This window comes from Curtobacterium sp. MCLR17_040 (assembly GCF_003234735.1).
Classification (GTDB): domain Bacteria; phylum Actinomycetota; class Actinomycetes; order Actinomycetales; family Microbacteriaceae; genus Curtobacterium; species Curtobacterium flaccumfaciens.
This window is the reverse complement of record NZ_QKTE01000001.1, coordinates 282,331-337,713: the sequence shown is the minus strand read 5'-3', so window position 1 is coordinate 337,713 and position 55,383 is coordinate 282,331. Positions and strand designations below refer to the sequence as shown.

58 protein-coding genes (2 of these 58 cut by a window edge) are annotated in these 55,383 nt (G+C 71.2%); 36 read left to right on the top strand and 22 right to left on the bottom strand.

From position 1 onward, the window contains the following. Positions 1–344: the 5' portion of a phosphoketolase gene (locus DEJ01_RS01600; RefSeq protein WP_111092027.1), read on the bottom strand. The gene continues 2,113 nt to the left of window position 1, outside the view; 344 of the gene's 2,457 nt are visible here — the first part of the coding sequence; it begins with the start codon at positions 342–344; its stop codon lies beyond the left edge, outside the window. Positions 345–538: 194 nt separating this feature from the next. On the opposite strand from DEJ01_RS01600, the gene DEJ01_RS01595 reads away from it, so the two are divergent. Further along, positions 539–1,222, top strand: a complete 684-nt coding sequence (locus DEJ01_RS01595) for a hypothetical protein (RefSeq protein WP_111092026.1) — start codon at positions 539–541, stop codon at positions 1,220–1,222. A 410-nt stretch (positions 1,223–1,632) separates the two neighbouring features. On the opposite strand, the gene DEJ01_RS01590 is transcribed toward DEJ01_RS01595, so the two are convergent. Together DEJ01_RS01590 and DEJ01_RS01585 are read right to left on the bottom strand one after the other, a co-directional pair. Next, positions 1,633–2,235 (bottom strand): DUF1992 domain-containing protein, encoded by a 603-nt coding sequence (locus DEJ01_RS01590; protein ID WP_110864991.1) that lies wholly within the window; start codon positions 2,233–2,235, stop codon positions 1,633–1,635. 46 nt (positions 2,236–2,281) lie between these two features. Next, the gene (locus DEJ01_RS01585; RefSeq protein ID WP_111053926.1) at positions 2,282–4,102 is read right to left on the bottom strand and encodes a glycoside hydrolase family 15 protein; all 1,821 of its coding nucleotides are present in this window, start codon (positions 4,100–4,102) and stop codon (positions 2,282–2,284) included. 503 nt (positions 4,103–4,605) lie between these two features. On the opposite strand from DEJ01_RS01585, the gene DEJ01_RS01580 reads away from it, so the two are divergent. The 4 genes from DEJ01_RS01580 to DEJ01_RS01565 all read left to right on the top strand — a co-directional run bounded on the left by DEJ01_RS01580 (position 4,606) and on the right by DEJ01_RS01565 (position 8,829). Further along, complete coding sequence (locus tag DEJ01_RS01580) at positions 4,606–5,772, top strand: RtcB family protein (RefSeq protein ID WP_071404876.1); 1,167 nt, start codon at positions 4,606–4,608, stop codon at positions 5,770–5,772. 127 nt (positions 5,773–5,899) lie between these two features. Next, the gene (locus DEJ01_RS01575; protein ID WP_111039758.1) at positions 5,900–6,733 is read left to right on the top strand and encodes a DUF1206 domain-containing protein; all 834 of its coding nucleotides are present in this window, start codon (positions 5,900–5,902) and stop codon (positions 6,731–6,733) included. 79 nt (positions 6,734–6,812) lie between these two features. Beyond that, on the top strand, positions 6,813–7,688 hold the full coding sequence (locus DEJ01_RS01570; protein ID WP_111092025.1) for an SMP-30/gluconolactonase/LRE family protein: 876 nt from the start codon (positions 6,813–6,815) through the stop codon (positions 7,686–7,688). Between the two features lie 70 nt (positions 7,689–7,758). Then, positions 7,759–8,829, top strand: coding sequence for an alpha/beta fold hydrolase (locus DEJ01_RS01565; RefSeq protein WP_111039756.1), 1,071 nt, complete (start codon positions 7,759–7,761; stop codon positions 8,827–8,829). A 120-nt stretch (positions 8,830–8,949) separates the two neighbouring features. Here the strand turns inward: DEJ01_RS01565 and DEJ01_RS01560 are convergent, their stop codons facing one another. From DEJ01_RS01560 to DEJ01_RS01540, 5 genes are all read right to left on the bottom strand, one after another. Further along, positions 8,950–10,143 (bottom strand): NAD(P)/FAD-dependent oxidoreductase, encoded by a 1,194-nt coding sequence (locus tag DEJ01_RS01560; protein WP_111024713.1) that lies wholly within the window; start codon positions 10,141–10,143, stop codon positions 8,950–8,952. 31 nt (positions 10,144–10,174) lie between these two features. Beyond that, on the bottom strand, positions 10,175–10,975 hold the full coding sequence (locus tag DEJ01_RS01555) for an SDR family NAD(P)-dependent oxidoreductase (protein ID WP_111046250.1): 801 nt from the start codon (positions 10,973–10,975) through the stop codon (positions 10,175–10,177). 8 nt (positions 10,976–10,983) lie between these two features. Then, positions 10,984–11,490 carry a Dps family protein gene (locus tag DEJ01_RS01550; RefSeq protein ID WP_071404882.1) on the bottom strand — a complete coding sequence of 169 codons (507 nt, stop codon included), beginning with the start codon at positions 11,488–11,490 and terminating at the stop codon, positions 10,984–10,986. A gap of 113 nt (positions 11,491–11,603) precedes the next feature. Continuing rightward, on the bottom strand, positions 11,604–12,116 hold the full coding sequence (locus DEJ01_RS01545) for a MarR family winged helix-turn-helix transcriptional regulator (RefSeq protein ID WP_071404883.1): 513 nt from the start codon (positions 12,114–12,116) through the stop codon (positions 11,604–11,606). A gap of 138 nt (positions 12,117–12,254) precedes the next feature. Next, positions 12,255–12,821: an NADPH-dependent FMN reductase gene (locus DEJ01_RS01540; RefSeq protein WP_027464982.1), complete on the bottom strand. Its 567-nt coding sequence runs from the start codon at positions 12,819–12,821 to the stop codon at positions 12,255–12,257. Positions 12,822–12,927: 106 nt separating this feature from the next. Here DEJ01_RS01540 and DEJ01_RS01535 point away from each other — a divergent pair, with 106 nt between their 5' ends. The 6 genes from DEJ01_RS01535 to DEJ01_RS01510 all read left to right on the top strand — a co-directional run bounded on the left by DEJ01_RS01535 (position 12,928) and on the right by DEJ01_RS01510 (position 19,190). Then, positions 12,928–14,574 carry a glycoside hydrolase family 13 protein gene (locus tag DEJ01_RS01535; protein ID WP_111092024.1) on the top strand — a complete coding sequence of 549 codons (1,647 nt, stop codon included), beginning with the start codon at positions 12,928–12,930 and terminating at the stop codon, positions 14,572–14,574. Between the two features lie 109 nt (positions 14,575–14,683). Continuing rightward, on the top strand, positions 14,684–16,699 hold the full coding sequence (locus tag DEJ01_RS01530) for a DUF11 domain-containing protein (protein ID WP_111092023.1): 2,016 nt from the start codon (positions 14,684–14,686) through the stop codon (positions 16,697–16,699). Between the two features lie 142 nt (positions 16,700–16,841). Further along, complete coding sequence (locus DEJ01_RS01525; RefSeq protein WP_228513510.1) at positions 16,842–17,501, top strand: DUF308 domain-containing protein; 660 nt, start codon at positions 16,842–16,844, stop codon at positions 17,499–17,501. Beyond that, complete coding sequence (locus DEJ01_RS01520) at positions 17,498–17,761, top strand: hypothetical protein (RefSeq protein ID WP_071404886.1); 264 nt, start codon at positions 17,498–17,500, stop codon at positions 17,759–17,761. The genes DEJ01_RS01525 and DEJ01_RS01520 overlap by 4 nt, the downstream gene beginning before the upstream one ends. Before the next feature lie 135 nt (positions 17,762–17,896). Next, positions 17,897–18,436, top strand: a complete 540-nt coding sequence (locus tag DEJ01_RS01515) for an RNA polymerase sigma factor (protein ID WP_017886488.1) — start codon at positions 17,897–17,899, stop codon at positions 18,434–18,436. Then, positions 18,426–19,190: a hypothetical protein gene (locus DEJ01_RS01510; protein WP_146245113.1), complete on the top strand. Its 765-nt coding sequence runs from the start codon at positions 18,426–18,428 to the stop codon at positions 19,188–19,190. The genes DEJ01_RS01515 and DEJ01_RS01510 overlap by 11 nt, the downstream gene beginning before the upstream one ends. 133 nt (positions 19,191–19,323) lie before the next feature. On the opposite strand, the gene DEJ01_RS01505 is transcribed toward DEJ01_RS01510, so the two are convergent. Continuing rightward, positions 19,324–20,202: a LysR family transcriptional regulator gene (locus DEJ01_RS01505; protein ID WP_181437720.1), complete on the bottom strand. Its 879-nt coding sequence runs from the start codon at positions 20,200–20,202 to the stop codon at positions 19,324–19,326. 81 nt (positions 20,203–20,283) lie between these two features. Here DEJ01_RS01505 and DEJ01_RS01500 point away from each other — a divergent pair, with 81 nt between their 5' ends. Next, positions 20,284–21,573 carry an MFS transporter gene (locus DEJ01_RS01500; protein WP_111092021.1) on the top strand — a complete coding sequence of 430 codons (1,290 nt, stop codon included), beginning with the start codon at positions 20,284–20,286 and terminating at the stop codon, positions 21,571–21,573. Between the two features lie 120 nt (positions 21,574–21,693). Further along, entirely contained in the window at positions 21,694–22,299 is a 606-nt protein-coding gene (locus DEJ01_RS01495) for a hypothetical protein (protein WP_111092020.1), read from the top strand. A gap of 108 nt (positions 22,300–22,407) precedes the next feature. On the opposite strand, the gene DEJ01_RS01490 is transcribed toward DEJ01_RS01495, so the two are convergent. Continuing rightward, positions 22,408–23,322 (bottom strand): cation diffusion facilitator family transporter, encoded by a 915-nt coding sequence (locus tag DEJ01_RS01490; RefSeq protein WP_111046242.1) that lies wholly within the window; start codon positions 23,320–23,322, stop codon positions 22,408–22,410. Positions 23,323–23,369: 47 nt separating this feature from the next. On the opposite strand from DEJ01_RS01490, the gene DEJ01_RS01485 reads away from it, so the two are divergent. Both DEJ01_RS01485 and DEJ01_RS01480 read left to right on the top strand, forming a co-directional pair. Then, positions 23,370–24,038, top strand: a complete 669-nt coding sequence (locus DEJ01_RS01485) for a DUF4166 domain-containing protein (protein ID WP_111092019.1) — start codon at positions 23,370–23,372, stop codon at positions 24,036–24,038. 1 nt (position 24,039) lies between these two features. Next, a complete protein-coding gene (locus DEJ01_RS01480) occupies positions 24,040–25,017 on the top strand; it encodes an epimerase (RefSeq protein WP_111092018.1) in 978 nt (325 codons plus the stop codon). Here DEJ01_RS01480 and DEJ01_RS01475 read toward each other — a convergent pair. Next, a complete protein-coding gene (locus DEJ01_RS01475) occupies positions 24,986–26,008 on the bottom strand; it encodes an EamA family transporter (RefSeq protein WP_258375616.1) in 1,023 nt (340 codons plus the stop codon). The two genes, DEJ01_RS01480 and DEJ01_RS01475, sit on opposite strands and share 32 nt — an antisense overlap. Before the next feature lie 72 nt (positions 26,009–26,080). Between DEJ01_RS01475 and DEJ01_RS01470 the strand changes: the two genes are divergently transcribed. Next, positions 26,081–26,995: a LysR family transcriptional regulator gene (locus DEJ01_RS01470; protein ID WP_111092017.1), complete on the top strand. Its 915-nt coding sequence runs from the start codon at positions 26,081–26,083 to the stop codon at positions 26,993–26,995. Between the two features lie 82 nt (positions 26,996–27,077). On the opposite strand, the gene DEJ01_RS01465 is transcribed toward DEJ01_RS01470, so the two are convergent. The 5 genes from DEJ01_RS01465 to DEJ01_RS01445 all read right to left on the bottom strand — a co-directional run bounded on the left by DEJ01_RS01465 (position 27,078) and on the right by DEJ01_RS01445 (position 31,608). Beyond that, the gene (locus DEJ01_RS01465) at positions 27,078–27,884 is read right to left on the bottom strand and encodes a L,D-transpeptidase family protein (RefSeq protein WP_258373867.1); all 807 of its coding nucleotides are present in this window, start codon (positions 27,882–27,884) and stop codon (positions 27,078–27,080) included. 2 nt (positions 27,885–27,886) lie between these two features. Continuing rightward, on the bottom strand, positions 27,887–29,101 hold the full coding sequence (locus DEJ01_RS01460) for a hypothetical protein (RefSeq protein WP_181438329.1): 1,215 nt from the start codon (positions 29,099–29,101) through the stop codon (positions 27,887–27,889). 166 nt (positions 29,102–29,267) lie between these two features. Further along, positions 29,268–30,653, bottom strand: a complete 1,386-nt coding sequence (purB, locus tag DEJ01_RS01455) for an adenylosuccinate lyase (RefSeq protein WP_111053913.1) — start codon at positions 30,651–30,653, stop codon at positions 29,268–29,270. Then, complete coding sequence (locus DEJ01_RS01450; RefSeq protein WP_017886476.1) at positions 30,650–31,162, bottom strand: low molecular weight protein-tyrosine-phosphatase; 513 nt, start codon at positions 31,160–31,162, stop codon at positions 30,650–30,652. Before DEJ01_RS01450 ends, purB begins: the two co-directional genes overlap by 4 nt. Positions 31,163–31,209: 47 nt before the next feature. Further along, the gene (locus tag DEJ01_RS01445; RefSeq protein WP_111092015.1) at positions 31,210–31,608 is read right to left on the bottom strand and encodes a phage holin family protein; all 399 of its coding nucleotides are present in this window, start codon (positions 31,606–31,608) and stop codon (positions 31,210–31,212) included. 60 nt (positions 31,609–31,668) lie between these two features. Between DEJ01_RS01445 and DEJ01_RS01440 the strand changes: the two genes are divergently transcribed. The 5 genes from DEJ01_RS01440 to DEJ01_RS01420 all read left to right on the top strand — a co-directional run bounded on the left by DEJ01_RS01440 (position 31,669) and on the right by DEJ01_RS01420 (position 37,315). Then, positions 31,669–32,748 (top strand): histidinol-phosphate transaminase, encoded by a 1,080-nt coding sequence (locus DEJ01_RS01440; RefSeq protein WP_111092014.1) that lies wholly within the window; start codon positions 31,669–31,671, stop codon positions 32,746–32,748. A gap of 23 nt (positions 32,749–32,771) precedes the next feature. Then, entirely contained in the window at positions 32,772–33,908 is a 1,137-nt protein-coding gene (locus tag DEJ01_RS01435) for a thiamine pyrophosphate-dependent dehydrogenase E1 component subunit alpha (RefSeq protein WP_071404900.1), read from the top strand. Positions 33,909–33,994: 86 nt separating this feature from the next. Further along, complete coding sequence (locus DEJ01_RS01430; protein ID WP_071404980.1) at positions 33,995–34,954, top strand: alpha-ketoacid dehydrogenase subunit beta; 960 nt, start codon at positions 33,995–33,997, stop codon at positions 34,952–34,954. Between the two features lie 41 nt (positions 34,955–34,995). Further along, positions 34,996–36,594: a dihydrolipoamide acetyltransferase family protein gene (locus tag DEJ01_RS01425; RefSeq protein WP_111092013.1), complete on the top strand. Its 1,599-nt coding sequence runs from the start codon at positions 34,996–34,998 to the stop codon at positions 36,592–36,594. Positions 36,595–36,733: 139 nt separating this feature from the next. Then, positions 36,734–37,315, top strand: a complete 582-nt coding sequence (locus DEJ01_RS01420; protein WP_111053910.1) for a GNAT family N-acetyltransferase — start codon at positions 36,734–36,736, stop codon at positions 37,313–37,315. Between the two features lie 4 nt (positions 37,316–37,319). On the opposite strand, the gene DEJ01_RS01415 is transcribed toward DEJ01_RS01420, so the two are convergent. From DEJ01_RS01415 to DEJ01_RS01405, 3 genes are all read right to left on the bottom strand, one after another. Continuing rightward, positions 37,320–37,958: an ABC transporter ATP-binding protein gene (locus tag DEJ01_RS01415; protein ID WP_111092012.1), complete on the bottom strand. Its 639-nt coding sequence runs from the start codon at positions 37,956–37,958 to the stop codon at positions 37,320–37,322. After that, on the bottom strand, positions 37,955–39,982 hold the full coding sequence (locus DEJ01_RS01410; protein WP_111092011.1) for a hypothetical protein: 2,028 nt from the start codon (positions 39,980–39,982) through the stop codon (positions 37,955–37,957). Before DEJ01_RS01410 ends, DEJ01_RS01415 begins: the two co-directional genes overlap by 4 nt. Before the next feature lie 62 nt (positions 39,983–40,044). Then, positions 40,045–40,311, bottom strand: a complete 267-nt coding sequence (locus DEJ01_RS01405) for a lactococcin 972 family bacteriocin (RefSeq protein ID WP_111092010.1) — start codon at positions 40,309–40,311, stop codon at positions 40,045–40,047. 333 nt (positions 40,312–40,644) lie between these two features. On the opposite strand from DEJ01_RS01405, the gene DEJ01_RS01400 reads away from it, so the two are divergent. Further along, the gene (locus DEJ01_RS01400; protein WP_017886466.1) at positions 40,645–41,379 is read left to right on the top strand and encodes a GntR family transcriptional regulator; all 735 of its coding nucleotides are present in this window, start codon (positions 40,645–40,647) and stop codon (positions 41,377–41,379) included. 78 nt (positions 41,380–41,457) lie between these two features. Here the strand turns inward: DEJ01_RS01400 and DEJ01_RS01395 are convergent, their stop codons facing one another. Further along, the gene (locus DEJ01_RS01395) at positions 41,458–41,910 is read right to left on the bottom strand and encodes a glucose PTS transporter subunit IIA (protein ID WP_111092009.1); all 453 of its coding nucleotides are present in this window, start codon (positions 41,908–41,910) and stop codon (positions 41,458–41,460) included. Beyond that, complete coding sequence (locus tag DEJ01_RS01390) at positions 41,907–42,143, bottom strand: PTS transporter subunit EIIB (protein ID WP_017886464.1); 237 nt, start codon at positions 42,141–42,143, stop codon at positions 41,907–41,909. Before DEJ01_RS01390 ends, DEJ01_RS01395 begins: the two co-directional genes overlap by 4 nt. A 178-nt stretch (positions 42,144–42,321) precedes the next feature. Between DEJ01_RS01390 and DEJ01_RS01385 the strand changes: the two genes are divergently transcribed. From DEJ01_RS01385 to DEJ01_RS01330, 12 genes are all read left to right on the top strand, one after another. Further along, positions 42,322–43,590, top strand: coding sequence for a PTS transporter subunit EIIC (locus DEJ01_RS01385; RefSeq protein ID WP_071246249.1), 1,269 nt, complete (start codon positions 42,322–42,324; stop codon positions 43,588–43,590). 128 nt (positions 43,591–43,718) lie between these two features. Then, complete coding sequence (locus tag DEJ01_RS01380; protein WP_111092008.1) at positions 43,719–44,630, top strand: metal ABC transporter solute-binding protein, Zn/Mn family; 912 nt, start codon at positions 43,719–43,721, stop codon at positions 44,628–44,630. 47 nt (positions 44,631–44,677) lie between these two features. Further along, entirely contained in the window at positions 44,678–45,523 is an 846-nt protein-coding gene (locus DEJ01_RS01375) for a metal ABC transporter ATP-binding protein (RefSeq protein WP_051596603.1), read from the top strand. Continuing rightward, on the top strand, positions 45,523–46,461 hold the full coding sequence (locus DEJ01_RS01370; protein WP_071404908.1) for a metal ABC transporter permease: 939 nt from the start codon (positions 45,523–45,525) through the stop codon (positions 46,459–46,461). Before DEJ01_RS01375 ends, DEJ01_RS01370 begins: the two co-directional genes overlap by 1 nt. Further along, positions 46,458–46,883, top strand: a complete 426-nt coding sequence (locus DEJ01_RS01365) for a Fur family transcriptional regulator (RefSeq protein WP_027464954.1) — start codon at positions 46,458–46,460, stop codon at positions 46,881–46,883. The genes DEJ01_RS01370 and DEJ01_RS01365 overlap by 4 nt, the downstream gene beginning before the upstream one ends. A gap of 10 nt (positions 46,884–46,893) precedes the next feature. After that, a complete protein-coding gene (locus DEJ01_RS01360) occupies positions 46,894–47,589 on the top strand; it encodes an alpha/beta fold hydrolase (protein WP_111046230.1) in 696 nt (231 codons plus the stop codon). A gap of 431 nt (positions 47,590–48,020) precedes the next feature. After that, a complete protein-coding gene (gene rpmB, locus DEJ01_RS01355; protein WP_027464952.1) occupies positions 48,021–48,257 on the top strand; it encodes a 50S ribosomal protein L28 in 237 nt (78 codons plus the stop codon). Next, entirely contained in the window at positions 48,257–48,427 is a 171-nt protein-coding gene (rpmG, locus tag DEJ01_RS01350; protein ID WP_017886456.1) for a 50S ribosomal protein L33, read from the top strand. The genes rpmB and rpmG overlap by 1 nt, the downstream gene beginning before the upstream one ends. 2 nt (positions 48,428–48,429) lie before the next feature. After that, a complete protein-coding gene (gene rpsN / locus DEJ01_RS01345) occupies positions 48,430–48,735 on the top strand; it encodes a 30S ribosomal protein S14 (RefSeq protein WP_017886455.1) in 306 nt (101 codons plus the stop codon). A gap of 290 nt (positions 48,736–49,025) precedes the next feature. Then, complete coding sequence (locus DEJ01_RS01340; RefSeq protein WP_017886454.1) at positions 49,026–49,313, top strand: HU family DNA-binding protein; 288 nt, start codon at positions 49,026–49,028, stop codon at positions 49,311–49,313. 163 nt (positions 49,314–49,476) lie between these two features. Next, positions 49,477–51,519 (top strand): cytochrome c oxidase assembly protein, encoded by a 2,043-nt coding sequence (locus DEJ01_RS01335; protein WP_111092007.1) that lies wholly within the window; start codon positions 49,477–49,479, stop codon positions 51,517–51,519. After that, a complete protein-coding gene (locus DEJ01_RS01330; RefSeq protein WP_111092006.1) occupies positions 51,516–52,850 on the top strand; it encodes an ATP-dependent RecD-like DNA helicase in 1,335 nt (444 codons plus the stop codon). The genes DEJ01_RS01335 and DEJ01_RS01330 overlap by 4 nt, the downstream gene beginning before the upstream one ends. Positions 52,851–53,160: 310 nt before the next feature. Here the strand turns inward: DEJ01_RS01330 and DEJ01_RS18015 are convergent, their stop codons facing one another. Next, a complete protein-coding gene (locus DEJ01_RS18015) occupies positions 53,161–53,607 on the bottom strand; it encodes a DUF4383 domain-containing protein (protein ID WP_181438328.1) in 447 nt (148 codons plus the stop codon). Between the two features lie 241 nt (positions 53,608–53,848). Between DEJ01_RS18015 and DEJ01_RS01320 the strand changes: the two genes are divergently transcribed. Together DEJ01_RS01320 and DEJ01_RS01315 are read left to right on the top strand one after the other, a co-directional pair. Next, positions 53,849–54,742, top strand: a complete 894-nt coding sequence (locus DEJ01_RS01320) for a phosphatase PAP2 family protein (protein ID WP_181438327.1) — start codon at positions 53,849–53,851, stop codon at positions 54,740–54,742. A gap of 161 nt (positions 54,743–54,903) precedes the next feature. Next, positions 54,904–55,383, top strand: the start of a protein-coding gene (locus tag DEJ01_RS01315; RefSeq protein ID WP_027464948.1) for a CE1758 family FMN-dependent luciferase-like monooxygenase. Its footprint extends 660 nt past the window's final position; the window shows 480 of its 1,140 coding nt (coding positions 1–480); its start codon is at positions 54,904–54,906; its stop codon lies off the right edge, out of view.

Genomic DNA, 55,383 nt, shown 5'->3' with positions numbered 1-55,383 from the left:
AAGAACCGCTGCAGGTCGACGTCCTGGTACAGCTCGTTCCACGTGCCGTCCAGCCAGGCGTTCGCGTTCATCGCCGGACCGCCGTGCCCCGGGCCGCAGATGTACAGGAACTCGCGACCGGTCTCCGTGATCAGCGCGTTGCAGTGCGCGTACACGAGGTTCAGTGCGGGGGAGGTGCCCCAGTGGCCGAGCAGCCGCGGCTTGACGTCGTCGGGCTCGATCGGCCGGCTGAGCAGCGGGTTGTCCAGCAGGTAGATCTGCCCGACCGTCAGGTAGTTGGCGGCGCGCCACCAGGCGTCGACCGCCCGGAGCCGGTCGGTGGTGGAGATGTGTGCTGGAGCCATGGGTACACGGTACGAAACACCGGGTTGCGGCACCTCAGGAAACTCGTCCCAAACCGTTCGGGCGGGGGCGCCGAATGACTTGCACAGGGCAAAGCCCAGGGCGCTCTCCGGTCACAGTTGGCCGGTACTCAGTGTGTGCACAGTGCACATTCGGCCACCGGCCGGAGCGCCTCCAGAGCAAAGGACTGATCACGATGCGTAAGAGCCTCAAGACCTCCATCACCCTCGCCACGACCGGCGCCCTCGTCCTCGGCGGTGCCGCGTTCGGGATCTCCTCCGCCCAGGCCGCGACCCCGAACGTGCACACGGTGTCGTCGTCGTCGTCGTCGAAGATCCCCGCACCCGTCGCCTCGGTCCCCGAGGTCCTCGGTGGTTCCACCGCCGTGAAGCTCGACTCCGGCTTCACCGACGCCCTCACCGCCCTGAAGCTCACCCCCGGCGTCTCCGGTGACGCGACCCTGGCTGACGGGTCGGTGTCGTTCCCGATCACCGCCGGGTCGGTCACCTACTGGTCGCCGGATGGCAACTACCGCCCGTACGTGCAGGGCCTGCTGAACCACGACGACTCGGGGCTGACCCTGAAGGCCGGCGACACCACCGTCACGCTGGAGAACTTCGTCGTGAACCCGGGCTCGTCCAAGCTCTACGGCGATGTCCTCGTCAACGGCAAGGTCGCTGCGGCCAACGCGTTCCTGTTCGAGCTGCACGGCGGCTCCCTCAAGCCCCTCCAGCTCGAGGGCGACAACGCCATCCTCACCGGCACCACCGTCCACATCTCCGAAGACGCCGCTGGCCTGCTGAACAAGACCTTCGGCACCGACGCCGTCAAGCGCGGCCTCCTCGTCGGCACCGCCACCATCACCGCACAGATCAAGTAACACCCCGCACCACCACAGCCGGCCCGGACCACGCAGCAGCGCGGTCCGGGCCGACGTGCGTTGCGCGTCGCCGAGCAGAACCGGGTGTACCAGGCGGAAACGGGCGTACCTGGCGGTACCGGGCGTACCTGGTGGAATCGGGCGTACCTGGTCGGTTCTTTCGACCAGGTACGCCCGTTCTTGCGAACCAACGCGCGCGCGATGGGAAAGAACGGGCGCACACGACGGACGGGAGGCCCAGTGCCAGCTGGCACGGGCCTCCCGTCCGTCATGTGGGTACGCCGGGCCGGCGGCCTCCGTCGTCACGGGCTGGGCGACACCTCACGTGCTCACGTCCGCGTGGTCTGTCGCTCAGCGCGAAATCGCGCCCGGACCGGACCGCCCGCCCCCGCGCCGCACCGCGCCACCGCTCAGCGGCGCCGCCACCACCGCCGCGGCTTCGCCTCGAGCCGTGCCTGCTCCGCAGCCCGCGCGGCCGAAGCCATGCGCACCTCGCGGCGCTCCCGCCAGGCGAGCACCTCGGCCTCGACGTCGCGCATCGGCGTCACCACCGGCGGCCCGCCGAGCAGCTGCCGCCGTGCCTCTTTCACCCGCGCGTTGAAGTCCACCAGGACGTCCCGCACGTCGGACTCCAGCGACAGCGCGTCGAGTGCGTCGTCGAGTTCGGCGTCCTCGGTCCGCAGCGCCAGGGCCGGCGGAGCGATGCCCCGGATGTCCTCACGCTCGATCTTCGACTTGATCCACCAGTCCGGGTCGTGCTGCCCGTCGAGTCCCGGCAGTGGCTTCCCGTGGTACGGGTTGCCCTCGAAGACCCCGCGGCGCTCGGCCTCCGCGATCTGGGCCCGGGCGTGCGCGGCGACGTCGGCGGCCTTGAGCAGCCGACGTTCCTCACGTTCCGATCGCACCTCGTCGGGGTCGAGCGACCCCCGCTCGATCTCCTGGTCGACGAGCTGCTGGTAGCGGTAGCGCGCGGCTCTGCGGAGCCGGTCCATCCGTGCATCGACGTCGTTCATCGTCAGACCATGATGCCCCGCGCCCCCGACGGTTCGTCCAGCCCGGTCAGGACTTCTCTGAGACTTCTTCGATGGTCAGCGCGGCCTGGATGAGGGCCAGGTGCGACAGACCCTGGGGGATGTTGCCCATGAAGTCCCCGTCGACGGCACTGAGCATCTCGCTGAACAGGCCGACGTCGTTCGCCTGCGCGACCATGTCGTCCATCAGCTGCTTCGCGTCGTCGACCCGTCCGACGCAGGCCAGGGCCGCAGCGAGCCAGAACGAGCACGCCACGAACGGCGATTCCTCGTCCTGGATGCCGGAGTACCGGTACACGAGCGGGCCGTGCTGCAGCTGCTCCTCGATCGCCCGGATCGTGGACTCCATGCGCGGTCCGCGGTCGAACGCCGACATCGCGTGCAGCAGGATCGAGCAGTCGAGCGCGTCGGTGCCCGGGTACATGACGTAGTGGCCGAGTTCCTCGTTCCACCCGTTCTCGGCGACCCAGTCCTCGATGAGCTCGCGGTTCTCGATCCACTTCTCGCGCGGGCCGTCGATCATCCCCGCGTCGTGCAGCTCGACTGCGGCGTCGAGCGCCTGCCAGCAGCCGATCTTGCTCGTCGTGTAGTGCTGCGCCTCCTGCAGCTCCCACATGCCCGAGTCGGCTTCCGGCCAACGGTGGCACGCGTCGTCGGCCAGGTCCTGCAGCACCGAGGCCGTCTTGCGGTCGAGCACGTTGCCGGCCCGGACGTACTGGCGCATGATCTCGAACACGTCGCCCCAGACCCCGAGCTGCAGCTGGTCACCCGCGCGGTTGCCGATCGTGACCGGCCCGATGCCGTTCCAGCCCGGGACGTCGCGCTCCTCGACGGTGTCGCTCTTCGACCCGTCGAGTCCGTAGAAGATCGGCATCGTCTCGTCGTGCTCGGCGATCGTGCGCATCACCCACGACACGGCGGCGTGCGTCTCCTCGCGCAGACCGAAGCGGGTGAGCGCGTGCACCGTGTACGCCAGGTCGCGCACCCAGGCGAACCGGTAGTCCCAGTTCTTCCCGCCGGTGCGGTCCTCGGGCAGGCTCGTCGTCGGGGCAGCGGCGATGGCGCCGGTGGGGGCGAAGATCAGGAGCTTCAGGGCGAGGGCGCTGCGCTGGACGGCGTCCGACCAGGGGCCGTCGTAGCTGAACTCCTTCGACCAGGTCGACCAGTTCTCGATCGTGCGGTCGACCCCCTCGAGCGTGCGCTCCGGCTCGGGCAGGAAGATCGGCTCGTCGTACGTGCCGACGATGGTCAGGATCGACTTCGACCCCTCGGTGGTCGAGAACCGCCCGGAGAACCGGGGGCCGTCGTCGTGCACCGGTTCGAAGCCCTGCTCGACGATCGCGATGGTCACGCCGTCGATGCCGATCACCGTGCCGTTCGCGGTGTCGAGTCGGCGCGGTTCCGCCGTGTTCAGGATCGTGCCGGGCACGACCGCCCACTCCATCTCGACCGACCCTTCGACCCCCTGCACGCAGCGGCCGATCTCGGCCCACGGCAGGCGTCCGGCCACACCGGTGACCATGGCGTCGGTCACGGTGGCGGTGCCGGACGGGGTCGTCCACGTCGTCACGAGCACGTTCGTCCCCGGCAGGTAGGCGCGGGACACCTGCGCCCGGTCGTCCACGGGCCGCAGGGCGACGTGTCCGCCGTGCTCGGCGTCGACGATGCTCGCGAACACCGGCGGCGAGTCCATCGACGGGATCGGCAGCCAGTCGATCCGACCGTCGAGCGCGATGAGGGCGACCGTCCGCCCGTCGCCGATCGCGCCGTACGAACGGAGCGGGACGTACCCGTTCGTCCGTTCCTCGTTCTCGGTCGCGTCGGGGGTGTCTCGCGTGCGCTCGGTCATGCGTCCAGCCTGCCCCGGCCCCGGTGGCGACCATCAGGCGGACGTACCCCTCGTGGAGAACGCACGCCGGGCCTCCCGCCTGTAGAGAACCACCGGCGAACCGCCGGAGCACCCCAGGACAGCCGCCGGCCAACCCCCGGCGCCCAGCCGACACGCCCACGTGACTTGCGCATCCCGGGCGTGTCGCACTAGCGTCGTCCTCCTGCCGATCGGCAGACCGCCCGCCCCGGGCACACCGGAAGGACCGCGCATGCGCGCCGTGCAGCACAACGAGGAACGCGTCGAGCTCCAGCTCGCCGCGGCCGCCGTGCTGCCCGAGCAGCAGTGGTCCCTCCGCTATCCCGCGTAGGCACGCGACGTCCAACGACGCCCCGTGCCCACCCGGCCCGGGGCGTTCGTCAGCACCGCTTCCTTCCGTCCGCCACGTCCGGCGACGACCAGGAGGCCCGGCGTACGACCGTCTCGGACCGTCACCTCGACCGTCACGAAAGCGAGACGACTCCATGAAGAAGATCAACGACCGATTGCTCAGCTGGGCCTCGATGCTCGAGGACAACACCGAGCAGCAGGCCCGCACGACCGCGCGCATGCCGTTCGTGTTCCCGCACCTGGCCCTCATGCCCGACGCACACCTCGGCCTCGGGGCCACCGTCGGGTCCGTCATCCCGACCCTCGGCGCGATCATGCCGGCGGCCGTCGGCGTCGACATCGGCTGCGGCATGATCGCGGTCCGCACGCAGTTCACCGCCACCGACCTGCCCGCCGACCTGCAGGGGCTGCGCGAGCAGATCGAGCGCGCGATCCCGCTGTCGGCCGGTGCGTCGAACCGGAAGATCGTGGCGACCGCCGCTCCCCGGATCGCCGAGCTCGAGGCGATGGCCGAGACCGCCGGGTTCGACCCCGACGGCGTGCACGGCGGGTGGCGGAACCAGCTCGGCACGCTCGGGTCCGGCAACCACTTCATCGAGGTCTCCCTCGACGAGCAGGACCGGGTCTGGCTCTTCCTGCACTCCGGGTCGCGGGGCGTCGGCAACAAGATCGCGCAGCGGCACATCAAGGTCGCCAAGAAGGCCATGGAGCGCTGGTGGATCCAGCTGGCGGACCCCGACCTGGCCTACCTGGTCGAGGGCACGCCGGAGTTCGACCGGTACATCGCCGAGCTCCGGTGGGCCCAGCACTTCGCGCTGCTCAACCGCGAGGAGATGATGGACCGCGTCGTGCGGCAGCTGTCCGAGGCCGTCGGCACGCCCGTCGACGAGCGCGAGCGGATCAACTGCCACCACAACTTCACGCAGCGTGAGACGCACTGGGGCAAGTCCGTGTGGGTCTCACGCAAGGGTGCGATCCAGGCGAAGGCCGGTCAGCCCGGCCTGATCCCCGGGTCGATGGGCACCGCGTCGTACGTGGTCGAGGGACTCGGCAACAAGCCCTCGCTCGAGTCGTCCCCGCACGGTGCCGGCCGGCTGTTCTCGCGGAGCGCTGCCCGGCGGACCTTCACCCACGAGCAGCTGCGCGAGGCGATGGCCGGCATCGAGTACCGCGACACCGACGCGTTCCTCGACGAGATCCCGGCCGCCTACAAGCCGATCGACCAGGTCATGGCGGACGCCGAGGACCTCGTGTCGATCCGGCACACCCTGCGGCAGGTCGTCAACGTGAAGGGCGACTGAGACGCGCCCACCGACGGACGGGAGGCCCGTGGCGGCACCGCCACGGGCCTCCCGTCCGCCACGTGGCGGACCGCACGGCCCGGCGCGCCCCGGACAGGACGGCACGCGTCGGGCACGCTGGGCCGTGATGAGCGACACGGCGGAACACGCAGCGAAGGAAACCGGACGACAGGTCCGGCGGGCGGCCGACAGCCGCTGGTTCGAGGTCACGGCACGCGCCGGGTTCGTCGGCAGCGGCATCGTCCACCTGCTGATCGGGTACCTGGCGATCCTGCTCGGGATCGGCAACGCGTCCTCGGGCGGCGAGACGGACCAGTCCGGTGCGCTGCAGCAGATCGCCGCGGTCCCCGGCGGGGTGTTCCTGCTCTGGCTGATCGCCGTCGGCACGGCCGCACTCACCGTGCGCCTGGTCGTCGAGGCGATCGTCGGCGGCCGTTCCGACACCACCCGGGGCTGGCTCGCCCGGCTGAAGGACGTCGCGAAGGCCGTGGTCTACGGCGTGATCGCGTACTCGGCGGCCTCGTACGCGCTCGGCGCCGGCTCGAGCTCGAGCAGTTCGTCGCAGAGTGCCGCGGCGAAGACCCTGGCGACACCGGGCGGGGTGTTCGTGCTGGTCCTGGCCGGGGCGATCGCGGTCGCGGTCGGCATCGGGCTCGTGGTGATCGGCTGCCGCCGGTCGTTCCGGAAGCAGATCACGCGACCGTCGGGTCAGCTCGACCGCGTGGTCACCGTGCTCGGCGTCGTCGGGTACGTCGGCAAGGGCGTCGCCGTGGTCATCGTGGGCGTGCTCATCGCCGTCGCGGGGCTGCAGAGCGACCCCGACCAGGCCACCGGCCTCGACGCCGCGTTCGACGCGGTGCGGAGCATGCCCGGTGGGGTGTTCGTCCTCGTCGCGATCGGCATCGGGTTCCTGGCCTTCGGCGTCTACAGCTTCTTCCGCGCGCGGTTCGCCCGCCTCTGACCCGCCGGCGCCGCCGCGCTACCCACCGACGCGCGCACGCCTGAACGGGCACGGACCACCCCCGCGGTAGACGGGGTCGATGAGCACCAACGTCACGACCGGCCCCGCGACCGTCTTCGCCGACGCCCGAGCGGTCCTCGCCGAGAGCATCGTGTGGGACCCGTCCGCACAGCTGCTCCGGTGGGCCGACATCACCCTCGGCACCCTCAACACCGCCGAGGCCGACGGCACCGTGGGCTCGATCGTGCCGCTGCCGCCCCCGTTGGCGAGCTTCCAGCCCCGGGCCGCCGGCGGGTTCGTCGCGGCCCTTGGCGACACCGTCGTGGTGATGGACGAGCAGGGCGCCGTGGAGCGCGAGATCGCCCGCGTCACCCACAGCACCTCGGGCAACCGGTTCAACGAGGGCAAGTGCGACCCGTTCGGCCGGTTCCTGGTCGGCAGCATGAACGTGACGACCGGCGAGCCCGACGCAGCGCTCTACTCGATCGAGGCCGACGGCACGACCCGGGTGCTCCGCGGCGGCTTCGGCGTGACGAACGGCATGGAGTGGTCGGAGGACGGCAGCACGATGTACGTCACCGACACCAGCGCCTCGACCGTCTTCCGGGGGTCGTACGGCCCGGACGGCGAGCTCGGCGAACTCGAGCCGTTCATCGTCGGTCAGGCGCACGACGGCCTGGTCCGCGACGACGAGGGCTGCTTCTGGAGCGCGATCTACGGCGGGTCCCGCGTCGAGCGCTACGGGCCGGACGGCTCGCACCTGGAGACGGTGGAGCTCCCCGTCGCCAACCCGACGTCGGTGGCGTTCGGCGGCCCGGACATGTCGACGCTCTTCGTCGGGACGGCCCGCGAGAACCTCACCGAGCAGGACCTGGAGCAGGCGCCCCGGTCCGGCGCGGTCTTCGCGGTGCGGACGACGGTCCACGGGTTCCCCGCGAACACCTTCAGCGGCTGAGCACGTCGTCGCCGCCCGCGCGGACGGCGGCCGGGTATCCTGGGCGACCGCCCGACCGGAGGAGACCCACGTGGACGACGAACGCCAGGCACCGCGGCCGGACCCGGCCGGCGAGCTCGCCCAGGCCGAGGACGCTGACGTCACGGTGCAGGTGGACCGGGTCGCGGTCGACGGCACCTACGTCCGGGTGAGCTCGATCGGTGAGCCGGGCGAGCGGGCCTTCCTGCTCGTCGCGGGGCTCGGCATCGCCTCGACCTACTACGAGCGGCTCGCCCCGCACCTCAACGAGAACGGGCCGGTGCACGCGCTCGACCTGCCGGGCTTCGCCGGAGTCCCGCGGTTCCGCGGCAAGGTCTCGATCGAGCGCTACGCCGACGCGGTCGAGCGGGTCATCGACGACCTCGGGCTCCAGGACCCGGTCCTGGTCGGGCACTCGATGGGCACCCAGGTCGTCACCGAGGTCGCCGCCCGCCGTCCGGGGATCTCCGACCTCGTGCTCATCAGCCCGGTGGTCGACTCGTCGGCACGGACGGTGCGGCAGTCGGCGTTCCGGTTCCTGCGGTCGACGCTGCACGAGCCCGCCGCGGTCCGCTGGCACGGCATCACGGCGTACGCACTGTGCGGCTGGCACTGGTTCCGGAAGGTCCTGCCGCGGATGATCGCGTTCCCGATCGAGGAGCGCGCCGCCCACGTGCAGGCCCGCACCCTGATCGTCCGCGGTGAACACGACGCGATGGTGCCGCGGGACTGGGTCCGTCGGCTGGCGCGGGTGTTCCCGTACGCGGTCCTCCGCGAGGTCGTCGACGGCGCACACTCGGTCATGCACGCACAGGCCGACGCGGTCGCACGGCTCGCGGTGGCGCACGTCGACCACCGGATCCCCGACCGGGGCGTGTCGTCGCTGCAGCGGGTGCGCGACGACTCGACGTCGTCGGACCTGGCGCGGCTCAGCCCGGGGGACGCCTGGTTGCTGGTCAAGTCGCGGTTCATCGAGCTGTTCGGGATGGCCCGGAACGACGACGAGACGCTCGAGGCGGCCAAGTCCGCACACGCCGTCGCGATGGCGGACGGCGACGACCTGCCGGTCGACCCGGCGGATCGCCGGGCGGTCGTCGACGAGGTCGCGCCGGAGTCGAAGTAGCCAGCACCGTCGAAGCAGCGGGCGTCGCGATCTGCGGGCGACCGCCTGGAGGCCCGGTGCCGGTACGACGGACGGGCACCGGGCCTCCAGGCAGTCGCGACCACCGCGACGGGCGAGCGGTCAGGGCGTGATGCGGCCCGGCAGCATGTCGGGCGTCAGCGCGTTCGCCTCGGCGAGGACCTTGCGGGCCTCGTCGGTCTTGTCCCACACGTTCCAGAGCAGCACGCCCCGGACCGTGTCGTCGTCGTCCAGGTAGTAGACGACGCCGGTGACGGTGGGGTCCTGCCAGTCCTCGACCGTGCGGAGCTTCGAGCTGACCTGTCCGACGGCCTCGTACCCCATGTCGAAGACGTCGGAGTAGAACATCGGCGTGTGGTCGTAGGTCTCGTCGGCGTCCGCGAGGTTGCGGCCTGCCTGACGACCCTGCTGCTGGGCGTTGTCGACGTGCTCCACCCGGCGGGTGCCGAGGATCCGGTCCGGGTACTCGGCGACGTCACCGGCGGCGAACACCGAGTCGTCGTCGGTGAGCAGCGTCGAGGTCACCACGATGCCGTCGCGGACGGTGAGTCCGGCGTCGGCGGCGAGCTGCGTGGCGGGTTCGATGCCGAGTCCGGCGACGACCGCGTCGGCCTCGACCACGGACCCGTCGTCGAGCGTCAGTCGCACGCCGTCGGCCGTCTCGGTGCCCTCGGACACCCGACGACCGGTGCGGAGCTCGACGCCGTGGTCGACGAAGCGCTGCTGGAACGCCCGAGCCAGGTCGTCCGGGAACATCCGTCCGCCGACGACCTCGTCCGGGTCGACCAGCGTGACGCGTGCACCGTTCTGCACGATCCCCGCCGTGATCTCCTGGCCGATGTACCCGCCGCCCACGACGGCGACGTGCGCTCCGGCGTCCGCGAGTTCGCGCAGCCGGCGGTAGTCCGACGCGCTGCGGTAGTCGAGCACGCGTGCCGACGGGGACAGCCCCGGCAGCCCCCGGGGCTTCCCGCCGGTCGCGAGCAGGAGCCGCTCGTAGCCGTGCGTCGCGCCGTCGGCCGTCGTGACGGTCTTCGCGGCACGGTCGATCGCGGTGACCGCGGTGCCCAGGACGAACTGCGCCCCGGTCTCCTCGGTGTGCAGGTCGACCTTGTCGTCCCAGCTGAAGTCCGGGTCGGTCCAGAGCTTCTTCGAGAGCGCGGGCCGGGCGTAGGGCCGGTCGACGTCCTCGCTGAGGATGCCGATCGACCCGTCGGTGTCGAGCTCGCGGATGCCACGGGCAGCAGCGTCGGCGACCATCCCGCCGCCGACGATGAGGTAGCGGAAGTCGGTCATGACGCCTCCTGGCGGTGCTGTGGTGCCACGATCAGATCGTGGCGACCGAGCCGGAGTCGACCCGGTAGTTGGCGCCGTTCACGAAGCTGGCCAGGTCCGAGCACAGGAAGGCCACCACGTTCGCGACCTCTTCCGGCTCGCCGCGGCGCTTGAGCTCCATGTACGGCCGCTCCTCTTCGAGGAAGCTGCCGATGGCCTCGTCGAACGAGGTCCCGCGCTGCTTGGCCCGCTTGTCCATCATCGCGTCCGTCATCGGCGTGTGGATGAACGCGGGGGAGACCGTGTTCACCAGCAGCCCCTCGGAGGCGTAGGAGCGCGACAGGCCCTTGGCGAACGAGAGCACCCCGGCCTTGGCGGCGCAGTAGGGCAGCTCGTCGTCGTACGGCTGCGAGGCGTCCTCGGACACCAGGTAGACGATGCGTCCCCAGCCGCCCTGGCGCAGGTCGCCGATGAACTCGCGGGTGATCCGCACCGGCCCCATCAGGTCGATGTCGATCGTCTCCACCCAGCCGGCCTCGTCGATCTCGTGGAACATGCCCTGGGCGCCGGTGACGCCCGAGGACTGCACCAGGATGTCGATCTCGCCGACCGCTTCACGCACCTTGTCGTGCAGGGAGGCGAGGCTCTCGGCGCTCCGGACGTCGGCGGCGAAGGCGTGCAGCTTGCCGAGCGGCGCCTCGAGCTGGTCCGCACTGGTGTCCAGACGGCTCTGGTCGATGTCGGTGACGACCACGGTCGCACCCTCTGCCAGGAGGATGCGCGCCGTGTTCCAGCCGATGCCGGAGTCGCCGCCGAAGACGAGTGCGGTCTTGCCCTGGATACCGAGGTCCACCCGGGCCCCTACGCGTGTGCCGACGCGTCGGCGACGGCAGGCGTGGTCGCGGAGGCCAGCGGGGTGCTGGGCGCGCGGTTCTCGGCGGAGACCATCCACGCGAGCTGCTCGAGGCGCTCGATGAAGCCGTGGAGCAGGTCCGCGGTCGTCGGGTCCTCGTCGTCGACCTCGTCGTGGACATCGCGCATGGTGCCGGTCGCCTGGTACAGCCGGAGCGTGACCTGGTCGATGGCGTCGTGCGTGGTGATCTCGCCCGAGGGGAACGCGTCGAGGTGGCTGCCCGCGGAGACGGTCGCCGAGCGGCCGTCCGGCACGAGGTACAGCGCACGCATGCGCTCGGCGGTGTCGTCGGCGAACTCACGAGCTGCGTCGACGATCTCGTCGAGCTGCAGGTGGAGGTCGCGGAAGTTGGTGCCCAGGATGTTCCAGTGGGCCTGCTTGCCCTGCAGGTGCAGGTCGATGAGGTCCACGAGGACCGCCTGGAGGTTCTTGGCCATCTTGTCCGAAGCGTGCATGGTTGTGGCTCCTTTCGCGTCGGTGTGACCGTTCCGGTCTACGCGGTGCCGCAGTGCGCGCTCTCAGTGCGCTCGGAGGCAGCGTCCCCCGAGGTCGTTCGGTGCAGTGTCGCTCAGTGCGACGGCGCGGGGTCGACCTGGTCGACGGCGTCGCGCATCTGCTCCAGGAACCCGGCGACGATCCGCGCCTCGGACGCGGGGAGCCCCTCGGCGATCGACATCATCCGGCGGTGCATCACGCCGAGCGTGGCGCGGACCTCGTCGTCGGTCTCGGTCGTCGGCGTGATGACGAGGGCCCGGCGGTCGGTGGGGTGCGGATCGCGGCGGACGTGGTTCGACTTGACCAGGCGGTCGATGAGGATCGTCGTCGAGGCCGACGAGATCTTGAGGTACGCGGCGAGGTCCTTCGGGCTCACGGTGGTGCCGGAGCGCTGCGCCTGCAGCAGGAAGCGCACGGCGAGCAGGTCGGTCTCGCCCATGCCCATCGAGTCACGGGTCCGGCGGCGCATGGCCGTCTCGGCGGATCGATACCGGCGCAGGGCGTTCAGCACCGCGACCCCGCGTTGGGTCGCGTCGTCGTCCGGGAACCAGTACCCGGACGCCTCGGTGATCTCCTGCGTCGACATGGCGTTCAGGGTAACCCGTCTCGTATCTCGGTCGTCTAGCGGACTCCCGGGTTCCGCCACGACCGGTGCGTCCGCACCGGACGGACAGGAGGCCCGTGGCGGGGTCGCCACGGGCCTCCTGTCCGGTGGTTCGTCGCGTTACGCGGCTGCCTGCTCGTCCGTGCCGGCTGCGGCCTCGGCGAGCGCGGTGAGCGCGCCCTGCACGAGCGTCGTGACCTCGGCGTCCTCACGCGGGTGGGTCTCCGCGAAGCGGACGACCGACTGCGGAATGGCGACCTTGACGTCCTCCAGGACCTTCGCGCCGGCGATGCCGGCGGCCTTGCGGGCGTCGTCGTGGGCCCAGACGCCGCCGTACTGGCCGAACGCCGAGCCGATCACGGCGAGGGGCTTGCCGGACAGCGGCGAGGCACCGAACGGACGCGAACCCCAGTCGAGCGCGTTCTTCAGGACGGCGGGGATGGTGCCGTTGTACTCGGGGGTGATCAGCAGGACGGCGTCCGCGGTGGCGACGGCGTCGCGGAAGGCGACGGCAGCGGCGGGCGGGGTGTCGCCGTCGATGTCCTCGTTGTAGAACGGCAGGTCGACGATGCCGTCGAAGGTGTGCAGCTCGATGCCCTCCGGCGCGTGGTGCGCGGCGGCCTCGGCGAGCTTGCGGTTGATGGAGTCGGCGCGCAGGCTGCCGACGAGGACGAGGACGTTCGTCATGGAGCTCCTTCTGTTGCGGGATGCTGTTGCTGGACGGAAAGGTGTCAGCGACAACCAATGCGATCGTAGGGGGCGCTATTCCCAGCACCCTGGGTACGGTGGCGACGTGACCACGCTTCGGACCCCGGCCAGCACGCCACGAACCACCGACCCGACCTGGTGGCGCGATGCCGTCGTCTACCAGGTCTACCCGCGCAGCTTCGCCGACACGGACGGCGACGGGCTCGGTGACGTCGCGGGCATCACGAGCCGGGTGCCGTACCTGGCATCGCTGGGCGTCGATGCCCTGTGGCTCTCCCCGTTCTTCCCGTCGCCGCTCGCCGACGGTGGTTACGACGTCGCCGACTACCGCGCCGTCGACCCGAAGCTCGGGTCCCTCGACGACCTGGACGCCCTGGTCCGGGCCGCCCACGAGCACGACCTCAAGGTCATCGTCGACATCGTGCCGAATCACACCTCGGACCAGCACGAGTGGTTCCGGGCTGCGCTGGCGTCCGCGCCGGGGTCGGCCGAGCGTGCGCGGTACGTGTTCCGTGAGGGCTCCGGCGCCTCCGGGGAACTGCCGCCGAGCGACTGGGTGTCGAACTTCGGCGGCAGCGCGTGGACCCGAGTGCCCGACGGGCAGTGGTACCTGCACCTGTTCGCCCCCGAGCAGCCCGACCTGGACTGGTCGAACCCCGAGGTCCGCGCCGACTTCGAGGACACGCTCCGCTTCTGGTCGGACCGCGGTGTCGACGGGTTCCGCGTGGACGTCGCGCACGGGCTGGCGAAGGACCTGTCGACCCCGTACCGGCCGTCGAACGAGCAGGACCTGCCGCTCGACGGCTCCGACCCGCTGTACGACCGCGACGAGGTGCACGAGATCTTCGCCACCTGGCGCCGGGTGCTCGACGAGTACGACCCGCCCCGTGCCGCGGTCGCCGAGGCATGGGCCCCGGCACCCCGCCGTGTCCTGTACGCCCGGCCGACGGAGCTCGGGCAGGCCTTCAACTTCGACCTGCTCGAGGCCCCGTTCGAGCCCGATGCGTTCCGTCGGATCATCGAGCGGAACCTGGCCGCATCGGAGCAGTCCGGTGCCTCGAGCACCTGGGTGCTCTCGAACCACGACGTCGTGCGGCACCCCACCCGCTACGGCCTGCCGGACGGCACCGACACCGACGCCTGGCTCATGACGGACGGCACGACGCCGGAGCTCGACCGTGCACGGGGGCTCCGTCGGGCCCGAGCGGCGACGATGCTGATGCTGGCGCTGCCCGGGTCGTCGTACGTCTACCAGGGCGAGGAGCTCGGGTTGCACGAGGCCGCCGCGATCCCGCGCGACCTGCTGCAGGACCCGAAGTGGCTCCGCACCGGGCACACCGTGAAGGGCCGGGACGGCTGTCGGGTGCCGATCCCGTGGACGCGCTCCGGGCCGTCGTTCGGCTTCGGGGACGTCGCACCGCACCTGCCGCAGCCGCAGGACTTCGGAGAGTCCTCGGTCGAGGCCGAGGACGGCGATCCCGAGTCGACCCTGTCGCTGTACCGCCGGGCGCTGGCCGCCCGGCGTCGGCTGCAGCAGGGGGAGGCGCTGACGTGGCTGGAGTCCGGCTCCGAGGTCGTGGCGTTCGCGCGGCACGACGGCTGGCGGTCGGTCACGAACTTCGGCACCGCGCCGGTGCCCCTGCCGGCCGGGACCGTCGTCGTCGCGTCCGGGCCGCTCGACGGGGTCGCACCGGGGCTGCTGCCGGGTGAGACGACGGTGTGGCTGGCCTGAGCGGTCCGCTCGCGTCGTTCTTCCTCCACAGCCGGGAGGCCCGTGGGGGCGTTCCACAGATCGTCTCCCCGCCGTCCGGGGATGACGTCCCGGTCGCGAGCATCGGGGCATGACAGATCCCACTGCTCCAGCTCCAGCTCCTGCCCCAGCGCCTTCCCTCGACCGGCGGTCGTTCCGCTCGCGGGTCGTCCGCCGTCTCGCCGCGGCGTGCGCCACCCTGACCGCGATCGGCGTGCTCGCGGCGCCTGCGGTCCTGCCGTCCGGGTCGAGTGCGGCCGCCCTCGACTTCCCGTACGTCAACCAGTTCTCCAGTGCGTCCGGCGGTGCCCTGCACGGTGACGCCGCGGTGTCCGGCGGCCGACTGCGGCTCACCGACGACATCCGGAACCAGGCGGGGGCGTGGTCGACGAACGACACGTTCCCGTCGGACACCGGGCTCGAGATCGAGTTCACGTACGCGATGCACACCGAGAAGGACGACCCCGGCGCCGACGGCCTGCTGCTGTACCTGGCCGACGGGGCCTCCGCGCAGGGCGTCGGGTCCTTCGGCGCCGGGCTCGGCTACGCCTGCCGGAAGGAAGCGACCGAGGGCGGCGGTCGCGAATGTGACCTGCCGGGCGTCCCCGGGGGCTTCGCGGCCGTCGCGATCGACCACTACGGCAACTTCTCGTCACGCATCAACGGGTCCGGTCCCGGAGCGCAGCCCGACCACGTGGTGGTCCGGGGCTCCGGCAACGGGACCGAGGGCTACCGGTACGTCGCCGGTGCCGCGGCACCTGGTGGCACCGTGACGGCCGGTTCCACGCCCCGGACGGTCCGGATCACCCTGCTGCCCGACGACGACGGCGGGCTCGCGGTCTCCGTCCGGCTGCAGGTCGGCTCGACCATGCGCACCGTGCTCGACTCGGTCCCGCTGCACGGCGACGGGCAGGCCTCGCTGCCGAGCACGCTGCGCCTCGGGTTCGCCGGGGCCACCGGCAGCCACGTCGACAAGCACGAGGTCGACGCGCTCCGGGTCTGGAAGCCGGCGGACCTGTCCGTCGAGCACGACCTGCCCGCGACCGCGACGGCGGGCGAACCGCTCCGCTACACCGTGACGGCGCGGAACCCCGGCCCGAACGCCGCCGACCCGAGCCCGCTGCAGGTCGACGTGCCCGACGGCGTCGAGGACGTCACCTGGACCTGCACGGCCGCGGACGGCTCCGCCTGCGCGACCGGGTCGGGCACCGGTGACGTCGCGACCGACCTGTCGTTGCCCCGAGGGGGTTCGGCCGTCGTCACGATCGAGGGCCGGGTGGCCGAGGGCAGGTCCGGAGCGCTGGAGAGCGTTGCGACCATCGCCCCGCCGACCTCGTTGTCCGACACGAACGAGGCCGACAACGCCTCGCGGGCGACCACCACCGTGACGGCACCGGTGATCGCCGCCGACGTCGAGACCGACAAGTCGGTGTCGCCGTCGACCGTGCGGCCCGGTGACGAGGTCGAGTACCTCGTGACGGCCCGGAACCGGGGGCCGTCCGTGGCGCAGCAGGTCGGGGCGGTCGACGACCTGCCCCAGGCCATGCGGTTCGTGGGCTCCGACGACGGGTGCACGGCCGAGGGGCAGCGGGTGACCTGCAGCTCCGACGTGTCGCTCGAGGTGGGTGAGACCCTGGACTTCCGCATCCGCGCCGAGCTCGACCCCGCGTACCAGGGGGACGGCTCCGACGTGGTGAACGTGGCGACGGCGGCCTCGCCGACCGACGCGGACGGCGGCGACCCGTCCACCGGCGTCGCGATCGTCGTGGGTCCGGACGACGAGGGGCCCGCGCCGAGCCCCGTGCCGACGAGCGGTCCCGTGCCGACGACCGGGCCGGCTCCGGACGACGGGGACGCCGGCGGTGACGGTTCCGGCGGTGACGACGGTGACGGCGCCGGTGTCGACGACGACGGCGGAGCCGGTGACCCCACAGCCGACCGTCGGGTGGCTGCCCCCGTCGGAGCCCTCGCCTACACCGGCGCCGAAGGGCTCGGCCTCGCCGCGGCGCTCGCCGCCCTGGCCGCCGCCGCCGGGTCCGTTTGCTGGTGGCTCGCCCGACGTCGTGCTCGCCGGAACGCGCCGTCCGACGACCCGCAGCAGCCCTGACACCGCCGGGACGGCACCGGACGGCGGTGTCGTCCCGGCGCACGGGTGTGGACGTCCACAGGGGCCGAGTCCGCTCCGGTCGGGCGTCCACCCCACCGGCGGTAGGATCGGATCCACGATCCGCATGCCCGAAAGAGGTCTCGTGTCCGACACCGTGGACGACGCCACCACCGTGGAAGACGCGACCCAGCGCGCGCGGTACTGGCCGATCCCGATCCTCCGGGCGGTCCCCGCAGCGGTCGTCGCGATGGTGATCACCTTCTCGACCAACCACGCCGCGGGCTACGGTCTCCTGCTGTTCGGCGGCTTCGCCCTGGTCGAGGGCCTCGTGCTCCTGTTCGCCGGGATCTCCCGACTGCCCCTCGACGGTCGTTCGCGTCGCACGACCCTGCTGCAGGCCGTCATCACCCTGCTCGCGGCCGTCGCCGCCTTCGCGTGCAACGGGTTCGGGCTGCCGGCCTTCATCACGGTCATCGTCGCGTTCGCGGTGCTGACCGGGGCCCTCGAGCTGTCGCAGGGGCTCCGTGCCCGGCGACGCTCGCCCTTCGCTCGCGACTGGACCACGATCGGCGGCCTCACGCTGCTGCTCGCGGTCGCCTTCCTCGTCACGCCGCCGGACTACTCCCAGCAGCTCGGTGGCGTGGAGCAGGTCACCGGCACCCTCGACGCCTCGATCGTGCTCGTCGGCCTGCTCGGCGCGTACCTCGCCATCACGGCCGTCTTCCACGTGATCGCCGGCCTCTCGCACAAGTGGGGCACGGCCACGCCGGCCGTCGCCCCGGACGGAGCACCACACGCATGACCACCCCCAGCCGTCGTGACCGTCTGCGCCCGGTCGAGCTCCTCGGGATCTCCGCGATCATCGCGGTGTTCACCGGGCTCGTCGTGCTGTTCTCGACGCGGGAACTGCAGCTGGCCGTGATCTTCCTCGGCGTCGCGTTCATCGTGGTCGTCGTCGTGCTCGCGATGCTGCAGCTCGCCTCGTCGAGCGAGCAGGACGACAACGACATGCTCGGCGGGCACAAGACGCCGGGCGAGGGCGACGGCGACGACTTCCACTGACGGCTGACGTCTGACAGCTGACAGCTGACGGCTGACGGCTCCGGGCGGACACGCCCGAGATCACGAATCCGCCACGGTCCTGTCAGGATCGCGGGTCCTGCCGACACCTCTGAGTGAAGGAGGTGGGATGTGGACGTGACGACCGGCACCGACACGGACGAAGGACTCGTCCGTGCGATGGCACAAGGGGACACCGGCGCGCTCGCCCGGGCGTTCGACCGGTACGCCGCCACCCTCACCCGCTACGCGTGGGCGCTCGTCGACGACCGGTCCGACGTCGAGGAGATCGTGCAGGACGCGTTCCTGACGCTCTGGCAGCGCGCCGCGACCCTCGAGCTGCCGGCGGACACGGTGCTGCCGTGGCTGCTCGTCGTGTGCCGCAACCACGCCTTCAACACCGGCCGCAAGCAGGCCCGGCGCCGCACGGACGAGCTCCCGGAGCACCTCGCCTCGCCCGCCGACCACGACGAGGCCCGCGAGACCCTGCGCTGGGTCCGTGCCGAGATCGCCGCGCTCCCGGACCTCGACCGCCGCATCTGCGAGCTCTGCCTGCTCGAGGGGCACTCGTACGCCGAGGCCGCCGAACTCCTCGGCCTCACGGTCGGCGCGGTCACCCAGCGGGTGTCCCGCAACCGTCGACGACTCAAGAAGGTGGTGATGCACGATGAACACTGAGCCTCCGCAGGGAGACGACCTGCAGCGCATGCTCGTCTCGATGAAGCAGAACGTCCTCGAACGTGCCACCCCGCTCCCGAAGCGTCGTCGGGGCCGGTCCGGGATCGTCATCGGTGTCGTCGCGCTGCTCGCCGTCGGCACTGCGACCGGTGCGGTCGCCCTGACCCTGTCGCAGCAGAACGCCGACCCGGTCGCCGCTCCCACCCAGACCCAGCAGCCCGAGCCCGCGCCGTCCTCCACGACGCCGAGCTCCGCCCCGATCACGGGTGCCCCGGTCCCGAAGCCCACCCCGACGTCGACACCGACCGCCGCCGCGGCGACGATCCCGGCGACGTGCCGCGACATGGTCCCGGCAGAGGACTACACCCGGCTCTTCGGGGAGACTCCGCTGACCGAGATCTCGAAGGCGAAGGACGGGACGGCCGGCGGCGATGGTGAGGACGTCACCTGGGCGAACGGCGAGTCGAAGATCATCTGCACGTGGGCCGATCCCCGAGCCGACGTCAGTGGGCTCACCATGACCGTCGGGACGGCCGGGCCCGGGGCCGCGGACGTGCTCGCCACCAGTCCGCTGGAGTGCGAGGACCGCGACGGCGGGCGGGTGTGCCAGTCGTCCGTCCCGGCCGAGGCTGCCCCGGTGGACCAGGTCTCCACCTTCTTCCTGCGCGACGACACCTTCATCGTGATCCGGCAGGCGAACTTCCCGACGAACGGGCTGCTGGACGCCGTGGTCGGGGAGATCTGGGGGGACTGACGGCCCGGAGGCACGTGGCGGACCCGACCCGTGCCTCCAGTCCGTCGGTGGCCAGATCGTGAGCAGGAACGGTCGCCTCGCGCACCGTGGCGCGACCATTCCTGCTCACGAAGCACAGCGAGCGCGCCCAGCGTCACCCCACCCGCGCCGCCACGATGTCGCGCGCCAGCGTCCGGACCGCGCGGCTCGGCTCCGGGGACGTCCGGACCGCCAGGCCGATGCGGAGCGGGTCGACCTCGTCCTCCAGGTCGAGCACCGCCCCGTCGTACCGCACCCCCGAGTCCGGCACGACCCCGACGCCGAGCCCGGCGGAGGCGAACCGGATCACTGCGGGCATGTCGTTCATCTCCGCGACGATGCGCCGACGGATCCCGAGCCGCTCGAGTGCCCCGTCGAGGATGATCCGGTTGCCGAACCCGTGCGCCGTGTCGACGAAGGGTTCATCGGCGAGTTCGGCGAGCGACACCGACGACCGACCGGCGAGCGGGTGGTCCGCCGCGGTGAACACCCGGAACGGCATCTCCCGCAACGGCTCCACGACGACGCCGGCGGGCACGGTGGGCAGGCCCGTGTAGGCGATGTCGAGCCGCCCGGCGACCAGGTCCTGCACGAGGCCGGTCGTCCCCGACGGCGAGGTCATCAGCTCCACGGCGACGAGCGGGTGCTGCCGCCGGAACCGCTGCAGCACGCCCGTCAGGTCGACGATGTCCATGCTCGTGAAGATGCCGAGCCGCACCCGGCCCCGCAGGTCGGCGTCGTCAGCGGTGGCCAGGTCGCGCATCCGGTCGAGGGACTCGAGCACTGCGCGGGCGTGGGGGAGCAGGTCCTCGCCGGCGGGGGTCAGCACGAGCTGTCGTCCGGTGCGGTCGAAGAGCCGCACCCCGAAGCTGCGCTCGAGCGAGGCGATGCCCGCGGACACCGTGGACTGCGCGGCCCAGAGCCGTTCCGCCGCCCGGGTGATGCTGCCCTCGGCGGCGACGGTGACGAACTGTTCGAGCAGTCGGGTCTCCATCGTCCGAGTATCGAGCAGATCGATCGTGCACATCAAGCGCATCCGTTGGACTCGATGCACCGCGAGCGCGATCATCGGAGCATGTCAACCGTCACCGACACCCCGACGGGCACCGTCCCCGCCACCACCGCCGCTCCCGCATCCGCGAGCGACCGTGTCGTCGCCCCGCGCGGACGCCGTGTCCACACCCGTCGGCGCCACGGTTTCGGCTTCTGGGTCGTCGCCTTCGCGTTCCTCGCGGTGATGGCCTTCGCGACCGTCCCCGCACCCCTCTACGTCATCTACCAGGCCCGCGACGGCTTCCCGACCTTCACCACGACGGTGATCTTCGCGGCGTACGGGGTCGGGGTCGTCGGGTCGCTGTACCTGGCGGGACACCTCAGCGACGTGCACGGGCGGCGCCCGCTCATCCTGGTGTCGATCGCCCTCGAACTCGTCGCCGCCGTGCTGTTCCTGCTCTGGAACGACGTCACCGGCCTCATCGTCGCCCGGCTCGTGACCGGCCTCGGCGTCGGGACGCTGACGGCGACCGCGACGGCACACCTCGGTGAGCTCCGGGTCCGTGCCACCGGGTCGAGCGACTCCGCGAAGGGCGCGAGCGTCGCCGCCGGAGCCGTGAACCTCGGGGGGCTGTCGCTCGGCGCCCTGGTCGGCGGAGCGCTCGCCGAGTTCGTCGGGCAGCCGCTCATTGTCCCCTACGTCGTGTTCGTGATCGCGCTGGCCGTCGCATTCGTGCTCGTGCTGGCCGCACCGGAGACGGTCGACCGTCCCGAGCAGCCCGTGGCCTACCGCCCGCAGCGCATGCAGGCGCCGGAGGGGCAGGGTGCGGCGTTCTGGGCAGCCGGCGCAGCAGCGTTCGCCGCGCTCGCCGTGCAGGGCCTCTTCACCTCGGTCGCGCCGAGTTTCCTCGGCACCACGTTCCACGTCACCGACCGCCTGGCCGCCGGTGCCACGACCTTCGGGGTCTTCGCCGCGAGTGCGCTGTCGCAGATCGTCTTCGCCCGACTGTCGCAGCGTGCGCAGATCCGGCTCGGCATGGTGCTCCTGGTCGTCGGACTGGTCGTCCTCGCCGTCGCCGCGGTCCTGCTGCAGGTCGCCGGGTTCATCGGCGGCGGGGTCGTCGCGGGAGCCGGCGTCGGCCTGCTGTTCCGCGCCGCGATCGGCAGCGCCGCAGCACTGGTCGGCCCGGAGCGCCGGGGCGGCGTGCTCGCCGCCACGTTCCTCATCGCGTACGCCGGGCTCACCGTGCCGGTCGTGGCCGTCGGGGCGGCGCTGCTGGTGATCCCGACGCTCCCCGTCCTGATCGGGTACGTGGTGCTCGTCGCCGTCCTGGCCGTCGTCGCCGGCACCCGGCTGGCCGCGCGCGCCTGACGCGTGGCGGGCCTCCCGTCCGCCCGGAACCAGGTTCCGGACACCGCACCACGCGATCGCGCGGTGCCGTGTCCGGAGCCTGGTTCCGTCGTGCGGTCGAACTCCCGGCATACTGGGCGCGTGCCCCGGAACCGCAACCGTCCCGTGATCACCGGCGTCGCGGCCGTGGTGGCCGCCGGTCTCCTCGCCGGCGGGTTGTTCCTGACGGCACGGCAGGGCGCGGACGACCCGACCATCGGTGCCGGCTCGGCCTCACGGACGCCGAGCGAAGCGCCGACGGCCGCCGGTGACGGCACCGTCACCATCACCCGCACCGGGCCGGACATGCCCGGCAGCACCGCGCTCGGCCGGTGCGACACCACGACCCAGGCGGCCGTCGCGCAGTACGAGACCGAGGCCCTGGGCCGCGTCACCCTCCAGTGCGGCACCGCTGCCCAGGGCTACGAGCACATCCGGGTGCGGCACACCGCCGACTGGCAGGACGTCGTCACCGGGCACGGCTCGCGCGACTGGGACGACGCCATGCTCACCGCGGTGCAGACGGCGCTCGAGGACCCGCGCCCCGGGTTCCCGCTCGACGCCGGCGACGGCAAGGTCTGCTACGCCGCACCCGTCCGGTTCGACGACGGTTCACGCCCCGACGACGAGCCCTGGGTGAAGGTGATCGTCTCGGCCACCACCGACCGGGTGATCACGGCCTACCCCACGCGCACCGACGACTGCTGACGCGGCACCCGCGGACACCCGTTCTGCGACAGACCACGCGTCGATCACCTGGTGGATCGTCGCGAAGCCGAAGCGACCCCGACCGACGCGCACACCCGAGCGCGGACCCTACGCGTGCACCTCGTACTCGTGCCGCCGGTGCGACACCGGCTCCAACTGGAACGTCGAGTGCTCCACCGGCACGTCGAAGTGCTCCGCCACGCAGCGCTGCAGCTCGTCGAGGATCGCCGGGGCGTGCGCCGTCGAGAAGCAGTGGTCGTCGACGACCACGTGCGCGGTCAGGTTCGGCACCCCGGTCGCCACGAGCGTGGCGTGCAGGTCGTGCACCGCGATGACGTGGTCGAGTTCGAGGATGTGACCACGCACGTCGTCGAGGTCGAGCCCCGGCGGCGTCGACTCGAGCAGCACGTTCGCGGTCTCGCGCAGCAGCCGGATCGCCCGCGGCAGGATGAGCAGGCCGATCAGGATCGCGGCGACGGAGTCCGCCCGCTCCCACCCGGTCAGCATGAGCACGATCGCGGCGATGATGACGGCGACCGAGCCGAGGGTGTCGTTGAGGACCTCGAGCCGGGCGGCGCGCGAGGTGAACCCCTCGCCCGAGGCCCGCAGCAGCACCGCGTAGGCCACCAGGTTGCCGACGAGTCCGACGATGCCGAAGACGAGCAGCGGCCCGGAGTGGATCTCCTCCGGCACGAACAGCCGTTGGACCGCCGAGATGATCACGTAGACCCCGACGGCGAGCAGGATCGCGGCCTGTGCGGTGGCCCCGAGGACCTCGGCCCGCTGGAAGCCCCAGGTGCGCTGCGCGGTCGGGGACCGGCGGGCGAGCCGCGTCGCGACGAGCCCGATGCCGAGTCCGCCGGTGTCGACGACCATGTGCCCGGCATCGACGAGCAGCGCGAGCGAACCCGTGACCACGGCGCCCACGACCTCGGCGAGCAGGATGCCCGCCGAGATGCAGAACGCGATGAGCAGGGCGCGCTCCGAGGCGTGCCCGACGCCGTGCCCGTGGTCGTGTCCCATGTGCGACATCGTAGGGATCCGCACTGACGACATGCCAGGATCGAACCGTGAGCCGGTCGCCCTACGAGCTGTCCACACCGCCGGACGTGCTGGCCCGGCTGCACCCGCGGCTCCGCACGTACTTCGGCGAGATCCGGCCCGGGCACGTCGGCCGCGGCGAGGGCGTCTTCGACGTCGTCGGCACCCCACGTCGGTGGCTCTGGCCGGTGCTCTCGGTGTTCGCCCACGACTCCGTCATGTTCCCGGTCTGGGAGCGGGACGTCCCGTTCACGGTCGAGAACCGGCCGGCTCGCGTCCGTCGTGGACCCGGCACCGGCCTGGAGGCCCGCCCCGCCGTCCGCGCGCACCGCACCTTCCGGTTCCGCTCGGGCGCCCGCACGATGGTGGACGCCATCACCGCCGAACCCGACGGCCTGGTCGACCACCTGGGTCGCCACGGGCGCGTCAGCGCCCGGCTCCGGGCGCAGGTCGACGCTGACGGCCCGGACGCGGGCGCCCTGCGCCTGGTCTCCACGCGCGTGACGTTCCGTGCGCTGGGACGCGATCTGCGCCTCCCGGCCGCCCTGAGCCCGCGTGTGACCCTGATGGAACGATTCGATGACGAAGCCGACCTGCAGCGCGTGTCCCTGGTGCTCACGGCGCCGGTGCTCGGCACGCTGTACCGATACGAGGGGGCGTTCCGGTACGAGATCGCGCCGGACACAGAACGGGGATGAGATGAGCGACCAGAAGGGCCGCGTCGTGATCGCGGGAGCGAGCGGCTTCGTGGGGCGGTACCTGCGGGACGCCTTCACGGAAGAGGGGTACCAGGTCGTCACCATCGGCCGGACCGGCGACGCCGTGTGGGGCAACACCATGCGCATCCGGGAACTCGTCGACGGCGCCGCCATGGTCGTGAACATGGCGGGCAAGAGCGTCAACTGCCGCTACGGCCGACGCAACCGCGCGGAGATCATGCGCTCGCGGGTGGACACCACGCTCGAGCTCGCCGAGGCCATCCGCACGTCCGAGCACCCGACACCGCTGTGGATGAACGCCTCGACCGCGACGATCTACCGGCACGCCGACGACCGACCACAGGACGAAGCGACGGGGGAGATCGGCGAGGGGTTCTCGGTCTCCGTCGCCCGCGCGTGGGAGGACGCCTTCTTCGGCGCCGACCTGCCCGGCACCCGTCGCGTGGCGCTCCGGATGGCGATCGTGTTCGGCGACGGCAGCGCCCTGCTGCCGCTCCTCCGGCTCGCGCAGGCCGGCCTCGGCGGGCCGCAGTACGACGGGCCGTGGGTGCCGACGCGCTCCCGGCTCCGCGCCGGCACGTACCACCACCACCGGCCCACGCACGGTCGGCAGCGCTTCAGCTGGGTACACATCGCCGACGTCCTCGGGTCGATCCGGTTCCTCCGCGACCACCCGGAGATCGAGGGGCCGGTGAACATCTCGAGCCCGAACCCGTCCGACAACCGCACCGTGATGGCGACCCTCCGCGACGCCGTCGGGCGCCGGTTCGGCGTGCCGACCTGGCGGTGGATGCTCGAGCTCGGGTCGTTCGCGATCCGCACCGAGACCGAACTCGTGCTGAAGAGCCGGTGGGTGGTGCCGACCCGGTTGACCCAGGCGGGCTACGAGTTCCGGTACCCGCACCTGCGCGGGGCGCTCGCCGGGATCATCGCGGAGCGTCGCCAGCACCGGGGCTGAGCGCCGGGTCGAGGTCGCGCGGACTGCCGCTCGCGAGCGGTCCGGGCGGCACGTCGTGCGACCTCGGCGACACGGCAGCGGCACGTCGTGCGCCCTCGTCGACGGGGGCCGGTCGTGGCCCGCGGTCGCGCGCCGGTCGCGACGACCACAGCACGGCGGCCACGACGACCGCGCCGGCGAGCACCTCGACCAGGTCGGGCACCTCGCCGAAGGCCACCCACGACGCGAGCACCCCGACCACGGGCACGAGCATCGAGAACGGCGCGACCGTGCTCGACGGGTAGGCCGCCAGCAGCCGTGACCAGATGCCGTAGCCCACCAGGGTGGCGACGACCACGATGTAGAGCAGGCCGAGGTCGGCGGGCAGCGCGGCCGCCGTGAACGCCGAACCGAGTGCGGTGCCGATGCGGTCCGGGCCCTCGACCACGAGCGACAGCACGACCATCGGGACCGGCGGCACGACGGACCACCACAGGGTCAGGTGCAGCGGGTTCGCGGCCCCCGCCCGCCGGGTCGCGACGTTGCCGATCGCCCACCCGAGCGCACCGCACAGCGCGAGCACGACGGGCAGCAGCGCGGCGGTCTGGGAACGGTGCAGGGCGATCGCGGCGAGGGCGGCCACGGCGACGGTGACCCCGACGACCTGCCGGCCGGTCAGCCGCTCGCGCAGGAACACCCCGGCCAGCACCACCGTGAACGGCGCGGAGGCCTGCAGCACGAGCGAGGCCAGCCCCGACGGCATGCCGGACGCCATGCTGAGGTACAGGAACGAGAACTGCAGCACGCCGAGCCCGAGACCGACGAGCAGCAGCCGCCCGAACGGGATCCGCGGCCGCGGCACGAACAGCAGCGTCGGGACCGCCAGGATCGTGAACCGCAGCGCTGCGAGCAGGAACGGTGGGAAGTGCTCGAGCGCGAGCGCCGTCGCGGGGAAGTTCAGTCCCCAGACCACGGCGACGACGACGGCGAGGAGGCGGTCTCGGGTGGTCATGCTCCTCATCGTCCCGGGAGCGACGTTGTAGGTCCATCGAAACCTTCGTGAACCACGATGTAGGGTCCCTGCATGGTCGACTTCGACGTGCAGCTGCTGGCGGTCCTGCGGGAGCTCGCCGAGCGTGGCAGCGTCACAGCCGTCGCGGAGGCCACTCACCGCACACCGAGCGCCGTCTCCCAGCAGCTGCAGACGCTGCAGCGGCAGGTCGGCGTCCCGCTGGTCGAACGCGTCGGGCGCGGAGTCCGGCTGACCCCGCACGGCGAAGTGCTCGCGGGCCTGGCGTCCGGGGTCGCGACCGCCATCGCGCGGGTGGACGCCGCCTGGCAGGAGCACCTCGGCGGCACGACCGGACCGGTGTCGCTGGCGATCTTCCCGTCGGCGGCGGAACTGCTGCTGCCCGGCGTGCTCACCCGGATGCAGGCGCACCCGGGCATCGCGCTGACCCTGGTCGACGTGGACGTCAGCGAGGGGGAGTTCGCACCGCTCGCGGGCGACCACGACGTGGTCGTCGGGCACCGGTCGGACGGCGTCCGCCCGGCGGACCAGGGATCGGTCGACACCGTGCCGCTGCTCCGCGAACCCCTCGACGTGGCCCTGCCGCCCGGGCACGCCCTGGCTGGCCGCGCACGCGTGGGCATCGACGAGGTCGTCGGGGAACGCTGGATCGGCGTGCCGGAGGGCTACCCGATCGACCGGGTGCTGCACGCGATGGCTGCGGCGACGGACACCCCGCCGAGTGTCGCGTTCCGGACGATCCACCTGCCGGTCATCGAGAACCTGGTGGCGGGCGGCCACGGCATCGCACTCGTCCCGCGGTACACGTCGGGCACGCGGGCCGCCGGGCGCTTCCACCTGGCGGAACTCGCCGACGTCCGTGCCGGACGCCGCATCGAGGCACTGGTCCGCCCCGACCGTGCCGTCCGTCCCGTGGTGCGCACCGTCCTGGAGGCGCTGGTCGCCGTCGCCCTGGACGTCACCACCTGAGACGGTGGCGCCCACTGCCGGGCGCACGCCGTGCCTCCAGGCCGCCTGTCAGCGCACCTGGAACGTCAGCGCACCTGGAACGTCAGCGCACCTGGAACGGCGTGCCGAGCGGCAGGCGCTCCGCCAGCGCCGTGATGTCGGCGTTGTGCATGCGGATGCAGCCGTGCGAGGCGGCGGTGCCGATGCTCGACGTGTCCTCCGTGCCGTGCAGCCCGATCTGGCCAGGGCCACCACCGAACGAGTTGAGCACGTCCGAGAACGCCGTCGTGCCGTACGCGTACGGGCCGTAGCCCTCGTTGGTCGGTGCGAGCAGCTCGGTCAGCGCGAACCGGCCGGTCGGCGACGGTGTACCGCCGGTGCCGGTGGCGACGGGGTAGCTGTCGACGACCTTGCCGTCCTTGTACAGGTCGAGCGTCTTCGTCGAGCGGGTGACGACGATCGCGTACGGGTCCTCGGTCAGGGTGACGGCGCTGGTCGGCACCCAACCGGTGCTGCCGTTCGGGCGCTGTGCGAGCTGCACCTCCGCCCAGCCGTCCTGCTGGTCGACGACCCGGAAGACGAGCGGGGCACCGGACGCCTGCGGGTTCTCGAGGGTCTGTGTCGCCGTGCCGCCCGCGCTCGCGCTGACCGGGACGGACGCGCCGGTCACGGCAGCGACCGTGGTGCTGGCCGGGGCGTCGAGCGCGTCGACGGGTGCTGCCGACCGGGTCGGCTCCGGTGTCGTCGTCGGGGTGGGCGTCGGCGCCGCGACGGACCGGGTCGGTGTCGGGGCGGGCGCGGCTGACAGGGGACCGAGCGCGACGAACGCGACGGCCCCCGCACAGACGACCGCCACGGCGGCGGCGATCACAGTCGCACGCCGCCGTGGCTCGGTCGGGAGGATCGGCAAGATCAGCCCGTGAAGTTCGCCGTTCCGGGCACCGGGACGGCGACCGGCGCCGTGCCCGGGTCACCGGCAGCGGCCGGGTCGGCCGTGACGGTGAGCGCGGCCTGCGCGGCCTGCGCCGACGAGGCGCCGACGAGACCGACGCTGTACGCGCCGGCGGTGTTCACGAAGTCGGCGGGCAGGACGATGGTGCCGGAGACGTTGCCGTCGGCGTCGGCGCGGAACGCGACCCCGGGGATGTCGGTGCCCTGGGCGCCGGTGCCGACTCCGGCGCCGACGAGCTCGTTCGGAGCGAAGCCCGAGCCCTGGATGCGGACACCGGTGGTGGTGGCCTCGGTCAGCGTGGCCGTCGGGGTGAGGAGCTCGGCGGCCGCGGTGGGCTGCGGCGTGAAGTACGTCGTGGTGTCGTCGATGCGGAGCGCGGAGATCGAACCGCTGGCGTCGGCGGCGAGCGACTGACCGTTCGCCTCGAGCGGGGCGGCGAGGCTCTTCAGCTCGCTGCTGGGCAGCGCGGTCGGTGCCGGGGTGCCGTCGACGGTCGGTGCCGGGGTGGGCTCGTCGGTCGGAGCGGGCGTCTCGGTCGGCTCGGGCGTCGGCGGGGCCGTGGTGTCGGCGGCGACGTCGATGCCGACGTAGACGACGTACCCGACGACCTGCGCGTCGGCGGCCTCGAGGTCGGCCGTGAGCTCCGTCGTCGACTCGACCTCGCCGGTCGCGGGGTCGATCCAGTTGCTGGTGCCGTCGGAGATGCCGACGCCGTCACCGGTCTCGGGCGCGTCCGTGGCGAAGACCACGGTCTGCGCGCTGGTGTCGCCGCCCTCCTGGACCGCGAGACCGAAGCTCGTCGCGCCGGTGGTCGTCATGCTGATGCCGGCGGCGAGGGCGGGGACGCTGCTCGGGGGGACGGGCTTGTTCAGGCCTCGGACCAGGCCGACGGCCTCGCCCTCGGAGACGGACAGGCCGTCCTCGTCCAGCGTGGCGTGGTCGGTGATCGAACCGCCACCGTCCAGGTCGGTCACGGACGCCCAGTACCACTGGTCGGTCAGCGGGAACGTGCCGGTCGGCGCGGCGGTGAAGTCGTCGGCCGAGTCGGTCCAGGTGACGATGGCCGAAGCAGCGGTGCTCGTCACCAGGGCGGTCGAGACCGTCGGGACGAGGGCGGCGGAGACGCCGAGCACGGTGGCGCCGACGGCGGCCGCGGTGATGCGAGAACGAAGCACGGTGTGGAGATCCATCCGGTCAGTGGACAGGGTGCATCCACTGCGACGCCCCCCGTGCTGAGATGTACTCAGCGATACGAACCTATCGAACCGCTCAGGATTCCGCACCCCCCGGACGCGGATCCGATGACGGACCGACGACCGTCCGGCCGCCGGTCCGTCGTGCTCAGACGTCGAGGTGGTCGACCAGCTCGTCCGCCAGGCCCGTGTAGGTCGCCGGCGTCAGGTTGGTCAGCCGGGCCTTCGCGCCGTCGGAGATGTCCAGACGGTTCACGAACACGATGAGGTCCTGCTGGCTCACCCGCTTGCCCCGCGTGAGCTCCTTGAGCATCGCGTAGGGGTCCTCGATGTTCGACTGCCCGGCGGTGACCTCGGCACGGATGACCGTCTGGATGGCCTCGGCGAGGACCTCCCAGTTGTGGTCGAGGTCGTCGGCGAGCTTGGCCTCGTTCACGGCGATCTCGCCCAGACCGCGGCGCAGGTTGTCGAGCGCGAGCAGCGAGTGCCCGAACGCGACGCCGATGTTCCGCTGGGTGGTGGAGTCGGTCAGGTCCCGCTGCAGTCGGCTCGTCACGAGGGTCTCGGACAGCGTCGAGAAGAGCGCCGACGAGATCTCGAGGTTCGCCTCGGCGTTCTCGAACTTGATCGGGTTGATCTTGTGGGGCATCGTCGACGACCCGGTGGCACCCGCCACGGGGATCTGCGTGAAGTACCCCATCGAGATGTAGGTCCACACGTCGGTGGCCAGGTTGTGCAGGATCCGGTTGGCGTGACGCACCCGGTCGTAGAGCTCGGCCTGCCAGTCGTGCGACTCGATCTGCGTGGTGAGCGGGTTCCACGTCAGGCCGAGGCCCTCGACGAACTCGCGGGACAGCGCGGGCCAGTCGGCCTCGGGGTCGGCGGCGAGGTGTGCCGAGAAGGTGCCGGTCGCGCCGGAGAACTTGCCGAGGTACTCGCCGCCCTCGATCTGGGCGAGCACGCGCTCGAGCCGGTAGACGACGACCGCGAGCTCCTTGCCGAGCGTCGTCGGGGTGGCCGGCTGACCGTGGGTGTGCGAGAGCATCGGCACGCTCTTCAGCTCGACGGCGAGCGTCCGGAGCTTCTCGAGCACGGCACGGAAGCCGGGCAGCCAGACCTGGTCGACGGTGTCCCGCACGGTGAGTGCGTAGGACAGGTTGTTGACGTCCTCGCTCGTGGCGGCGAAGTGGGTGAGCTCGGCGATCGCGTCGAGCCCGAGCTCGGACAGTCGGCGGCGCACGAAGTACTCGACGGCCTTGACGTCGTGACGGGTCGTCGCCTCGATGTCGGCGAGCTCCGCGATCTGGTCCTGGCCGAAGGTCTCGACGATCCGGCGCAGTGCTGCCTTGTCGTCGACGCTGAGCGGCGAGGTGGTGAACATCGCGTGGTCGGTCAGGAAGATGAGCCACTCGACCTCGACCACGATGCGCGCGCGGTTGAGGCCGGCCTCGGAGAGGTGCTCGCCCACCGTGTGCACGATCGGGTAGTAGCGCCCGTCGAGCGGGCTGATCGGCTGCGGGGGAAGGGGGGTCATGGGGCTCCCTGACGGACTGCCGGCTCGAGCTGGTGGAAGAGCGCCCGGCAGGCCCGTTCGACGGTCGAGAGCACTCGGTCGAACTCGTGCCGGTCCGCGTAGTACGGGTCCGGCACGTCGGCCTGCTGGGGCCAGGCGGCGTCGTACCGCAACAGGAGCGTCACCTTGGCGGAGTCGTCCATGGTCGGGGCCCACGAACGCAGGATGCGCTCGTGGGAGCGGTCGAGTGCGACCACCAGGTCGAGGTCCGGGAACCGGTCCGGGTCGAACTGACGGGCGCGATGCCTGCTGCCATCGTATCCGCGCGCCGCCAGCGCTGCGATCGTGCGCTCGTCGGCGGGTTCGCCGACGTGCCAGTCACCGGTGCCGGCCGACTCCACCTGGAACCGGTCGGCGAGGCCGGCGTCCGCGGCGATCTGCGCGAACACGACACCGGCCATGGGGGAGCGGCAGATGTTGCCGCTGCAGACGAACGAGACGCGGAACGGGGCGTCGACGTCCTGGGTCATGAGCACATCATGACGCAGGGCGGGGTCCTCCGCGAGGTCCGCCGGGGTCACGCCCGCTGGCGGTCGAGCACCGGGCGGGCGAAGAGCCCGATCAGCCAGGCGAAGACCGCGAGCACGAAGGCACCGACGATGCCCCAGCCGAAGGAGTCGACCTCGAGCCCGAAGCCGAACGCCTCCGAGATGCCCGCGACGATGAGCAGCAGGATCGCGTTCACGACGAACGAGATGAGCCCGAGCGTGAGGATGTAGAGCGGGAACGCCACGATCCGGATGAGCGTTCCGATCACCGCGTTCACGAGACCGAACACGAACGCCACGAGCAGGAAGGTGAGGACGGTCGCAGTGGTCCCGCCGTCGCCGAACGGCGTCACGGAGACGCCGCTGACGATGAGCGTGGTGAGCCAGAGCGCGAGGGCGTTGACGACGAGGCGGACGAGGAATCGCATGCGCCCATGATGCCCTCGTTCCCCTCGTGGGTGCCGTGGGCCTGCCGGTAGCCTGGACCCGTGAGCGAGCAGCGTGTGCACATCCGGCCCGAGGTGGCCGTCCTCCCCGCGTACAAGCAGGGGCGACAGGCGTCCGACTCCGCCTTCAAGCTGTCGAGCAACGAGAACCCGTTCCCGCCGCTCCCCGGGGTCGTCGAGGCCGTGCAGGCCCAGACCTCGTACAACCGCTACCCCGACGCCACCGCCCTCGCCCTGCGCGCCGTGCTGGCCAACCGCTTCGGGCTGACCGCCGAGCAGGTGCACGTCGCCCCGGGCAGTGTCGCGATCCTGCACGAACTCGCCCGCGCGACCTCGGGCCCCGGCGACGAGATCGTCTACGCGTGGCGCTCGTTCGAGGCGTACCCGGGCGTCGTCACGGTCGCCGGCGCCACCAGCGTGCAGGTGCCGAACCGCGCCGACGGCGGGCACGACCTCGACGCGATGGCCGCGGCCGTCACCGAGCGCACCCGCATGGTGCTCGTCTGCTCGCCGAACAACCCGACGGGGCCGATCGTGACCGCCGCGGAGTTCGACGCGTTCATGGCCGCGGTGCCGCAGCCGGTGCTGGTCGTGCTCGACGAGGCATACGCCGAGTTCGTGACCGACGAGGCCGCCGTGCACGGTCACCCGCTGCTCGCCGCGCACCCCAACCTCGTGGTCCTCCGTACCTTCTCGAAGGCGTACGGGCTCGCCGGGCTCCGGGTGGGCTACGCGCTCGGTCCGGACTACGTGCTCGACGCCGTCCGGGCCTGCGCCATCCCGCTGTCCGTGACCGCCCAGGGCCAGGCGGCGGCGCTCGCCAGCCTGGAACGCGAGGCCGAACTGCTCGGACGCGTGACCGAGATCGCCACCCTGCGCGACCGGATCGTCGTCGAGCTCCGGGCCCAGGGCTGGGACGTCCCGGACGCCCAGGGCAACTTCCTCTGGCTGCCGACGGGCGAGCGGACGGCGACCGCGGCGGCCGCGTTCGAGGATGCCGGCATCATCGTCCGAGCCTTCCCGCCAGAGGGCATCCGCATCTCGATCGGCGAGCACGAAGCTGTGGAAACGCTCCTCCAAACAGCCCGCTCACTTGTGGGGGACCTCCAGGTGGCCGACTAGTGCCTGGCGCTACGCTGGCCCGCATGTCATTCCGCGCCGCGGCTCCCGCGACGACCACCGTCCGGCTCCTCGACCCCGAGGGTCGGTTCGTGGAGACCGACGAGAACGCCGAGTTCGCCGCCGCCGCGCGGGCGATCCCCGACGAGACCCTGCTGGCGATGCACCGCCGCATGGTGCTCACCCGTCGGTTCGACCACGCCGGCCACAACCTCCAGCGCACCGGCCAGCTCGGCCTGTGGGTGCCCAGCCACGGGCAAGAGGCGGCACAGACCGGCTCGGCCTTCGCCCTGCGCGCCCAGGACCACGTGTTCCCGTCCTACCGCGAGCACGCCGTCACGATGCACCGCGGCGTCGAGCCGATGGAGATCATCGCGATGTACCGCGGGCAGACCCACGGCGGGTGGGACCCGGACCAGCGCGGCAACACGCACATCTCCACCCTGGTGATCGGCTCGCAGACCCTGCACGCCACCGGGTACGCGCTCGGCCAGAAGCTCGACGGCGACGTCGGCACGGGCGACCCGGACCGCGACGCCTGCTCGATCGTCTACTTCGGCGACGGCGCCACCAGCCAGGGCGACGTGAACGAGGCCTTCGTGTTCTCCGCGTCGACCAAGGCGCCGGTCGTCTTCTTCCTGCAGAACAACCACTGGGCCATCTCGGTGCCGGTGTCGGTGCAGTCCCCGACGCCGCTCGTCGACCGCCCGCGCGGCTTCGGGATCCCGAGCGTCCTGATCGACGGCAACGACATCCTCGCCTCCTACACGGCCTCGGTCGTCGCGACCGAGCACGCCCGCAGCGGCCAGGGCCCGGCCTTCATCGAGGCCGACACCTACCGCATCGGTGCGCACACCAGCTCCGACGACCCGAGCCGGTACCGCGCCGACGGCGAGCTCGAGGAGTGGGTCCTGCGCGACCCGATCGTCCGGTCCGAGGCGTACCTGCGCTCGAAGGGTGCGACGGACGAGCAGTTCGCCGCGTTCGACGAAGAGGGCGAGGACATCGCCGCCGACGTCCGACGCCGCACCGTCGCCCTGACCGCACCGTCCGTCGACGTCATGTTCGACAACGTGTACCGCGAACCGCACCCGCGGATCACCGAGCAGAAGGCCTGGCTCGCCCAGTACGAGGCCGGCTTCGAAGGGGGCGCCCACGCATGAGCACCACCGAGCAGCTCTTCGACTACACGCTGCGCTCCCACCCGGGCGCCGGCGAGGTCCCGAGCGACCCCACCCCGACCCTGCCGATGGCCAAGGCCCTCAACGCCGGGCTCGCCGCGGCCATGGAAGCGGACGACAAGGTCCTGCTGATGGGCGAGGACATCGGCCAGCTGGGCGGCGTCTTCCGCATCACCGAGGGCCTGCAGGACCGCTTCGGCGCCGAGCGCGTGCGGGACACCCCGCTCGCCGAGGCCGGCATCATCGGCACCGCGATCGGCCTCGCCCTGCGCGGCTACCGCCCGGTCGTCGAGATCCAGTTCGACGGCTTCGTGTGGCCCGGCTTCGACCAGATCACCTCGCAGCTCGCGAAGATGGCGAACCGCCTGCCGGCACACATGTCGCTGCCCGTCGTCATCCGCATCCCCTACGGCGGCCACATCGGCGCCGTGGAGCACCACCAGGAGTCCCCCGAGGCGTACTTCGCGCACACCCCGGGCCTGCGGGTCGTCAGCCCGAGCACCCCGAACGACGCCTACTGGATGATCCAGGAGGCCATCGCGTCGAAGGACCCGGTGATCTTCCTCGAGCCGAAGTCCCGCTACTGGCCCAAGGGCCAGGTGGACCTGGTCGACGGCCACGTCCCGATGCACACCACCCGCGTCGCCCGCACCGGCACCGAGGTCACCCTGGTCGGGCACGGCGCCATGGTCGCCACCCTGATGCAGGCGGCGGACATCGCCGAGGCCGAGGGCACCAGCTGCGAGGTCATCGACCTCCGCTCGATCTCGCCGATCGACTGGGAGCCGCTGCTCGCCTCCGTCCGCAAGACCGGTCGCCTGGTCATCGCACAAGAGGCCTCGGGCTTCGTCAGCGTCGGCAGCGAGATCGCCGCGACCGTCGCCGAGCGGGCGTTCTACACGATGCAGGCACCGCCGCTGCGGGTCTCCGGCTTCGACGTGCCGTTCCCGGTCTCGAAGCTCGAGCACCTGCACCTGCCGGATGCCGACCGCATCCTCGAGGCCGTCGACCGCGCCCTCGCCTACTGACCCGTCCGACCGAGCACGACCAGATCCGCGAAGGAGCCGTAGTGGCCGCCGCCGAATTCCCCCTGCCCGACGTGGGTGAAGGTCTCACCGAGGCCGAGATCGTGCAGTGGCGCGTCGCGATCGGGGACGAGATCGCCGTCGACCAGGTGCTCGTCGAGATCGAGACCGCGAAGTCGCTCGTCGAGCTGCCGTCGCCGTTCGCCGGCACCGTCACGGGCCTGCTCGTGTCCGAGGGTGACACGGTCGAGGTCGGCAAGCCGATCATCCGTGTCGACTCGGACGCGTCGGTCGCCTCCGGTGCGGCCCTCACGCCGCCTGCGGAACAGCCTGGAGGCGCGGCGCCCGTCGCCCAGACCGCCCCGGTCTCGCCCATGGTCGCGTCCACCCCGCCGGCCCTTGCCGCCCCGTCGGCCCCGGTCGCGCAGACCCCGCCCGCTCCGGCGCGCGCTGCTGCCCCCGCTCCGGTCGCAGCGGCGCCGACCCCCGCTGCTGCGCCTGCACCGGCGGCGCCGGTGCAGCCGGTCGCCGTCGACGCGACCGTCCAGGGCACCGACGAGTCCTCCGGTGCCGTCCTCGTCGGCTACGGCTCGGCGACCTCGTCGCCCTCCCGTCGCAAGCCGGGCGCCCGCCGGGCCGCAGCGCTCGCGGCCGAGGCGAGCCGCGCCTCCAGTGTGGACACCGCCGCGGCGGCCGAAGCCTCCGTCGACCCGGGCGAGGAGAGCACCGCCGAGGCGATCAGCGCCCTCGGGACGGGCTCCGCGCACAAGCAGAGCACTGCGACCAACGTGCTGGCGAAGCCGCCGATCCGGAAGCTCGCGAAGGACCTCGCCGTCGAACTGACCGAGATCGTCGCGACCGGTCTGGCCGGCGAGGTCACCCGTGACGACGTCATCCGGCACGCGAAGCAGGCCAGCGTCTTCCGGAACATCGAGACGCCCGAGTGGGGTGAGGTCCGCAGCGAGACGATCCCGGTCAAGGGCGTCCGCAAGGCCATCGCCACCGCGATGACCACGTCCGCGTTCACGGCACCGCACGTGTCGCTGTTCGTCGACGTCGACGCGACCCACACGATGGAGTTCGTCAAGCGCCTCAAGGCCTCGCCGACGTTCGCCGGCGTCAAGGTCTCGCCGCTGCTCATCGTCGCGAAGGCCGTCATCTGGGCCGTCCGCCGGAACCGCTCGGTGAACTCGACCTGGACCGACCGAGAGATCATCGTCCACCACTTCGTGAACCTCGGCATCGCCGCGGCGACCCCGCGGGGGCTCATCGTGCCGAACATCAAGGACGCGCAGGACATGTCGCTGCTCGAGCTGGCGCAGGCGCTCGAAGAGCTCACCCTGACCGCCCGCGACGGCAAGACCACGCCGAAGCAGATGGCGAACGGCACGGTGTCGATCACGAACATCGGTGTGTTCGGCATGGACACCGGGACCCCGATCCTCAACCCCGGCGAGGTCGCGATCGTCGCCATGGGCACGATCAAGCCGAAGCCGTGGGTCGTCGACGGCGAGGTCCGTTCGCGCATGGTGACGACCATCGGTGCCTCGTTCGACCACCGGGTCGTCGACGGTGACGTGGCGTCCCGCTTCGTGCACGACGTCGCCTCGGTGCTCGAGGAGCCCGCGCTCCTGCTCGACTAGTGCCGGTCGTTCCGCTTCGTGAGCAGAAGTGGTCGGGTTGCTTCGAGCCACTCGACCATTCCTGCTCACCATCTGCGGGCTTCCGCAAACGTCGCGTGGTGTTCACACGGATGTCGGGGGTCGGCGGCATGATCGGTGCATGGTCCACCAGCTCCTGACCCCCTCGCAGGAGATCCGAACGGATCGCCTCCTGCTCACCCCGCTGACCCCGGCAGACATCGACGACGTGCACACGCTCTTCTCGGACGCCCGCACGTGGCAGCACCTGCCCACGGGTCGGCACGTGGCGCGGAGTTCGAGCGTGGACATGGTGCAGCGCAAGATCGGCGGCCGTGCACGCCACGGCCTCGGGTCCTGGGCGGTCCGCAGCGCCTCCGACCACGCCTTCGTCGGTGTGGGCGGGGTCGACATGACCGCCGGTGGGGTCTGGAACCTCGGCTACCGCCTGGCGCCCGCGGCATGGGGGCAGGGCTTCGCGTCCGAGATCGCCCTCGCTGCCGTGCGTGCCGCCGCCGACACCGCTCCGGACGTCCCGGTGACCGGCCGGGTGCTCACGAACAACCCTGCTTCTGCAGCCGTGCTGCGTCGTGCCGGGCTGTCGCTGGTGTGGCAGGGGGCTCCCGCCGCGCAGAACCGTGCGGCCGCCGGCGTCGAGGGGCAGGTCTGGACCGATCGGCTGCTCTCCGACGAGCAGTTCGCCTGGCTCGTCGCCAACGCCTGACCCGTCAGCGAGCGGGTCCGCCGAGCGTGATGCTCCGTGCGGCGCGCGCTTCGACCGATGACGAGTGTGTCGCGATCAGGACGGCCGCTCCGTCGGCCGCCAGCTCGTCCAGCAGGTCGAGCACCATCGCGGCGTTGCCGTCGTCAAGGGCACTCGTCGGCTCGTCGGCGAGGATGACCGACGGACGCTTCACCAGGAGCCGCGCCATCGCGACCCGTTGCTGCTCGCCGCCGCTGAGTTCGTGGATGCGGTCCGTTCCGCGTCCGGCCAGACCGACACGGCCCAGGGCCTCACCCGTCCGGATGCCTCGGTGTCTGCGCCGTCCGTCCGGCAGGCGAACCACGTCGACGTTCGACTGGACCGTCATGTCGGGTACCAACCCGAAGTCCTGGAACAGGTACCCGAGGTGGCGCCGCCGGATCAGTCGTGCCCGCCGCTCGTTCGAGCTCGCCGACTCTCCGTTGATCCGGATCGTGCCGCCGTCGAGCGCATCGACGTGCCCGACACAGTCGAGCAGCGTCGACTTCCCGCAGCCGCTCGGCCCGACCAAGCCGACGATCTCTCCGCCCGTCACCTCGAACGACAGGTCGTGCCACAGCGCGCGGCCTCCGCGACGCTTCGATGCGTTCCGTACCTCGATCATCGTGATCCGTTCCCTCGGTTGCGTGCAGTGCTCCGTGCCGTGACGGCCATGACGACGAGGCTCGTGGCGCTCACCGCCGCGAGCGCCACGAGTGCGATCGCCCCGGCGACTCCGGCCGACTGCGCGACCGGGTCGAGCGCCGATCTGAGACCGCTCCCGTCCGGGCGTTGCGACCACCAGGTGTTGACGACGGCGATGACGGAGATCGAGACCAGACCGGCTTCGATCGTCAGCAGGCCAGCATCGGTGCGGACGGGCGAGACGCCACTGGTGAACTTCGCGAACAGCGCACGGCCGTGACGGCGTCGGTGCGCGATCGTGGCGACCATCCCGAGCATGACGCTGACAGCGAGGGTGCTGACCAGGGTGCCCGTCCCGATCGCCACGGTCGTCGCTGCGTGCCGTGCCTGTTCCGCCGCAGACTGACCCACCGCGACGACCGCGCTGAACTCGGCGCGGAGGCCCGACGCGCCGATCGACCGCTCAGCGGCAGCACGGGACGTGAAGACGACGTCTCCGGTCGACAACCACGATCCGAGTTCATCGGCCGAGAAGACGTCGACCGGCGTGGGGACGACCACGATCACGGCATCGTCGAGCCACGCGCGCGACGACGCGTCGTCCGGGTACGAGTAGACCTGCTGGCGGGCCAGCGTGCCGCCGGTGACGTGCTCGAGGAGGGCGTCGGGTGCATCCCGCAACTGCCAGTCGGTCAGACCCTCGACGAGCCGCTCGCGGGAGAGGTCACTGTCGGCAGGCATCCACACGGCGATCTCCGCGCCGTCGGTAGTGATGCGTGCCCCGTCCTCGGAACGGACGTCCTGCAGGGCTAGGTAGCCCTGGTCGACGACGAGCGCAGGAACCGTCGACTTCCCTCGGCCACTCGGCACCTCGACCGCAGCGGCGAGGAACGCATCACGCCGCTCGAGTGCCCCGCCGGCGAAGTCACCGATGCGGTCCCAGTAGGCCTGCTCCTCGACCGGGCGGGGATCAGGGGTGACCCAGAGCTGGACGGTTTCGCCGGCCGCCCGAAGATCCCGTTCTGCCGTTCCCTGTCGCGCGGTGGTCACCGCCCCGGTCAGTTCGAAGACGGCCGCGACGAGCAACAGCAGCGCGGGCACCCGTGCGATCTGTGCGACGAGCAGGAGCGCGCCCGCTGGTCGAGCGCCCCGAAGTGCGCCAGCCAACGGCTGTCGACACGCGACCACCGAGCCGATCGTGTGCGCGACGACGACCGGAACGAGCAGCCCCACGCAGAACACCGAGATCGCGGCGGCGAGGGTCGCCGCCGAAGCGAGCCCGTTGTAGAACCAGAGCCCGATGCCGGCGACGGGTGCTCCGATGGCGATGACGAGCACGGCGGTCCGGAGCTCAACCAGCTCCTGGATGACGATGGCGGCTGTGGTGTCTCCGTGCAGTCGGCGGACTGCGCTGCGGCGAGGGGCCCCGACGGTCGTCATCAGGCAGAGCGCCACGCATCCCGAGACGAGTGCTCCGACCAGGGCCAAGGTCTGATCCAAGCCGTCGGTGACGCCGATGCGTTGCAGGAGCGGCACGCGCTCCACGCTGACCTCGTACCCGGCGTCTGTCAGTGCGCTCACGACGGCTCGCCGAGCGTCGTCGTCCCCGAAGACCGAGTACGAGCCGGTCGGGTCGAACTGGTCGAGTTCCGACATCGGACGGACGGTGGTGGCCATCGACCTCGTGAAGTCCTCGTACCCGTCGAGGAGCCAGCCGGCACCGCGGCTCGAGGGCGCGTCGGTGACGAGCGCCACGCGCCGCGTCGTCGGAGCTTCGCGGTCCGCCACCACCCGTGCGATCGTCGTGTGCTCGGCCTCGGCGACCTGCTCGAGTGCGGTCGCGACCCGCTGGTTCGATCCGGTCTCAGCACCGGCGGCAGCGGTCACCACGGACGAGGCGCCCACGATGCCGGCTTCACTGACCTGCACCAGGCCGATGAAGCCCAGGACGGCAGCCAGGAGGGGCGGGACGAGGTAGGCGAGCGTCACCGATCGGATGTTCATGGTCCCCCTTGCGGCGAGCGTGAGCCGGAGCGGACGGTCTCTCGGACCGCCCGCTCCCGGTCTCAGCAGTTGTGGTAGTACGCCTTGTTGCCGCTGCGCGCCTTCGGTGTCATCGCCATCGCGTACCGGCCGCCTGGCACGTTCGTGACGCGCTTCGACTTCTTGCCGACCGCGGTCGCGCCGTGGCACCGCTTCTCGCGGAAGTAGTTCGACCAGGTGTCGTCCTTGCCGACGCCCCACTGCCAGAAGCTCCCGCCCCCGCCGTCGTTGTCGGTACCGATGCCGCTGGTCTCACCGCTCGCACTTGCGCCGGACGCAGCGACGGCCACTCCGCCGGCTTCCTACCCTGATCCCATGACCTCGAACTGCGCAGCTGATGCCGCCGTCGCAGTGCCCGTGATCAGGCCGACGGTGAGACCGAGGCCGACGAGCATCTTCGTTCTGGACTTGTGCATGACTGTTTCCTCCCATGTGCCCCCCCGATGAGGCTCGACCGATCGTGGCAGCGGTGCAGTACTGATGTCAAGAATCTGAAATGCATGTTCCACAGAGACCGAGATGCCCGACGTTGGTCTTCCCGGCCTGACTCGCTACTGTGATGGGCACTGGTCATGTCCGCGCATGACCACCGCCCAGGACCAGCAACGGAGCACGAGGGACGCATGACGAGCCGCATCACCGAGGGTGCCGAACCGAAGCACCAGCAGCTGCGGCGCATCCTGCTCGACCTCGTCACCACGCGACTGGCTCCCGGTGCTGCGATCCCGTCCGAACGGCAGCTCATCGCCGAGTACGGCGTCTCGCGGATCACCGTGCGGGAAGCCCTCGGGCAGCTGGTCAACGAGGGGTACCTGGAGCGCGTCCGCGGCAAGGGCACCTTCGTCGCGCACCGGCCCGTGCAGTCGACGCTGCACCTCGCCTCGTTCACCGAGGAGATGCGGGCGATGGGGCACGAGCCGACCACCGTGGTGCTCGTGCGCGAAGAGCGGGTACCGCCGGCCGACACCGCCGCAGCCCTGCGGATCGACCCGGACGTGCCGGCCTTCCACGTGAAGCGCCTGCGGATGGCCGACGGCGCCCCGGTGTCGATCGACGACGCCTGGCTCGTAGCCGACGCGTTCCCGGGCCTGCTCGACCACGACCTGTCGGGGTCGGTGTACTCGATCATCGCCACGGAGTACGGCACCCCGATCGACCGCGCGCAGCAGACCGTCGCGGCGAACCCGGCGGCCGACGACGTCGCGACCCTGCTCGGGACGAAGACTGGAGCACCGGTCCTCGAGTTCGACCGGGTGTCGTACGCGGGGGAACGACCCGTGGAGCACACCCGCAGCTGGTACCGATCGGACCGCTACCGCGTGCAGATGGAGGTCACCGCGACCCCCGCGGTCGCGTAGTCCGCCCGACAACACGAAAGCGACTGTGCGCTGCGGGTGTTCCGCAGTACACAGTCGCTCTCGAAGGGGGAAGTGGCCCTAGACCTCGAAGAGGGTGTCGCCGTCGAGCACCGTGGTGCCGACCGTCCCCTGGTCGACACTGTCCGGCGTCGAACCGAGCACGACGACCGGGCAGATCGGCGAGTACCCGGCTGCTGTGATCACCGAGGGGGTGAACCGGACGACGGGGTCACCGGCGGTGACGGTGTCGCCCTCGGTCGTGAGGAGCTCGAAGCCCTCGCCGGAGAGCTTCACGGTGTCGATGCCGACGTGCACCAGGACGTCGGTGCCAGCGGCGCCCTGCAGGGCGAACGCGTGCGGGTGCAGCTTGACGATGGTGCCGTCGACCGGGGCCACCGCGGTGATCGCACCCTCGACGCCCGTCGGGTCGACCGCGACGCCGGCGCCGACCAGCTGTCCGGCGAACACCGGGTCGGGCACGTCGGCGAGGGCGACGACCGGGCCGCCGAACGGGGTGCGGACGACGGTCACAGTTCGTCCTGGATGTCCTGGGCGAGGTTGTCGGCGACCGTGCCGACGATGACCTGCCAGCCGGTGCCGCCACCGACGACGGCCTGGGCTCCGGCTGCCTGCAGGGCGGCCTTGTCGACCAGGTCCCCGTCCTCGACCTCGACGCGGAGGCGCGTGATGCAGCCCTCGACCTCTTCGATGTTCTCGGCACCGCCGAGTGCGGCGATGATGTCGGCTGCCTTGATGTCGGCCATCGTTTCCTCCTCGTTAAGGGTTTGCATCGCAGGTTGACACCGGACCGCTCTCGGATCAGACTACGGAACTGGTCATGACCGGACAGGACCGGACCTGGCGACACCGCCGAGGTTACCTGCGCTGGCTGCACGACTCAACTCACCCCGACAGCTCCACCCAATGACGAGAGGACCTCCGATGAGCGCCACCACTGCCACGGATGTGCCGGAGAAGAAGAAGCCGAAGAAGCAGTCACGGCTGTTCGCACAGGCCCAGCGCCTCGGACGGAGCCTGCTCCTGCCGATCGCGGTCATGCCTGCGGCGGGCATCCTGCTCCGCATCGGCCAGCCCGACCTCCTCGGGGCGATCCCCGGCTTCGGCCAGTGGGCCGGAGTCATCTCGGCGGCCGGAAACGGTGTCTTCAACTGGCTGCCGCTGCTCTTCGCAGTGGGCATCGCGATCGGCTGGGCGAAGAAGTCCGACGGCACCACCGCGCTCGCGGCGGTCGTCGGTTACATGGTCATGTTCGAGGTCTGGAAGGTGATGTCGCCGATCGTCCTCGACGGTGTGAAGGACGCCAACGGCGACCAGGCGATGATCAACTTCGGGGTGCTCGGCGGCATCGTGATGGGGCTCGTCTCCGCGGTCATGTGGGAGAAGTTCCACCGCACGAAGATGCCCGACTTCCTCGGGTTCTTCTCGGGCCGTCGCCTCGTCCCCATCCTCACCGCGGTCGCGGGTCTCGTCATCGCCGTCGCGATGTCGTTCGTGTACCGCTACTTCGACATCGCGCTGACCGCGGCGGGTACGGCCGTGGCCGACAACGCCGTGATCGGTGGCGGCATCTTCGGCTTCGTGAACCGCATGCTCATCCCGATCGGGCTGCACCAGCTGCTCAACTTCTTCCCGTGGTTCCAGCTCGGCAGCTTCACCGGCGCGGACGGCGTGATCTACCACGGCGACATCGCACGCTTCCTCAACGGCGACCCGACCGCCGGCATCTTCCAGACCGGCTTCTTCCCGATCATGATGTTCGCGCTGCCCGCCGGTGCCCTGGCGATCTGGCGCAACGCCAAGCCGCAGAACCGCAAGCTCGTCGGCGGCATCATGATCTCCGCCGCGCTGACCTCGTTCGTCACGGGCATCACCGAGCCGCTCGAGTACTCGTTCATGTTCGTCGCGTTCCCGCTCTACGTGATCCACGCGGTGCTCACGGGTACCTCGCTCGCCCTGGTGAACGCCCTCGGGATCCACGACGGGTTCTCGTTCTCGGCCGGTGCGATCGACTACGTGCTGAACTTCGGCAAGGCGGACGGGGCGATCTGGCTCATCCCGATCGGCCTCGGCTACGCGGTCGTGTACTACTTCCTGTTCAGTTTCGTGATCAAGAAGTGGAACCTCCGCACGCCCGGCCGTGAAGAGGACACGATCGCCGAGAACACGATCGACGCGGCCACCAAGCCGTAGACGCGAGCGTCTCCATGACGGGAGGCCCGGTGCCAGCTGGCACCGGGCCTCCCGTCCGTCTCCGGGTCGCGCTGAGAGCCCTCATAGCGGTTTTGACAATCGTTATCAGTAGGCGTTAGCGTCGTGCCATGCGCAACCGCCTCCTCGCCCTCCCGCTCGTCGCCGGCGCCGCCGCGCTCGCCCTGACCGGGTGCGCCACCTCGTCCGCCTCGGGGGAGGCCAGCGGTGACGCCACGGTCAACGTCGTCGCCTCCACCAACGTCTACGGCTCGATCGTCAAGACCATCGGTGGCGACGCCGTCACCGTGACGAGCATCCTGAGCGACCCGTCGCAGGACCCGCACTCGTTCGAGTCGAGCGCCCGCACGCAGCTCTCCGTCTCCAAGGCCGACCTGCTCATCGAGAACGGTGGCGGGTACGACGACTTCATGACGACGCTCGCGAACGCCTCGGACACCAAGGCGGACACGATCAACGTCGTGAAGCTCTCCGGCCTCGACAAGGGCGGCAGCGCCGAGTTCAACGAGCACGTCTTCTACAGCTACCCGACGATGGTGAAGCTGGTCGAGGCGGTCACGAAGGACCTCAGTGCGCTCGACGAGAGCGGCAAGGACGCCTTCGAGAAGAACGCCGCCACACTCACCACCAAGCTCGAAGACCTCGAGTCCCAGACCGACGCCGTCAAGAAGCAGGACTCCGGCGACAAGGTGGCGTACACGGAGCCGGTGCCCGGGTACCTGTTCGACGCCATGGGGCTCGAGAACGAGACCCCGCCGGACTTCTCCGAGGCCATCGAGGAAGGCGACGACGTCCCGCCGGCGGACCTCCGCGACACCCTCGCGCTGTTCACCGGCAAGCGCGTGCAGCTCCTCGCCTACAACAACCAGGCGTCCAGCCCCGAGACCGAGCAGGTCCAGAAGGCGGCCGAGCAGAACGACATCCCCGTCGTCGGTGTCACGGAGACGCTCCCCAAGGGGCAGGATTACGTCTCGTGGCAGCAGGCGAACATCGACGCGGTGAAGGCAGCGCTCCAGAAGTGACGACCTCGACCGCAGCAGCGGCGACCCCCAGCCCGGCGACCACCACGGTGGACGACCGGGCTGCGGCCCGTCCGGTCCTCGCGCTCCGCGACGCCGGGTTGTCGTACGGCGCCCGGAAGCTCTGGGCGGGCCTCGACCTCGACCTCGCGCCGGGGGAGTTCGTCGCGGTCCTCGGCCCGAACGGCGCCGGCAAGACCTCACTGCTCCGCACCGTCCTCGGGCAGCAGCGGCTCACGAGCGGCACGATGTCGTTCCTCGGGCAGCCGGTGCACCGCGGCCACCGGAAGATCGGCTACATCCCGCAGCAGCGCCTGATGGAGGCGGGGACGCCCCTACGCGCGCGGGACATGATCGCCCAGGGCGTGACCGGGCACCGGTGGGGCATCCGACGTGCGTCGAAGGCCGACCGGATGCGCATCGACCGGGTCCTCGACGAGGTCGGCGCCACCGCCTTCGCGGACGCCCCCGTCGCCGAGCTCTCCGGCGGCGAGCAGCAGCGCACCCGCGTCGGGCAGGCCATCGCAGCCGACCCCGCCCTGCTGCTGTGCGACGAACCCCTCATCTCGCTCGACCTGCGGCACCAGCGCGGGATCACCGAGCTCATCGACCGCGAGCGCCGGCAGCGCGAGGCCGCCGTGCTCTTCGTGACGCACGACGTCAACCCGATCCTCGACGTCGTCGACCGGGTCCTCTACATCGCCGGCGGTCGGTTCCGGATCGGTTCACCAGACGAGGTCCTGCGTGCCGACGTGCTCAGCGACCTGTACGGCACGCCCGTCGACGTCGTCCGCACCATGGGACGCATCGTCATCGTCGGGGCCAACGAGGCCCACGAGCACCACCCGGGCGAGGTCGACCCGCACGCCGACCAGCCCGACGAAGGGCGGATCTGATGGACCTGCTGTCGACCGTCTTCTCGTTCCAGGACTACGGCGAGCTCCTCGTGCTCGTGCAGAACTCGATCTGGGCCGGCGCGGTGCTCGGCATCGTCGGCGGCCTCATCGGCCCGTTCGTCGTCGCCCGGAACATGCCGTTCGCCGTGCACGGCATCTCGGAGCTCTCGTTCGCCGGGGCCAGCGCCTCGCTGCTGCTCGGGGTGAACGTGGTGTCCGGATCGCTCGTCGGGTCGGTCATCGCCGCCCTGCTCATCGGTCTCCTCGGGTCGCGTGCCCGGGAACGAAACTCGATCATCGCCGTCCTCATGCCGTTCGGGCTCGGGCTCGGCATCCTCTGCCTGGCGCTCTACAAGGGCCGGGCCGCCAACAAGTTCGGGCTGCTCACCGGGCAGATCGTCTCGGTCGACAACCCGCAGCTGACGTTCCTGATCGTGGTCGCCGCGATCGTCGTGGCGACGCTGCTCGTCATCTGGCGCCCGCTGATGTTCGCCTCGGTCGATCCCGACGTGGCTGCGGCCGCGGGGATCCCGGTGCGGACCCTCGCGATCGTGTTCATGCTCGTGCTCGGGCTGGCCACCGCCGTGTCGGTGCAGATCGTCGGAGCGTTGCTCGTGCTCTCCCTGCTCGTCACCCCGGCGGCCGCTGCCCTGCGCCTCAGCTCGCACCCGGTCGTCGTGCCGGTGCTGTCGACGGTGTTCGCGGTGACGTCGGTCGTCGGTGGCATCCTGCTCGCACTGGGCGGCGGCCTGCCGATCAGCCCGTACGTGACGACCATCTCGTTCGCGATCTGGGTGGTCTGCCGGATCATCGGGTCGCGACGCGACAAGCGGGGACGCAACCGCGTCGCCGGCCGGAGCCAGCGTGGCGGGGGCGAGCCGGGCCTCCAGGCAGGGACGACGTCGACAGCCGGTCGGAAGGAAGAGGTGTCAGCATGAACGCCGTGCAGAAGACCAAGCGGAACACGTGGCAGCGCGAAGCGGTGCGCGGAGCCCTCGACTCGACCGAGGGGTTCGTCAGTGCGCAGGCGCTGCACCAGCACCTGCGGGACGAGGGATCGACCATCGGTCTGGCCACCGTCTACCGGGCGCTCGCCGACCTGGCGACAGAGGGCGACGCCGACTCGCTGCAGCAGGACGGTGAATCGCTGTACCGGGCGTGCACGACGGACGCGCACCACCACCACCTGATCTGCCGGAACTGCGGCCGGACCGTCGAGATCGAGGCGGACCCGGTGGAGCAGTGGGCGCAGGACGTCGCCGCCGCCAACGGGTTCACCAACGCCAGTCACGTCGTCGACATCTTCGGCGAGTGCGCCGTCTGCACGGCAGCCCGCGCGACCGCCGCCACCGACGAGTAACCTGCCCCGCATGCACGTCATCCTGGTCCCCGGGTTCTGGCTCGACGCGAGCGCGTGGGACGACGTCGCCCCGGTGCTCCGGGAAGCCGGGCACTCGGTGCAGGCCGTCACGCGCGATGGCGACACGCTCGACGAGCAGGTCGCCGCGTTGGTCGCGATCCTGGACGACGTCGCGTCCGCCGACGAACCCGTCGTGCTCGCCGGACACTCGGGTGCCGGGCCGATCGCGTACATGGCCGCCGACCAGCGCCCGTCGCTCGTCGCGCACCTGCTCTACGTCGACACGTTCCCGGGGCCCGAGGGCGGGTGCGTCAACGACGAGCTGCCCGTGGTCGACGGCGTCGTGCCGCTGCCGTCGTGGGACATCTGGGAACCCGCCACCGTCCGGGGCATGACGCCCGAGGTCCGGCAGGACGTCGAGCACCGGGCGATCCCCGAGCCCGCCTCGGTGCCGTCGGACCGGTTCCACTACGCCGACCCGGCACGGCACACGATCCCGGCGACGATCATCACCTGCGAGATCCCCGCCGCAGAGCTGCTGGCGATGGTGGCGGACCACCAGGCCTGGGCGGCGGAGCTCGTCGCGACCGAGGAGCTCTCCATCGTCGGGCTCGAGACGGGCCACTGGCCGATGTTCACGGCGCCGCAGCAGCTCGGCGAGCTGATGGTGCAGGCGCTGACGCCCAAGCCGACGCAGGCGCCGTAGGCGCGCAGCGCCGAGCGCGCGGCCTCGAGTGCGCGTCGCCGTCGACTGAGCAGAAGACGTCGGGTCCGCCTCCGGCACCCGGCGTCTTCTGCACACTCGAACGCCGTGGGGGTGACCAACGGGGCCACGTGAGCGGGACGGTCGGCCGGCACGGGCCTCCAGGCCTGGAGGCGCGGCTTGCGACACGCCCGGTCCTCGCGTAACGTGGACCCCTGGTTCTCCGCGTCCGCGCGGCGGACCCGTTGTTCCAAGCCCTCCGACCGTCGCGAACGCCGCGGTCGCGCGGTGTCCGGCTCTCCTTCGACAGGGGAAGCGGACCTGGGCGGTGCACACAACCCCCTCGCACGGCCACCCCGGTGGCACTGCGCGTGTGCACCAGGCAAGTGAACTTGGGTGCGGCCGTCCGGTCGCACGGTACTCAGGAGGAAACCATGGCAGCAGTGTGCCAGGTGACCGGCGCCGTTCCCGGCTTCGGTCACAACATCTCGCACTCGCACCGCCGGACGAAGCGTCGCTTCGACCCGAACGTGCAGAAGAAGACGTACTACGTGCCCTCGCTTCGTCGTAACGTCACGCTCACGCTCAGCGCGAAGGGCATCAAGGTGATCGACGCACGTGGCATCGAGTCCGTCGTCAAGGATCTCCTCGCCCGTGGGGAGAAGATCTGATGGCGAAAAAGGGTCAGGACATCCGTCCGATCATCAAGCTCCGCTCGACGGCGGGCACCGGGTTCACCTACGTGACCAAGAAGAACCGTCGGAACAACCCCGACCGACTCGTGCTGAAGAAGTACGACCCGGTGATCCGCAAGCACGTCGACTTCCGTGAGGAGCGCTAAGCATGGCGAAGAAGAGCAAGATCGCGAAGAACAACCAGCGTGCCGTCATCATCGCGCGCTACGCCGAGCGTCGTCTCGAGCTGAAGAAGGCCCTCGTGGACCCGAACGGCACCGACGAGTCGCGTGAGGCTGCCCGCGTGGGCCTGCAGAAGCTGCCCCGCGACGCATCGCCCATCCGCTACCGCAACCGCGACGCCATCGACGGCCGCCCCCGTGGCCACCTCGGTGAGTTCGGCATCAGCCGTGTCCGTTTCCGTGACATGGCCCACCGCGGCGAGCTCCCCGGCATCACGAAGAGCTCCTGGTAAGCACTCGCAGTACACGACGCCCCGTCACCTCCTGGTGGCGGGGCGTTCGCTGTGTACGGGGTACATGCGAGCCGTCATTCGTCACATCTGTCCCTCCAGCACCCCCTCGGAGCCCCGACAACCCCGGAAATCCGGGCGAGTCGGCGGTTTTCACCCCCGGCGGCTGGTAGGTTCAACTCCGGTTCCGCCGGGCCCTCGGCCCACTGGCACCGTGGCACGGGGCAACCGCTCCGGGCGCCGGACGACACGTGCGTCCGACCGATACTGCAAGAAGTCCGAGGAGGACATCCATGGCTGACAAGTCACTGAACCGCACCGAGCTCGTCGCTGCCGTCGCCGCTGAGTCCGGCCAGAGCCAGGCCACCGTCAACGGCGTCGTCGACGCGCTCTTCAGCGTCGTCTCGTCGTCCGTCGCCGACGGCACGAAGGTCACGATCCCCGGTTGGATCGCCTTCGAGAAGACGCACCGCGCCGCCCGCACCGGCCGCAACCCGCAGACGGGTGACGCCATCGAGATCGCCGCGAGCGACTCGGTCAAGGTCAGCGCCGGCTCGAAGCTCAAGGCTGCGGTCAAGTAAGACTGTTCCGCGCATCGGGAGGGACGGCTTCGGCCGTCCCTTTCGTCGTTCCCGGGGCGCGCGGGCGCGTGGTGCGCGGGTCCTGGCCTGGAGGCCCGTGCCGGTTTGCACAGATCGGCTCGCCTCGTCCGTCGGCCGGGTGGGCACCGCCTAGGCTTGACGGGTGAATCGGATCGCGCGCATCGCCGGTCCCGCCGTGCTCCTGCTCGTCGGGTTCGTGGCGCTGCTCACGGCACTCGTCATCGGTGGGGGCGCGAACCCCGCACTCATCGCCGACCCAGGGCCCGTCGTCCGCTTCGGGCTGCCGATCGCCCGGCTCATCGTCGACCTGTCCGCGGCCACCACGATCGGTGGGCTCGCACTGGCGACCATCGGCCTCTCGCGCTCCGGCCCCGAGTGGAACCGCGCGATCGACGTCGCCGCCGGGGCCAGTGGTGTCTGGACGGTCGCGTCGGCCGTCGCCACGTTCTGCACGTTCCTCAGCGTCGCCGGTTCGCGCATCAGCATCGACGAGCAGTTCGGGCAGTCGATGGGGGTCTTCCTCACCGGCACCGAGCTCGGGCTCGCCTGGCTCGTGACCGTCCTCGTCGCCGCGGCCGTCACGGTGCTCTGCTTCGCCGTCCGTTCGCGGGGCATGGTCGCCCTGACCGCCGGCGTCTCGATGATCGGCCTCATCCCGCTCGCGCAGCAGGGTCACGCCGCCGGCACCGCCAGCCACGACGCCGCCGTGACGGCACTGGGGCTGCACCTGGTCGGTGCGGCGCTGTGGGTCGGTGGGCTCGTCATGCTCGTGCTGCTGCGCGGGGTGCTGCCCGGTGACCGGCTGCCCGCGGTCGTGGCCCGGTACTCGAGCATCGCCCTCGGCTGCTTCGTGCTCGTCGCCGTCTCGGGCACCGCGTCGGCGCAGATCCGCGTCGGGGCGCTCTCGAACCTGTTCACCCCGTACGGCACGCTCGTCCTGGTGAAGATCGGTGCGATCGTCGCCATCGGGGTCCTCGGCGCGGTGCAGCGCCGTCGGGCCATCCGTGCGCTGACCACCTCGCCCGGTCGGCAGCGGCCCTTCTGGACCCTCATCGTCGTCGAACTCGCGGTGATGGGTGTGGCGTCGGGGTTCGCCGCGGCACTCGGACGGACCGCCACCCCGGTCGACCAGATCGCCCTGAGCAAGACCACCCACCCGAGCCCGGCGGAGCTCCTGACCGACGACCTGCTGCCGCACGCGCCCGGTGCGTGGGGCTGGCTGACCCAGTGGAACATCGACCTGTTCTGGCTGATGGCCGCCGTGCTGCTCGCCGCGACGTACGTGGCCGGCGTCGTGCGACTGCGGCGGAGCGGCGTGCGGTGGCCGGCGCGTCGCTCGATCGCCGCGGCCCTGGCGGTCGTGTCCCTGGTGGTCGCGACCTCGGGCTCGCTGCATCAGTACGACCGGTTCCTCGTCTCGGCGAACGTCGGTGCCCACGTGCTGCTCGGCCTGGTGGTCCCCGCTCTGGTGTGGGCGGCGGCACCCGTCGCGTTGATCCGCGCCGCCGTGCACCCCCGGAACGACGACAGCACGGGGGTGCGTGAGTGGACCGACGTCATCGTCGAGCACCCCTCCGTGCGGTACCTGGCCCAGCCGTTCCCCGCGTTCCTGCTCGCGGCGGCCCTGTGGTGGGCGTTCTTCGCCACCGATGCCGTGCGGTGGTCGGTGAGTGACCCCACCGGTCGTACCGTCAGCGACGCCGTGTTCCTGCTGGTCGGGCTGCTGGCCGTCCCGACGCTCTGCACACCGATCCCCGCCGGGCACCGCCGCCCGACCACTGCTGCCGCCGTCGTCCGGATCGTCGGGGCGCTGGTGATCGCGGCGGGCATCGTCTCGCTCGGCATCGCGATGCGCGGGCCGCTCGGGCTGCTGCAGGCCTCGTGGTTCGGCGCGATGGGCCGGTCGTGGGGGCCGGACCCGCTCGTCGACCAAGCCAGGGCCGGGCTCGTGCTGATCGTCGCCGGGGTGCTGCTCCTGGTGACCGTGGTCGTGGTGGTGCTCGTGCGGCTGCGGCGTGACGGGGGAGACCCGGCCCACGCCGTTGACGCAGTTGCTGCCGGCGGCGCAGCTGTGGCCGGTCCGACCGCCGCCGCCGAGCCCGCTTCCAGGGTTGACCAGGACGACCTGGACTTCGACGACGGCAGCGACGACCTCGAACCCTCGCCCGGAGCGGACGCCCGATGAGCATCGAGCTGAGCGACGAACAGCGCGCTGTCTTCGAGTACATCGAGCACACCCGAGACCACGTGTTCATCACCGGCCGGGCCGGCACGGGCAAGTCCACGCTCCTCAACCACCTGTCGTGGAACACCGAGAAGCAGGTCGTCATCTGCGCCCCGACGGGGGTCGCCGCGCTCAACGTCGGCGGCCAGACGATCCACTCCCTGTTCCGGCTGCCGATCGGGCTCATCGCGGACGCCGAACTGCGGCAGGGCCCGGACACCCGCAAGCTCCTCAACACGATCGACACCCTGGTCATCGACGAGGTCTCGATGGTCAATGCCGACCTGCTCGACGGCATGGACCGGTCGCTCCGCAAGGCCCGCGGTCGGCAGTTCGAGCCGTTCGGCGGGGTGCAGGTCGTGATGTTCGGCGACCCGTACCAGCTGCCCCCGGTGCCCGGCGACGCCGACGAGCGCGCCTACTTCACCGACCACTACCGGTCGATGTGGTTCTTCGACGCCAAGGTGTGGCTCGAGGCCGAGCTCAACATCATCGAGCTCGCCACGGTGCACCGGCAGCGCGACGACGCCTTCGCCGCGATGCTCACCGCCGTCCGGCACGGTCGGGTCACCGCGGACATCGCCGAGCAGCTGAACACCGCCGGGGCACGTCCGGCTCCGGACGACGCCATCACCCTGGCGACCCGCAACGACACGGTCGCCCGGATCAACAAGGCGGCCCTCGAGCGGCTGCCCGGCAAGGTGAAGACCGCCAAGGCCGACGTGAACGGGGACTTCGGCGGACGGAACTTCCCGGCCGACGAAGCCCTCGAGCTGAAGCCCGGCGCGCACGTGATGTTCCTGCGCAACGACGCCGACCAGCGCTGGGTGAACGGCACCCTGGGCATCGTGACCGCGATCCGCGACACGGTGTGGGTCGACGTCGACGGTGAGTCGTTCGAGGTCCAGCCGTCGGTGTGGGAGAAGTTCAAGTACTCGTACGACGCGGACAAGAAGGAACTCAAGAAGGACACCGTCGGGGAGTTCCAGCAGTTCCCGCTCCGGCTCGCCTGGGCCGTGACCATCCACAAGTCCCAGGGCAGCACGTACGACCGGGCCGTGGTCGACCTCGGCAACCGGGTGTTCAGCGCGGGTCAGACGTACGTGGCGCTGTCGCGGCTGACCTCGCTCGAGGGGTTGTTCCTCACCCGGCCGCTCCGGCCGCAGGACATCATCGTCGACCTGGACGTCCGGCGCTTCATGTCCGAGGCGCCCCGCATCGTCGCCACCGAGCTCGAGGCCCCGAAGAAGCAGCCCGACGCCGACTCCGATGCCGACTCCGACGCCGACTGACGCGTCCGACTGACCCGTTGGGTCCGCTTCGGCCACACGCCGCCGGGCACGCGCGGCTGCATGCCCGGACGCACGCTGCCGAGCGGTCACGACTCCCCGTCGGTCCTGCGCCGAGCGGTCACTCGTCGTCGCCTGGACACTCCGCATCCGACAGTTCGTGACCGGCCGACGCACCTGAGCGGGGAGTCGTGACCGCACGACACCCCCGCCGCACGACACCGCCGCCGGACCACCCCGCCCCCCCCGCACACGACGACGCCCGCCTGCCGGAGCGGCAGACGGGCGTCGGGAGTGCAGTCGAGCGGGAGCGTCAGGCGCGCGCCGCACGCAGTGCGCGGAGGTTCTCCTTGTCGGCGCCGAGCGCGGTGAGCAGCAGGAGCACACCGACGATGGCGTGGAACACGTTGTCCGTGGTGTTGAGGGCGAAGACGTTGGCCGAGGTGTCGACGAAGACGAAGCCGTACACCGCGAAGAAGACGAGCAGGGCGCCGACGAGCAAGTTGCCGTTGCGCGATCCGACGGTGTTGCCGAGGCCGGTGATGAGCAGCACCGCGGCGAGCAGCACCCACACCAGGCAGAGCGCCGGGTTCACACCGAACGCGTTCCACAGCATGCCGCCCTGGCGGTTGAAGAAGCCCGGGTCGCCGTCGGCGGCGAAGAAGAAGCCCAGGACGCCCCAGAGTGCGAGGACGCCGCCGGCCGTGAGTGCGAGACCCCGGTTCGGCGAGGCGATGATGCCCGGTTCCTTGATGGCCACTTCGGTTTCCTCCTCGTACACTGCCGACGCGACGTGCGTCGGTCCCGCGTGGTGCGACGGCCCGGCGGGGATCACCGATCCCCTCGTGTCAGCGCGCAGTGCACGGCCGACGGGGGTGCGGTTCCCAGCCTCCGGCCGGTGCTCCAACGGTATCGTGTCGGACCCCGACCGACCCAATCGCAGCGCCGCCGCCAGTCGTGCGACGAGCCCGACGACGACCACTCCCAGGAGGACCAGCCCGGTGACCTTGACACCCGAGCGCAGTGCATCCGAGTCGCGCGGACCGTGGGTCTCGCGGCGGGGGCGGTGGGCTGCGCTGGCGGCTCTGGGGTTCGTGATCGTGCCTCTCGTCTACGGGGTCGCGGTGCTGACCCCGGTCGGTCAGAAAGCGGAGGACGCCGCGCTCGGCGGGGTCCGGGAGTCCGACCTGTTCAGTTCGGACACTGCGCTCAACGTCATCTCGGTGCCGGTGATCCTGTTGCTCGTCGTCGTGATCGTCGCCGTGGCGTTCGCCAGACGGCGGCTCTCGGTGGGACTCGGCGCGGGGGTCGTGGTGCTCGCGTCGGCGGCCACCTCGACGCTCGTCAAGCGTATCGCCGTGCGCCCTGAGATCGCTCAGTCGACGACGCCGAACTCGTTCCCGTCCGGGCACGCGACGATCGCACTGGCGGCGCTGTTCGCGGTCCTGATGGTCACGCCTCGCCGGTTCCGCCCGCTGGTGACCATCGTCGGCGTCGGGTACGCGGTCTTCGTGGCGAACCAGACCGTGGTCTACGGCTGGCACCGGGTCAGCGACATCATCGGCGCCTGCGCGATCGCGATGTTCTGGCTCGGGATCGTCCGCGCGGTCGGACCCCGGGTCGACCGCGGGCTCCGGGGCGACCGTGACGGTCGGCGGGGGCCTCGGCGGGTGGTGAGCGTCGTGCTCCTCGTCGCGACCGGGCTCACGCTGGCGATCGGTGTCGCGGCGCTCGTGGTCGGCCTGACCGGTGACGGCGCGTACGACCACGCCGCGATCCTGGTGGCGGGGCGGTTGGCGTCCAGCGCGAGCGTCCTGGCGGTCGTGACCGTCGTGTGGTTCCTCGACGGGATGCACCACGCCGCGCGCACCGACCCGGCCACGCTCGCCCCCTGACCCCGGCCACGCTGCCGACCGCCCGCTGACCCGGGGAGCCGAGCCGGGCCTCCAGGCCGCCCGTCCGACGGGCGCGAGCCTGGCGGGAATGCCACGCCGTGCGCTACGTTGTACCGAGCAAGTCGATGCAAACGCATCGAAATCGCGAAAGGCGGCGCATCATGCAGTTCGGCATCTTCACGGTCAGTGACGTCACGACCGACCCCACGACCGGCACCACGCCGGACGACACCCAGCGAGTCCGCGACATCCTGACGATCGCCGAGCACGCCGACCAGGCCGGGCTCGACGTCTTCGCGACCGGTGAGCACCACAACCCGCCGTTCGTGGCCTCGTCGCCGACCACGCTGCTCGCCTACCTGGCGGCGAAGACGAAGGACATCACGCTGTCCACGTCGACGACCCTGATCACCACGAACGACCCGGTGCGCATCGCCGAGGAGTACGCGATGCTGCAGGTCGTGTCCGACGGCCGCATGGACCTGATGATGGGCCGCGGCAACACCGGCCCCGTCTACCCGTGGTTCGGGCAGGACATCCGACAGGGCGTCAACCTGGCGATCGAGAACTACGCGCTCGTCCGCCAGCTCTGGGAGAACGACGTCGTCAACTGGCAGGGCAAGTTCCGCACGCCGCTGCAG

What these genes read in the sequence shown, in the direction of transcription:
- DEJ01_RS01420 (WP_111053910.1), top strand. Translation starts at nt 36,734, where the DNA reads ATGGTCCACCAGCTCCTGACCCCCTCGCAGGAGATCCGAACGGATCGC.
- DEJ01_RS01575 (WP_111039758.1), top strand. Translation starts at nt 5,900, where the DNA reads ATGAGCGACACGGCGGAACACGCAGCGAAGGAAACCGGACGACAGGTC.
- DEJ01_RS01585 (WP_111053926.1), bottom strand. Translation starts at nt 4,102, where the DNA reads ATGACCGAGCGCACGCGAGACACCCCCGACGCGACCGAGAACGAGGAA.
- DEJ01_RS01500 (WP_111092021.1), top strand. Translation starts at nt 20,284, where the DNA reads ATGTCAACCGTCACCGACACCCCGACGGGCACCGTCCCCGCCACCACC.
- DEJ01_RS01370 (WP_071404908.1), top strand. Translation starts at nt 45,523, where the DNA reads ATGGACCTGCTGTCGACCGTCTTCTCGTTCCAGGACTACGGCGAGCTC.
- rpmB (WP_027464952.1), top strand. Translation starts at nt 48,021, where the DNA reads ATGGCAGCAGTGTGCCAGGTGACCGGCGCCGTTCCCGGCTTCGGTCAC.
- DEJ01_RS01530 (WP_111092023.1), top strand. Translation starts at nt 14,684, where the DNA reads ATGACAGATCCCACTGCTCCAGCTCCAGCTCCTGCCCCAGCGCCTTCC.
- DEJ01_RS01410 (WP_111092011.1), bottom strand. Translation starts at nt 39,982, where the DNA reads ATGAACATCCGATCGGTGACGCTCGCCTACCTCGTCCCGCCCCTCCTG.
- DEJ01_RS01400 (WP_017886466.1), top strand. Translation starts at nt 40,645, where the DNA reads ATGACGAGCCGCATCACCGAGGGTGCCGAACCGAAGCACCAGCAGCTG.
- rpsN (WP_017886455.1), top strand. Translation starts at nt 48,430, where the DNA reads ATGGCGAAGAAGAGCAAGATCGCGAAGAACAACCAGCGTGCCGTCATC.
- DEJ01_RS01360 (WP_111046230.1), top strand. Translation starts at nt 46,894, where the DNA reads ATGCACGTCATCCTGGTCCCCGGGTTCTGGCTCGACGCGAGCGCGTGG.
- DEJ01_RS01540 (WP_027464982.1), bottom strand. Translation starts at nt 12,821, where the DNA reads ATGACGAACGTCCTCGTCCTCGTCGGCAGCCTGCGCGCCGACTCCATC.
- DEJ01_RS01560 (WP_111024713.1), bottom strand. Translation starts at nt 10,143, where the DNA reads ATGACCGACTTCCGCTACCTCATCGTCGGCGGCGGGATGGTCGCCGAC.
- DEJ01_RS01450 (WP_017886476.1), bottom strand. Translation starts at nt 31,162, where the DNA reads ATGACCCAGGACGTCGACGCCCCGTTCCGCGTCTCGTTCGTCTGCAGC.
- DEJ01_RS01340 (WP_017886454.1), top strand. Translation starts at nt 49,026, where the DNA reads ATGGCTGACAAGTCACTGAACCGCACCGAGCTCGTCGCTGCCGTCGCC.
- DEJ01_RS01470 (WP_111092017.1), top strand. Translation starts at nt 26,081, where the DNA reads ATGGTCGACTTCGACGTGCAGCTGCTGGCGGTCCTGCGGGAGCTCGCC.
- DEJ01_RS01390 (WP_017886464.1), bottom strand. Translation starts at nt 42,143, where the DNA reads ATGGCCGACATCAAGGCAGCCGACATCATCGCCGCACTCGGCGGTGCC.
- DEJ01_RS01445 (WP_111092015.1), bottom strand. Translation starts at nt 31,608, where the DNA reads ATGCGATTCCTCGTCCGCCTCGTCGTCAACGCCCTCGCGCTCTGGCTC.
- DEJ01_RS01595 (WP_111092026.1), top strand. Translation starts at nt 539, where the DNA reads ATGCGTAAGAGCCTCAAGACCTCCATCACCCTCGCCACGACCGGCGCC.
- DEJ01_RS01510 (WP_146245113.1), top strand. Translation starts at nt 18,426, where the DNA reads ATGAACACTGAGCCTCCGCAGGGAGACGACCTGCAGCGCATGCTCGTC.
- DEJ01_RS01570 (WP_111092025.1), top strand. Translation starts at nt 6,813, where the DNA reads ATGAGCACCAACGTCACGACCGGCCCCGCGACCGTCTTCGCCGACGCC.
- DEJ01_RS01490 (WP_111046242.1), bottom strand. Translation starts at nt 23,322, where the DNA reads ATGGGACACGACCACGGGCACGGCGTCGGGCACGCCTCGGAGCGCGCC.
- DEJ01_RS01385 (WP_071246249.1), top strand. Translation starts at nt 42,322, where the DNA reads ATGAGCGCCACCACTGCCACGGATGTGCCGGAGAAGAAGAAGCCGAAG.
- DEJ01_RS01580 (WP_071404876.1), top strand. Translation starts at nt 4,606, where the DNA reads ATGAAGAAGATCAACGACCGATTGCTCAGCTGGGCCTCGATGCTCGAG.
- DEJ01_RS01550 (WP_071404882.1), bottom strand. Translation starts at nt 11,490, where the DNA reads ATGCACGCTTCGGACAAGATGGCCAAGAACCTCCAGGCGGTCCTCGTG.
- DEJ01_RS01430 (WP_071404980.1), top strand. Translation starts at nt 33,995, where the DNA reads ATGGCCAAGGCCCTCAACGCCGGGCTCGCCGCGGCCATGGAAGCGGAC.
- DEJ01_RS01475 (WP_258375616.1), bottom strand. Translation starts at nt 26,008, where the DNA reads ATGACCACCCGAGACCGCCTCCTCGCCGTCGTCGTCGCCGTGGTCTGG.
- DEJ01_RS01435 (WP_071404900.1), top strand. Translation starts at nt 32,772, where the DNA reads ATGTCATTCCGCGCCGCGGCTCCCGCGACGACCACCGTCCGGCTCCTC.
- DEJ01_RS01545 (WP_071404883.1), bottom strand. Translation starts at nt 12,116, where the DNA reads ATGTCGACGCAGGAGATCACCGAGGCGTCCGGGTACTGGTTCCCGGAC.
- DEJ01_RS01590 (WP_110864991.1), bottom strand. Translation starts at nt 2,235, where the DNA reads ATGAACGACGTCGATGCACGGATGGACCGGCTCCGCAGAGCCGCGCGC.
- DEJ01_RS01415 (WP_111092012.1), bottom strand. Translation starts at nt 37,958, where the DNA reads ATGATCGAGGTACGGAACGCATCGAAGCGTCGCGGAGGCCGCGCGCTG.
- DEJ01_RS01480 (WP_111092018.1), top strand. Translation starts at nt 24,040, where the DNA reads ATGAGCGACCAGAAGGGCCGCGTCGTGATCGCGGGAGCGAGCGGCTTC.
- DEJ01_RS01505 (WP_181437720.1), bottom strand. Translation starts at nt 20,202, where the DNA reads ATGGAGACCCGACTGCTCGAACAGTTCGTCACCGTCGCCGCCGAGGGC.
- DEJ01_RS01520 (WP_071404886.1), top strand. Translation starts at nt 17,498, where the DNA reads ATGACCACCCCCAGCCGTCGTGACCGTCTGCGCCCGGTCGAGCTCCTC.
- DEJ01_RS01380 (WP_111092008.1), top strand. Translation starts at nt 43,719, where the DNA reads ATGCGCAACCGCCTCCTCGCCCTCCCGCTCGTCGCCGGCGCCGCCGCG.
- DEJ01_RS01330 (WP_111092006.1), top strand. Translation starts at nt 51,516, where the DNA reads ATGAGCATCGAGCTGAGCGACGAACAGCGCGCTGTCTTCGAGTACATC.
- DEJ01_RS01365 (WP_027464954.1), top strand. Translation starts at nt 46,458, where the DNA reads ATGAACGCCGTGCAGAAGACCAAGCGGAACACGTGGCAGCGCGAAGCG.
- purB (WP_111053913.1), bottom strand. Translation starts at nt 30,653, where the DNA reads ATGACCCCCCTTCCCCCGCAGCCGATCAGCCCGCTCGACGGGCGCTAC.
- rpmG (WP_017886456.1), top strand. Translation starts at nt 48,257, where the DNA reads ATGGCGAAAAAGGGTCAGGACATCCGTCCGATCATCAAGCTCCGCTCG.